A 55,273-nucleotide genomic window follows, 5' to 3' on the forward strand; every position below is an offset into this window, starting at 1 on the left:
GATGCTGCTGGGCGTTGATGCTGCTGTTGTTCGTCGGAGGGATCATGAACCTCTACTGGATTGTTGGCATTGCCGCCTATGTCGCGCTGGAAAAGCTTCTGCTGACAGCCCGGTGGCTGGCGCCGGTGTCAGGTGTGGCGCTTATCGGAGCAGGTCTTTGGCACATCGCGGCACCGCTGATCTCCGGCATCTGACGCAAGACGGCCCCCGGGGCGGCTGACTGAAAGGCCCTGTGATTTCTCGTTAAAAAGGAGGTACCAATGCCTGTTTTCATTACCTACGCAACTTACTCGCAAGCTGGTGTCAAAGGCATGTTGCAAAAGCCCGAGAACCGTACCGGCCCGGTGAAAGCATTGTTGGAGAAAGTCGGCGGTCGACTGCTATCCTTTTACATGACGACCGGCAGCAATGACGTGGTCGTGATCAGCGAAGCGCCAGACGGAACAGATGCTGTGGCGGTCGGCATGGCGGTCGCGGCATCGGGTGCGGTCACGAACATAGAAACGGTTCGGGCCTGGACTGCGGACGAGTTCGTTTCGGTCACTGAGAAAGCCGCAAGATTGGCGGGGACCTACACGCCGCCCGGAGGATAAGTAGATACGCGCGGAGGGCCTGTAAGCCGGATCTTGTTCCGGGGTTGCCCCCTTCGATGACCATTCCTCTAGGCCGTGCATTGCTGCACGGCTCAAGCTGCCAACCCGGTCCCTCTCGGCCAAGACGCGCTTAGCGGCGGTATCGGCTTGCGCCGACCGGCCCGCGCGGGGACCCTATTTGGCATTGCTCCCGGTGGGGCTTGCCGTGCCGCCCCTGTTGCCAGCGGCGCGGTGGGCTCTTACCCCACCGTTTCACCCTTACCCGGGGCCGAGGCCCTGGGCGGTCTGATTTCTGTGGCGCTTTCCGTCGGGTTGCCCCGCCCGGGCGTTACCCGGCACCGTTGTCTTGTGGAGTCCGGACTTTCCTCTCGGGCATACGCCCCAGCGGCCATCCGGCCCTCCGCGCCCGGGCTGGGTAGGCTTTGTGGTCTGCGGCGTCAAGAGCTGACAGGTCCGAGAGGGGGCCAGCCCCTTCTTGGCCTGCGGCCAATTCAACCCCGGGATATTTTTGGCCAGATGAAGAGCGGATCAGGTTGTTGTGTCCGACGGGGTGACCGCATTCATATCCGCCATGTCCAGCGGACCTTTCGCCCAGGGGCGAAATCGCAACCGGACAGCGGCCAGCAGTTTTGCATCGTCCACGGGGGCGGTGAAACCTGCCATCCGAGCAGAGGCGCGAAATGCTTCTGCATCGGGTGACATCGGATCAACTCCTGTGCCGCGCGGGTTGGCCAGCGCTTGCTTTTCGAGCCTGTTCCAATCGAAGCGCGGCCCAGGATCGCATTTACGGCCAGGCGCCATATCGGAATGTCCAATGACCCCGGACGACGCAATGGACCAGCGGGTCATGATCAGGGTCAACAACTGTTCCAGCACCGCCATTTGCGGCTGCGAGAACGGATGTTTGCCGGTGTTATCCAGTTCGATCCCAACCGAGCGCGAGTTGATGTCGTCCTTGCCGTCCCATTCCCCTGCCCCGGCATGCCAGGCGCGATCTTCTTCACGCACCATTTGCCAAAGGGTGCCGTCATTGCCGATCAGGTAATGAGCCGAAACTTCGGAAGCCGGGTCGCATAGGCGATCCAGAGCCGCCTGCGCACCGTCCATGGCCGTATAGTGGATCACGATCAAGGATGGCAACAGCCCGCCCCGGCGCTTGCCGAAATTCGGAGACGGATGCCAGATCGGCGTTAAGGCGTCAGTTGTTAACGGCACTGCGGAACGGGCTGGGGTCCCAGCCACAGGCATAGCCGTCGCCATCCGGGTCCAGACCCTTGCGGTCACGTTGCGGGCCGCCGTTGGACAGGAATTCGATCTGAGCCTGATCCGGTGACGGGAATTGCGCGCAGTTCCGCTGTGACTTGGCTTGCAGGTTGAAACCGGAACGGCTGTAGAGTTGCGTGCCCACCGGATTGGTGGTGCTCAGCGCATATTGTACGATATTCGGTTGGCCGCTCGCCGTGCGCTCAGGCACGGCGGTTGGAGCGACGACTTCGTAGGTCTGGCGGTTTTGCTCAATCCGGGCGGCATCGGATTGGATGCTGCGCCTCTCGGACACGGCTGCGAAGTCCTGCTCGTCAGAGATTGCGCCGCTGTTGGAGCCGGAAGACGGCGACGCGGAGACCGAGGATTGCCCGGACGTGCTGGCCAACGCTGCGGCGGTCTGGTTGGCGATGTCCGCATTCTCACCTGTTGCAAAGGTCGATGATCCCGGTGTGCCCAGTGGTTGCTGGGAAACATCGACCGGAGCCAGCAGCGGATTGACCGCCCCGCCCTGGCCCGCCAATTGAGCCTCGCGCTGCGCCTGATATTCAGGCGTGTTGAAACCCGTGCTGGTCAACGGCGCGACATTGGTGCAGGCCGCAGCCAGTGTCAGGGCCGGGACCAAAAGCAAAACACGCATTGATTGGCTCCGTCTTCAGTAATTCACTTGCCCGTAGGCTTACCACCATTTGCCGGGCTTGGCCACAAAACCGGCTGCGTTTTCCAGCGCATAAGCGGTGTTGAGCAAGTCACCTTCTTCCCACGGGCGCCCGATCAGCTGCAACCCCAAGGGAAGACCTTGTGCATCCAGCCCTGCGGGGACCGAGATACCGGGCAAGCCAGCGAGGTTCACGGTAACCGTAAAGACGTCGTTCAAATACATTTGAACAGGGTCCGCCTCGGTCATTTCCCCCAGACCGAAAGCCGCCGAAGGGGTTGCCGGTGTCAGAATGGCATCGATGCCTGCGGCGAACACGTCTTCGAAGTCTTTCTTGATCAGGGTCCGGACCCGGCGCGCGCGATTGTAATAGGCGTCATAGAAACCTGCGGACAGCACATATGTGCCGACCATCACGCGGCGCTGCACCTCGGGGCCAAAACCTTCGGCGCGGGTCTTTTCGTACATCTCGGTGATGCCATCGCCCTGCGCGAGCTGTGCACGGCGGCCATAGCGAACACCGTCATAACGGGCGAGGTTCGAAGATGCCTCGGCCGGAGCAATCACGTAATAGGCCGGCAGCGCGTATTTGGTGTGCGGAAGCGAGATATCGACAATCTCGGCCCCCGCGGCTTTCAGCATCGCTGCGCCATCGGCCCAGAGTTTTTCGATCTCGGCGGGCATACCGTCCATACGGTACTCTTTCGGGATACCGATCTTCTTGCCCTTGATGTCACCGGTCAGCATGGCCTCGAAATTCGGGACCGCCAGTTCGGCACTGGTCGAATCCTTGGGGTCATGTCCGCACATGGTTTCCAGCATGATCGCTGCATCACGCACGTTCTTGGTCATTGGTCCCGCCTGATCCAGCGAGGACGCAAAGGCGACGATACCCCACCGCGAGCAACGACCATAGGTGGGTTTGATGCCCGTGATGCCAACGAAGGCCGCAGGCTGGCGGATCGAGCCTCCGGTGTCGGTACCTGTCGCAGCCAGGCACAAATCAGCAGCCACGGCAGATGCAGACCCGCCAGACGAGCCGCCCGGTGTCAGTTGCGCATCATCGTTGCCACGGCGCCACGGGCTGACCGCATTGCCATAGGTCGATGTTTCATTGGACGATCCCATAGCGAATTCGTCCATGTTCAGTTTACCCAGCATCACCGCGCCTGCGTCGGCCAGTTGCTGAGAAACGGTGGATTCGTATTCCGGCTTGAACCCTTCCAGGATTTTCGACGCCGCCTGCGACGGCACACCCTTGGTGCAAAACAGATCCTTGATGCCGATCGGCAGGCCACACATCGACGGTGCGTCGCCACGCTGGATCCGCTCATCCGCGGCCTTGGCGCGCTCCATTGCAAGTTCGGGTGTCTTGTGGACAAAGGCGTTCAGCGCATCTGCCTCGTCAATGGCTTTCAGGCAGGCGTCGGTCAGCTCGACAGAAGTGACGTCACCAGAGCGCAGCGCATCGCGCGCCTCGGCCAGACCCAGTTTGTTCAGCTCGCTCATGTCTTACTCCACCACTTTGGGAACTGCGAAGAACCCTTCGCGGGCGTCAGGGGCGTTGGCCAGCACCTTGCCCTGCTGGTTGCCGTCGGTCACCTCGTCCTTGCGGCGTTTCAGCCGCATCGGTGTGACCGAGACCATCGGCTCGACACCTTCGACATCCACTTCGTTCAGCTGTTCGATGAACCCGAGGATGGTGTTGAACTCGGATGCCAGCGCCGGCAGCGCGTCATCCTCGACCTTGATCCGGGCCAGTTTGGCCACTTTGGCGGCGGTGCTTTGGTCAATCGACATCGGCTTCCCTCATCTACGTTATGGGGCGTTTACCTGTCTGTTGCGGCAGTCGCAAGACCGCTGCGCCATGGGCCGTACCGAGTTTAAGTTCCGCCGCATGACACCCGCCATTCAAAACTGAATGAGTGGTATGCAAAAAAGTAAACTAATTAGTTCAATATTGACCTTGAAAACTGAACTGTACTGTTCATTTCTAGTTGTGCGACACAACGCAAACCGGAGAAAAACATGAAACCCCTGATGATTGCCGCAGTCTTGTCCGCCACCTTTTTGGCCGCACCGGCCATGGCCCTGGGTATCGACACAAGCAACCTGACACGCACTTTGACCTTCCCCTCACCCGTGACGGAACCGGTCACTCAGGACAAGGTTAAACCTGCAAAGTGATGCGCAGGTTACGGCCGGGTCGGATTTCCCCTCTCCGACCCGGCCAAAGCGCATATTCGAGGGTGCACAGCCCAAAGCGAGTCGTTAGCATTGCTGCAAATACCGAAATGGAACTGCATAGGGCGCTTGCGGTTCTGACAAGCAAGTGAAGCAGCTGATGAACACGCAAAAACAAGCGGTCCTGGATGCCATCGATGCGGCGAATGCAAATGACCCCAACCGCGATGATGGCCGCCCCGAAGCGCAGCTTTACGGCGAGCGCATGAGCGCAGAGCTTGACCGCCTGTTTCCGGGCGCGTCCGAAGCCTTGCAGATTGCAGCGCGTGGTCAACATGTGGAGCGGTGGAAACTTGCCCGCGATGAATTCCCGGAAGGTCGGGCGGGTTATCTGGCCTGGCGCAAGGCGCAAGGTGTGCATCACGCGGACGTGGTGATGAGTTTGATGACCCAAGAAGGCTATGACGCTGAGCAGGCCGAAGCCGCGGGTCGCATGTTGCGCAAGCAAGGCATCAAACGCGATGCAGAGGTGCAGGCGCTGGAAGATGTGATCTGCTTTGTGTTTCTGAAATGGTATTTCCAGCCCTTTGCGGCGAAACACTCAGCCGAGAAAATCCAGAGCATTGTTGAAAAGACTGCCCGCAAGATGTCGCCCGAGGGCCGCGCACGGGTTTTAAGCGAATTCGACCTGCCGGATCATCTGGCCGCAGCCTTTCAAGACTGAGAAAAGGCCAACGCCGTTTCATCGACCGAATAATAAGTCTGAAGGATGGTCACGACAGGCCTCCGCGCCATTTGCTCATGATCCACGAGTTTGGGTGACGCGGCCCCTGATGAGGGCCGCTCGATACACTTCGATCATCCAGCCCAACATAATGGCATTCAGGAGATGCCACATGAAATGTGTCCCCACCGGCCATTGGCCGCAGAAACGCATATCGAGGGCACGGAAGGTAATCGACAAGATCAGGATCAACGCCCCGATTGTCAGTCCTTTGGCCAGAATCGGATCACGGCCACGCAAAAGAACAGCATAGATCAGGATCAGAAAAGGGACCGGCGCATAAACCGCCGACCCTCCAAGCCCCGGAACATGTTGGAACAGTGGGACAGCAGCCGTCGCATAGGGAAGAAAAAGAAGCATTCCCCCGAACGCCACCCCCAAAGGCATCCTCCAGATGTCTTTATTCACCGCAAAAACATAGACCAATATGAACAACAATATGGGCGCGACATCCGCCAAAGCCGCCCATACCTGCGCATGCGTGTGGAACAGGTAACTGCCAAACCCGATGATCGCCAGAAGCGCCACCAAAACCTTGGCCAGCGGCATGTTCTGATTGCGCACGCGCCTCCACATGACCCATGCGCAAATCAGAAAAGCAGCGTTTGTGACCGCGTTAACGGGCTCGGCCCAGTAGGCTGGAGATAGCCGCTCGCAGTACCCGTCTATTTCACGAAACCAATCCATGGAAATTTACTTATCCGATGTTAGGCTGCCGCCAACAGAATGATTGGGAGGAAATAATTATGAACATTATCTGGTTGGGCCATGGAAGTTTCCGTATCGAAACCCAGGGACAGGTGCTGCTAATCGACCCCTGGCTGACCGGCAACCCGGTCTTGCCCGAGGAACAGCATGACGCCGCCGTTGATGGCGCCACCCACATCCTTCTGACCCATACGCATTTTGACCATGTCGTCGACGTTCTGCCTTTGGCCAAACACCTGAAGATTCCGGTTGTGGGACAATATGACCTGATGGGGTACTGGGCCGAAGCCGAAAGCATCGAGACCATTGGTTTCAACAAGGGCGGCACGGTCAACCTGAACGGGGTCAAGGTAACAATGGTCCCGGCCTCTCACAGCTCGACCTTTTCGACACCGGACGGCCTGCGCACAGGCGGCAGCGAGGTCGGCTTTATGATCAGTGCCGAGGGGCGCATGCTTTATGTTTCAGGTGATACCGACATCATGGCCGACATGGACTGGATGGGGGATTACTACAAACCCGATATCGGCATCCTGTCAGCGGGCGGGCATTTCACCATGGATATGAAAGCTGCCGCCTACGCCGCCAAAAGATACTTCAACTTCAAGATGGTAATTCCCTGCCACTACAAGACCTTCCCGATTCTTGAGCAATCCGCTCAGGCGCTGGCAGGTGCTTTGCCGGGTGTAGACGTCATCGAACCGCAGGTTATGCAGGCGATAAAGCTGTAGGGATGATATGACCAGCGACATTGTCCCTTCACCGGAACTGATCGCAGTTGTACGGCGATGGAATCAAGCCGTTCATGACAAGGATCGGGCTGTGCTGGTCAACATGCTGTCATCCTCGGAACACCTGCGGTATCAGGGCTCGGCGGATGAAGAGGCATGGTCCGGGCAGGTGTTTCGCCGTGGCTTCGCCGATCACACCAACGAAATCCCGGACTATGACTGGCAGGAACATTCGCTGGAAGCCTTTGAATGTGGGGATGTGGGCTGGGCATTTTGCGAAGCAACGCTGACCTTTCATTCGAACGACAATTCAGCCTGGCACCGCTTTACATTTGTTCTGCATCTGGAAGACGGCGTCTGGAAAATGGTGCAGCTGCATGTGTCTAACCCGACCTCGAACATGGAAAAGATCGGCATCGAGCATTCGGTGTTGAATGCACTGATCGAAGCCGCAAAACAGGAGTTCACACAGGATCAGACCGAGGGAACCGCTTCGGTCATGTTCACTGACATTGTCGGGTCGTCAGATATCACCCGGCACTTGGGTGACAAAAAATGGGCCCAGCTTATTTCCGGTCATTTTGATCTGGCTGAACACCTTATCCAAGCCCATCAGGGACGGCTGGTCAAATCCCTTGGGGATGGCACGATGTCGATCTTCCCGACGGTCCAGGATGCGATTCAGGCAGCAATCGAGCTGCAAAGAAAGAACGCGTTGGCAAATTCCGAAACACCTCTGGGTCTGCGGATTGGAATTCATACCGGCGACGTCATACAGAAAGACGAGGATTTCTTCGGGTCCGTCGTCAATAAGGCGGCGCGCGTGACAGACGTAAGTGGCCCGAATGAAATTCATGTCACCGACGTGACCAGATTGCTGGTCAACCCGGAGGGCGGTCTGAGATTTAGCTCGCCAAAATCGGTCGCACTGAAAGGGTTCGGCGGGCAGCAGACAGTGTATCGCCTGGACTGGAACTGACAGTGGCCGTCCTGTCAGATCACGGTCATTTTTCTATTCGTTTTTCCGCGAAAAAACCCAGCAGCAGGGTTTCACATTCTTTGGCGGCTATGCCGTCATAGACCTCGGGCTTGTGATGCGCTTGCGGGTGGGAAAAAACCCGCGCGCCATGGGCCACGCCGCCGGATTTGGGATCGGACGCCCCATAGTAAACGCGCCGGATGCGCGCGGCCGCCAGTGCTGCTGCACACATGGCGCAGGGTTCCAGTGTGACATAGATATCATGTCCGGGCAGTCTTTCAGATCCGGCATTGGCACAGGCCGCGCGCAAAGCCAGGATTTCTGCATGCGCAGTAGGATCGTTCAACTCACGCGTCCGGTTTCCTGCCTCCGCCACAACAGAGCCATCCGGCCCGACAATGACCGCGCCAACGGGCACTTCGCCGCGATCCGCTGCTGCGCGCGCCTCACGCAGCGCCTGTTCCATATGCGATTTGAATACCATGCCCCTGACTGCATCAGAAACCTGCCTTTCGCAAGCGCGCGGGATAGGGTATGGCCCAGACATGAACAAGACCCCTCCTCCCGGCGACCGGATCGCCAAAGTCCTGGCCCGCGCTGGCGTCGCGTCGCGGCGCGAGGCCGAGCGCATGATCGAAGCTGGCCGCGTGGCCGTGAATGGCAAGACCATCGACAGCCCCGCCCTGAACGTGACGGCGAAAGACAAGATCGTGGTCGACGGCAAACCGGTCTCGGAACCGGAACCCTCGCGCTTGTGGCTGTATCACAAGCCCGCTGGGCTGATTACGACAACCCGCGACGAAAAAGGGCGCGATACGATTTTCGACAAGCTGCCCGAAGACATGCCTCGGGTGATGAGCGTTGGCCGGCTTGACCTGAATTCCGAAGGTCTGCTGCTGCTGACTAATGACGGTGCTATAAAGCGCAAGCTTGAACTGCCCGCGACCGGCTGGTTGCGCAAATACCGTGTGCGGGTAAACGGACGCCCGAAAGACGAAGATTTCGAACCTCTGCGCAAAGGTCTGATGATTGAAGGAGAGCGGTTCCAGCCGATGACCGTCACGCTGGATCGCCAGCAAGGGGCCAATGCCTGGCTGACCATCGGTCTGCGCGAAGGAAAGAACCGAGAAATCCGTCGGGCCATGGAAGATATCGGTTTTAGTGTGAACCGTTTGTTGCGGGTTTCATACGGCCCGTTCCAATTGGGCAATCTGAAGCCGGGAGAAGTCGAAGAAATCCGCCGCCGCGTTATGCGCGATCAACTTGGGCTGGATTCGGATGCCAAAACCGAAGCGGCCCCCAAACGTCCGACGCGACCACAAAGAAAACGCCCGCCCATCGGCAAGAATCCCCGCAAGTGATGCAGGTTCGGCAACCTTCCCCCTAGCGCCAAGCCTGCGTATCCCCTAAATTTTCTGTGATTGCTGCTATTTGGGGAGCGTGATGTCCGGAAGCGGAGTGCAAAAATTCGCCTACGCCGTATTGCTGGTGCTTTTGTTTGGCGTGTGCACAGGCGTGCTTGGGGGCTTGTAACGCATGGCAAAGCGATTTGGCGGCAAATACAGCCCTCAGGATGATACGTCCGGCGATACTCTTCAGCCCCGTGGGCAATTCGATGGCGCGCGGGTCGAACCTGCGGGTGCGCGTGCCAATGTCCTGTTCATACCGGCCATCCCATTGGTATTTCTGTCGCTGAACGACGGCGCGATTGGCATGACCATTGGTCTGATCGCAGCTGGCCTGCTGACGGCAGCTGCGTTCTTGCTGCGCGAAGGTCTGCGGGCCGAAGCCGCGTTTAACGCCCGTAAGGCTGCCCGCCGGCCTGCGTTTCCCCGTAAAATCTTTGCCAGCCTTCTGACAGGTCTGGGCGCCGCTCTTGCGTCCTACCGGACCGAGTTTCTGAATGCGGAAACGTCATCGCAAGTCAGCCTGCTTGCCCCCGTCTTGTTCGGCGCTGCAGCAACCGTGCTGCATTCGGCCTCCTTCGGGTTTGATCCGATGAAGAACAAGGGCATGGAAGGAATTGACACCTTTCAGCAAGATCGCGTTGCCCGGGTCGTTGAGGATGCGGAAAACCGTCTTTCCGAGATGACGGACGCCATCAAACGCGCGGGTGATCGCCGGATCGAAGCCCGTTTGGAACGGTTTCAGGACACCGCACGTGACCTTTTTCGAACGGTCGAGGAAGACCCCCGCGATCTGGCGGGCGCGCGAAAATACATGACGGTTTATCTACAGGGCGCGCGTGATGCGACGGTCAAGTTTGCCGATGTTTACGCCCGGACCCGTGATGCCCAGGCGATGACAGACTATGTCGCCTTGCTGGATGATCTGGAACAGAATTTTGCCGCGCGTACGCGGAAAATGCTATTGGATGACCGCAGTGATCTGACGGTCGAAATCGACGTGCTGCGCGAAAGACTGCAGCGCGAAGGCGTCCGGTTGGACTGACCGGCCATTATTTGAGCGAGGAACATCCCCATGTCCGATGAGATCAAGAACAAGGCGGCTCAGGCCGAAACACTGGTGCAGGAAGTCACCGCAGTTGCCCTGCCCGAACCAAAGGCCGAGGTTATCTCGCTTGAAGAAGCCGATGAACCCGTGAGTGCCGAGATCCGCAAGCGCATGGACGAGATCGACATGGGCAACACCAACTCGATTGTTGCTTTCGGGTCTTCCGCTCAGGCCGAATTGCAGGAAATCAGTCAGGCCATGCTTGCGGATGTGCGCAACAAGGATGTTGGCCCGGCAGGCGACAGCCTGCGCAATATCGTGACCACGATCCGCGGATTTTCGGTCAGTGAGCTGGACGTGCGCCGCGAGCGTAGCTGGTGGGAAAGGCTGCTGGGCAGAGCCGCACCATTTGCGAAATTTACCGCTCAGTTTGAAGAAGTTCAGGAGCAGATCGACCGCATTACCGACGATCTTCTGGGACATGAGCATACACTGCTCAAGGACATCAAATCGCTGGACCTGCTGTACGAGAAAACTCTGGGTTTTTACGATGAACTGGCGCTGTACATCGCAGCGGGTGAAGAAAAGCTGACCGAGTTGGACAGCCATGACATCCCCGAAAGGGAAGCCGCCGTTCAGGCCGCGCCAGAAGAAGAACAGGTGATGAAAGCGCAGGAACTGCGGGACATGCGCGCCGCGCGTGACGATCTGGAGCGCCGCGTGCACGATCTGAAACTGACCCGTCAAGTCACGATGCAGTCGCTGCCGTCGATCCGACTGGTGCAGGAGAACGACAAGTCGCTGGTCACGAAGATCAACTCGACGCTGGTGAACACCGTGCCGCTGTGGGAAACGCAACTGGCACAGGCCGTCACCATTCAGCGCAGCGCCGAAGCTGCCGCCGCGGTGCGCGACGCCAACGATTTGACCAACGAGCTTTTGACTTCGAATGCTGCCAATCTGCGTCAGTCGAACAAGATGATCCGCGAGGAAATGGAACGCGGCGTGTTCGATATCGAAGCTGTCAAAAAGGCCAACGCAGACCTGATCGGCACCATCAACGAAAGCCTGGCCATTGCGGATGAAGGAAAAGCCAAACGTGCTGCCGCTGAGGCCGAGTTGCAGAAGATGGAGGCGGAACTGCGCGACACTCTGGCATCCGCCAAGGCGCGACGAGACGGGACCGGCGACAACGCCGGAACCGCTGTCCCCGGCTGAGGCTGAACTGGGCGTGCGGGATATTACATATCTGAAAAAGGCGCTGGGGATGGCGGCGTTTTTGGCTTTGGCCAATTGCGATGAAACACTGACATCCTCGATTGCGCCGCAAGCGCGCCCGGCGCCTGTTTCTGTTGCGGCGAATGCCTATGTACCGCCCTCTGCCGCAAGTCAGGATCTGGCGCGGTTTTACCAGCGTGTCGAACGCGACCTCTTGGTGCGGGGGTTATTGCGGACAGACGGGGGCGGGCCCGATACGCCCTATGACGCCCAGGATCTGGCGCGAAATTTCGAAGCGATTGCGTTCTACAGCGAATATCCGACCCAAAACGTTTCCATCGGGTCGCGCCAGACAGACGGGCAGCTCAGCCGGTGGTCGGGACCGGTGCGCATCCAGACTGAGTTTGGGCCTTCCGTGCTGCCTGTTGTACGGGAACAGGATGCGGAACGGGTTCAATCCTTTGCCTCGCGCCTGGCGAGGCTGACGGATCATCCGATTTCCGTGGTCTCCCGAAACGCAAATTTCCACGTCTTCTTCGCGGGCAAGGACGACAGCACCTATGTGGTGTCACGACTGAAACAGCTGATCCCGAATATCAGTCAGGCTTCGCTTGATCTGGCCGCAAATCCGAGATCGAATTTCGATTGTTTTGTTTTTGCCTCGGCGACAACGGCGTCTCCGTACAAATATGTGCGCGCCGTTGCGTTGATCCGGGCCGAATTGACTGATCTGGTCCGTCGCAGTTGTATCCACGAAGAAATCGCACAGGGGCTGGGATTGTCTAACGATAGCCCGGCAGCGCGCCCATCGATCTTCAATGATGATGACGAGTTTGCCCTGCTGACGAGCCATGACGAAAAACTGCTGACAATGCTTTATGATAAGCGGCTTGAGCCCGGCGTGACAGTCGATCAGGCCCGCCCCATCGTGCATGTCATTGCCCGGGAATTGATGGGGCAGCCGCTCTGACCCCAAGGACAGGAGAACCCAAATGGGAATATTCGATTTTCTGACCGGAGAATTCATTGACGTCATCCATTGGGTTGACGACACTCGCGACACCATGGTCTGGCGGTTCGAGCGTGAAGGCCATGAAATCAAATACGGTGCCAAGCTGACGGTGCGCGAAGGTCAGGCGGCTGTATTTGTGCACGAAGGGCAATTGGCAGATGTGTTCACGCCAGGTCTCTATATGCTTGAGACCAACAACATGCCGATCCTGACCACATTGCAGCACTGGGATCATGGCTTTCAGTCGCCGTTCAAGTCCGAGATCTACTTCGTCAACACGACCCGGTTCAACGACCTGAAATGGGGGACCAAGAACCCGATCATGCTGCGCGACCCCGAGTTTGGTCCGACCCGCATTCGCGCTTATGGCACCTATACCGTTCGGGTCAAAGACCCGGCCAGATTCCTTGTGGAAATCGTCGGAACTGACGGCGAATTCACCATGAGCGAGATCAGCTTTCAGGTGCGCAACATCATTGTGCAGGAGTTCAGCCGCGTTATTTCGGGATCTGGCATTCCTGTGTTGGACATGGCAGCGAACACGGCTGATCTGGGCAAATTGATCGCGGCCGAAGTTTCCCCAGTGCTGGAAGGCTATGGGCTGGAGATGCCTGAATTCTACATCGAGAACATCTCGCTTCCGCCTGCGGTCGAGGCCGCATTGGACAAGCGGACCTCGATGGGATTGGCCGGAGATCTGGGCAAATTCACACAGTATTCCGCAGCAGAGGCGATGACGGCTGCGGCCAGCAACCCAAGCCAGGGCGGTGGCATGGGCGCGGGTCTTGGCATGGGAATGGGCATGGCAATGGCACAGCAGATGTCGAACATGGCAGCGGGCCAACCAAGCGGCCCGTGGGGATCGACCGCCCCCGCTGCCCCACGACCGGCAGCCCATGTGGCCCCGCCGCCCCCGCCACCAGTTGAGCATGTTTGGCATATTGCCGTGGATGGGCAGACCAGCGGCCCGTTTTCCAAGGCCAGAATGGGCCGTATGGCCAGCGAAGGCGATCTAACGCGCGAGACCTATGTATGGACCGCGGGCCAGGACGGCTGGAAGAAAGCCGGAGACGTGCAGGAACTTGCACAACTGTTCACCATTCTGCCTCCGCCGCCGCCGGGGGCCTGACCAAAACGCGATACTCCTCCATCTGTCGTGACACTTCTGGGTAATGTATGACACACGCCCCTGACCTTGCAGAGCACCGCTTCCCCTGCCAGCAATGCGGCGCGGATTACCGGTTCAGTCCTAGCAATGGTACGCTAACATGTGATCATTGTGGTCATTCCGAACCTATCGGATCGGGTCCGTGGCAAGGTGCCAGCCTGCGCGAACTGGATTTTGACGCGGCCATTGCGGACCGTCTGCCTGACAGCGAGCTGGAACAGACCCGCGTTCTGTCCTGTCCGAACTGCGCAGCGCAGGTTGAATTCGACCCCAACACGCACGCTGCGGAATGCCCGTTCTGTGCCACGCCGGTGGTAACCGACACCGGCGTGAACCGGCATATCAAGCCGAAGGGCGTTCTGCCTTTTGCTTTCGACGAGCGCGAGGCGCATAAGGCGATGAGCGATTGGCTGGGGCGGTTATGGTTCGCGCCCAACGGGTTGAAGGACTATGCCCGCAAGGGCCGCAAGATGCAGGGCATTTATGTGCCGTACTGGACCTTTGATGCCGACACCAAATCCGACTACCGTGGTGAGCGCGGCGTGATCTATTATGAAACCCACACTGTGATGCGGGATGGTAAACGGGTTCAGCAACAAGTACCAAAGGTGCGCTGGTCGCCCAAATCGGGTCGTGTTGCGCGTTTTTTTGACGATGTCCTGGTGCAGGCTTCGCAGTCGTTGCCCAAGGCTTACACTGACGCGTTGCAGCCTTGGGATCTGCCGGCACTTGAACCTTACCAGCCAGAATACCTCGCCGGATTTCGCGCCGAGGCATATTCAGTTGAACTAAATGAGGGCTATACCGAAGCCCGCGCGCATATGGCGCGCGTGATCGAACGGGATGTTCGCTTCGATATTGGGGGCGACAAGCAACGTATCCACGCGGTGGACACTGAGGTGCGCGATGTCACCTTCAAACATATTCTGCTGCCAATCTGGATGGCGGCCTACAAATATCGCGGGCAGACCTATCGATTTGTGGTGAACGGCCGAACCGGACGGGTTCAGGGGGAACGCCCCTGGTCCGCCATCAAGATCACGATTGCCGTTGTTCTGGGCCTGCTGGTTGCCGGGGTTGTCGGATATCTGGTGGCTAACGGGCAGCAATAACAGCCACTTGTACAAAACGCACGGCATGATCATCCTAAGGGTCGAGACGTAGAAACGAGGCGCCCGTGTCATTTGCAGAACTGAATAACCTTCTGGAGAAACGTCATTCCTGCCGGGCCTTCCTGCCCGATCCTGTGCCAAAAGAGCAGATCGAACAAATCGTGGGCAGCGCGGCCCGGGTCCCAAGTTGGTGTAACGCGCAGCCGTGGCAATTGGTAATCACAAGCGGCACAGAGACCGACAGGTTCCGTGCGGCGATGCAAAACGAAGCTGAAACAGGCGCACCGGCCCCCGATCTTCCGTTTCCCGCGTCATACTCCGGCGTCTATCAAGACCGCCGCCGCGCGTGCGGTTGGGCGCTGTATGAAGCAGTCGGTGTGGAACGCGGGGACCGGGCAGGATCGGCCCAACAAATGATGCGCAACTTCGCTCTGTTCGACGCACCGCATTGCGCCATCGTCTCAAGCCCGGCGGAACTTGGACCATATGGCGCAATGGATTGCGGAGGGTTTGTTACGGCTTTCTCGTTGGCAGCGCAGGCGTTGGGCGTGGCAACCATTCCTCAGGCCGCATTAGCTGCGTATGGCCCGTTCCTGCACAGATATTTTCAGATCCCGGAAGACCGTCTGATCCTGTGCGCGATTTCCTTTGGGTATTCAGACAGAAAGCATCCCGCAAATAACTTTCGCACAGATCGTGCCGCGCTGGGTGACTTTGTCGACTGGCGCGGCTAAACCATCGCTCAGGCAAGATAATCGCCAAGGGGGGGAACCGCGTGCGCGCATTGCTGCAAAGAGTTTCGCAAGCCAAAGTATCGGTCGATGGCAATGTCATTGGCGCATCCGGTCCGGGGCTTTTGATTCTTGTCTGCGCCATGCAGGGGGACGACGAAGCCCAGGCTGAAAAACTGGCCCGGAAAACCGCCAGACTCAGGATTTTCAAGGACGATGCGGGCAAGATGAACCGCTCGCTTCTGGATGTAAAAGGGTCAGCCTTGGTGATCAGCCAGTTTACATTGGCGGCAGATACAACAAGCGGTAACAGGCCGGGGTTTTCAACTGCAGCACCGCCCGAACTGGGCGAGCATCTGTATAACACCTTCGCAAACTACCTTGCTGCGCAAGGTGTAGCGGTGGAAACTGGACAATTCGGGGCCGACATGGCCGTTGAACTTGTCAACGACGGACCGGTCACAATCTGGGTGGAGACTTGATGGATACTGAAAAGCAAGCCGTTCAACTTTGGCGCGCCGGGGTTGAGGCCGTTGATGGATACACCGCCACCGAGGCCGCCCTGCACGACATCCCGAAACCGGACCGTATTCTGGCCGTAGGCAAGCCCGCCGCCGCCATGGCACGGGCGGCCTTGGCGCGGTTCGGCACGGTTCCCACGCTTGTTGTGACCAAGGACGATCACGGCCGTGACTTGCCGGACACTGTCGAGGTGATCGAAGCCTCGCACCCGGTTCCGGACAACCGCAGCCTTGAAGGCGGGCGTGCTCTGCGTAAGGCGCTGGAACAGATGGACCCCGGATCACATGTGCTGCTTCTGGTGTCGGGTGGCGCATCTTCGCTGGCCGAAGACCTTTTGCCCGGAAAATCACTGAGCGATCTCGAAGCATTGAACCGCAAGTTGCTTTCAGAGGGGATGGATATCGGTGCGATGAACGCTGAGCGGCGCAAACTGTCCCGCATCAAAGGCGGGGGGTTGCTGTCACACTTTGCGGGCGCCCGCGCGACTGTTCTGGCCATCTCGGACGTACCGGGCGACGACCTCAATGTCATTGGATCGGGTATCGGCGCTTTGCCTTCCAGCTACACATTTGGAGCCACCACGCGGATCGTGGCCTCGAACGCCCATGCCCGCAATGCGGTTGTGCAAGCCGCCGAAGCAGCTGGGCTAAAGGTTTGGGCCAATGAAGAGGCGCTGCATGATGACTATCTGAAGGTCGCCGCACATCTTGGCCAACTGCTGCGCGGAATGGAAAAAGGCGTGATGGTCTTCGGTGGGGAACCGACTGTGGTCTTGCCGGATCACCCTGGGCGCGGTGGACGAAACCAAGCACTGGCACTTGCGCTGGCGCAGGAGATTGCCGGGCAGCCAAACCTGACAGTTGTTGTCGGCGGAACGGACGGCACAGACGGACCGACCAATGCGGCAGGGGGAATCATTACCGGTGCAACATGGAACGACAGCGGGATGACCGCGCTTATAAATGCTGACAGCGGGTCGTTTTTGGACAAAGCCCAAGCCTTGCTGACAACCGGGCCAACTGGCACCAATGTCATGGACTTGGTTGTCGCAATACGTGGATGAACTGACGCATATCACACCACCCCAGACCGTAAAGGCCCGGAAACTGGCCTGAAACAGAACTGTATCATAATATTCTTGTGGAAAGGGCATCGCGCCAAACAAAGTTACTTGCGCTTCGGCCTTCGGCATCAAGGAGAAATATCCTTGCCCGGTCCGCCGAAATAAGTCAACGTTGACTCATGCGTCAACAAAAACCCGAAAAGGGTTAAAACCACTCGATAGGGAGAATACTCGATGAACGAACAAATCACGCATATGGCCGGTCAGGTCACAGCCGGAAAAATGACCCGCCGCGAATTCATGGGGAAAGCCGCGGCGCTGGGTGTTTCGGCTGCGATGGCCAACACAATGTTCGCAGACGCCGCTCGGGCTGCTGGCCCGAAAAAGGGCGGTGATTTGAAATTTGGTCTTCAGGGTGGTGAATCCACTAACTCTCTGGACCCGGCGACCTATGCAAGCTCTGTTCCCTTCCAGAACGGCAAACAGTTTGGTGACCAGCTTGTCGAAGTTGCACCGGACGGTTCGATCGAGCCTCGTCTGGCGGAAAGTGTTGAAGGCAGCGCTGATGCCAAGGTTTGGACTTTCAAGCTGCGTCAGGGTGTCGAATTCCACAACGGCAAGACCATGACCAGCGAAGACGTGCTGAAAACCATGCAGCGCCACTCGAACGAAGACTCCAAGTCCGGTGCCCTGGGCATCATGAAGGGCATTGAGTCAATGAAAGCTGATGGCGACAACTTCCAGGTCACCCTGACCGAACCAAACGCTGACCTGCCCTATCTGATGGCCGATTACCACCTGATCATTCAGCCTGATGGCGGTATGGATAATCCTGGAGCGGGTATCGGGACTGGACCGTACAAATTGGAAGTTGACGAACCCGGTGTGCGTCACTTGTTTACAAAGAACGAAAACCACTGGAACAGCGATTTCGGCAATTTCGACAGTGTCGAAGTCATCGTCATCAACGACGCAACTGCGCGTACCGCTGCCCTGCAATCCGGACAGGTCCACGCGGTCAACCGCGTGGAACCCAAAGTTGCCGACCTGTTGGGCCGCGCACCCAACCTGACCGTACATTCAACCGCTGGTCGCGGTCACTACGTCTTCATCATGCATTGCGACACGGCACCGTTTGATAACAATGAACTGCGCACCGCGCTGAAATACGCCATCAACCGGGCAGACCTGGTAGACAAGGTTCTGCGAGGCTACGGTTCGATCGGTAATGATATGCCGATCAACGCGGCCTACCCACTGTTTGACGAAACAATCGAGCAGCGCGAATTCAGCATCGAAAAAGCAGCCGAGCACTACAAAAAGTCCGGCCACGATGGCTCGCCGATTATCCTGCGTGTTGCAGATGGTGCCTTCCCAGGTGCTGTCGACGCAGCAGCTTTGTTCCAGCAAACCGCTGCGCAAGCTGGTATTCCACTGGAAATCAAACGTGAGCCCAACGATGGCTACTGGTCCGAAGTCTGGAATGTCCAGCCCTTCTGTGCGTCGTACTGGGGTGGTCGCCCTGTACAGGACCAGATGTATACTACCGCTTACCTGTCAACTGCGGATTGGAACGACACTCGTTTCAAAGTTCAGGCCTTTGACGATCTGTTGTTTGCGGCGCGTGCAGAGTTGGATGCAGAGAAGCGCAAAGGCATCTATAGCCAGATGGGCCGTATGGTCCGCGACGAAGGCGGCTTGATTTGCCCGATGTTCAACAACTTTGTTGAAGGCGTCAGTAATCAGCTGGATGGTTGGGAATCAGACCCGAACCAAGAGATGATGAACGGCAACATGTCCCGCAAAATGTGGTTCGTCTAAAACGGGCCACGGATCATGCATCCTATCATCAAACTGGTTTCCCAGCGCTTAGCGCTGGGACTCCTATTGCTGTTTGGCGCTTCGGCCCTGATTTTTGGCCTGACCGAAGCCCTTCCCGGAGACGCAGCGCAAGCCGTCCTGGGGCAGTCCGCAACCCCCGAGGCCCTTGCAAACCTGCGCGAAGAAATGGGCCTGAACCGGCCTGCCCTGACCCGCTATTTCGAATGGCTGGGCGGTATAGTTCAAGGTGATCTGGGTCAGTCCCTGACCAACAAGCTGGACATTGCGGAAAGCATTGGCAAACGGTTGGGCAACACGTTGTTTCTGGCATGCGCCGCAGCCGTGGTTTCGGTTCCGCTTGCCATCTTCCTGGGCTTGCTGGCAGTCCGCTACCGCAACCGCTGGCCGGACAAGCTGATCTCTGCCATCACGCTTACGACAGTGTCGATACCAGAATTTCTGATCGGCTACGTGGTGATCTACTATGTCTCGGTAAAGCTGGGCTGGTTTTCCTCGCTTGCGATGATCAATGACTCGATGTCATTCGGGCAAAAACTCAATGCGATCGCGTTGCCCGCTTTCGTGCTGACGCTGGTGGTCTTGGCGCAGATGATGCGCATGACCCGCGCGGCGATCCTCAACCTGATGCAGTCGGCCTATATCGAAACGGCGGAACTGAAGGGGTTGTCAAACTTTCAGGTCATTGCGCGACACGCCTTTCCGAACGCGATCTCGCCCATTGTAAACGTGGTGATGCTGAACCTGGCCTATCTGGTCGTGGGCGTTGTCGTGGTCGAAGTGGTGTTCGTTTATCCCGGCATGGGGCAATACCTGGTGGACTCGGTAACCAAACGTGACGTGCCGGTCGTGCTGGCGTGCGGTGTGGTCTTTGCCGCCGTCTATATCGGGCTGAACATGGTGGCCGATATCGTATCGATCCTGGCCAACCCAAGACTGAGGCATCCGAAATGATGAAAAATATTCCAATTTCGGCAATGATCGGTCTGTTGTTCACAGGTCTCTATTTCTTTGTCGCCTTGGCTGCACCGCTTATTGCGCCCTACGGTATGGCCGAAGTGGTTGGCGATGTGTGGGAGCCATCAAGCGCAGAACATCTGTTGGGCACCGACAATATCGGTCGGGATCTGCTCACACGCATGATCTACGGCGGGCGCACCACCATCTTCATTGCGGCTGCGGCTACGATCCTCAGCTTTGTAACCGGCACGTCGCTGGGTTTGCTGGCTGCGGTTCTGGGCGGTTGGGCTGATCAGGTTCTCAGCCGGGCGGTTGACCTGGTCATGTCGATCCCGACGCTGATCCTGGCACTTGTCATTCTTGCCATCGTCCCAGTGACGGTCCCGATCCTGATCCTGGTGATGGGCCTTCTGGACGCGACACGCCCGTATCGTCTGTCGCGATCGGTTGCTGTCGACATCAACGTGATGGATTATGTCGAGGCCGCCAAATTGCGCGGCGAAGGCCGTGCCTGGATCATCTTCCGTGAAATCCTGCCGAACGCCCTGTCACCGCTGGTGGCCGAGTTCGGGCTGCGGTTCATCTTTATGGTCCTCTTCATCTCGACCCTTTCGTTTCTGGGGCTGGGCGTTCAGCCCCCGCTGGCCGACTGGGGCGGCATCGTGAAGGAAAACAAGGATGGCATCGTGTATGGCATTGGCGCAGCTTTGTACCCGGCTGTGGCCATCGCGACGCTGGCAATCTCGGTCAACCTTGTTGCTGACTGGGTCCTGAACAGAACCACATCACTGAAAGGAGGCCGGGGATGAGTGATACCCTTCTCAAGGTCCGTGACCTCAAGATCGGTGCAACCGTTTACCCACCGGGTGAAAAACCCCATGACATCGAAATCGTGCACGGGGTCAGTTTTGACCTCGAACGCGGCAAGGTGCTGGGGCTGATCGGAGAATCCGGTGCCGGTAAGTCCACCATCGGCCTCGCTTCCATGGCCTATGGTCGGGGTGGTGTTGAAATCACCGGCGGCGAGGTTTGGGTAAATGGGCGCGATATCCTGAAATCGTCACATGGCGATATCCGCAACCTGCGCGGGGGTGAGGTTGCGTATGTGTCGCAATCCGCTGCCGCGTCGTTCAACCCGGCCAAGAAGATCATGGATCAGGTTGTCGAAGCTGCGGTCGAGCACAAGAAGTTTTCGCGAAGAGAGGCCGAAGGCCGCGCGCGGGAACTGTTTGCCAAACTAGGCCTACCCGACCCGGACAATATCGGTGACCGCTACCCGCACCAGGTTTCAGGCGGACAGTTGCAGCGATGCATGACTGCGCTGGCGCTGTGCCCCGAACCCGATCTGGTGGTGTTCGATGAACCTACCACGGCGCTGGATGTGACCACGCAGATCGACGTGCTGATGGCGATCAAAGAAGCCATTCGCGATACCGGTGTCGCTGCTCTTTACATCACGCACGACCTTGCGGTCGTGGCGCAGGTCAGCGACGAAATCATGGTTCTGCGGATGGGAAATACGATTGAATACGGGTCAACCGATCAGATCATCAACAACCCGCAGGAAGAGTACACGCAAGCTCTGGTCTCGGTCCGTTCGATCGAGCACGAGGAAAAACAGCCCACAGCGGAACCGCTGTTGAGCGTTGACGGTATCACCGCGCGCTACAAGGGATTGAATTTCGACGTGCTGCACAACGTCAATGTCGAGCTTCATCCGGGGCAGACGCTGGCAGTTGTGGGCGAATCCGGTTCTGGTAAGTCGACACTCGCCCGGGTGATCACCGGCCTGTTGCCGCCGCGCGATGGCGAGATTACGTTTGCCGGACGCAAGCTTTCGCCTGATCTTGCCGGGCGATCCCGCGAGGACCTGCGCGAGTTGCAGATGATCTATCAGATGGCTGACGTGGCAATGAACCCGCGCCAGACCGTCGGCACGATCATCGGGCGCCCGCTGGAGTTCTACTTCAACATGCGCGGTGCCGAAAAACGCAAACGGGTTGTCGAGTTGCTGGACGAGATCGAGTTGGGCGAGAAGTTCATCGACCGTTACCCAGCCGAGTTGTCCGGTGGCCAGAAGCAGCGCGTTTGTATCGCGCGGTCTTTGGCGGCCAAGCCCAAGATGATCATCTGCGACGAGGTGACATCGGCACTCGACCCGCTTGTGGCGGACGGTATCCTCAAGCTGCTGCTGGATTTGCAGAAGATCGAGGATGTGGCCTACCTGTTTATCACCCACGATCTGGCGACGGTTCGGGCGATCAGCGACAGCATCGCGGTGATGTATCAGGGACGCGTGGCGCGCTATGGCCCAAAGAGCCAGGTGCTCAGCCCGCCATTCGACGACTATACAGACCTTCTGCTGAGCTCGGTGCCCGAGATGCATCTGGGCTGGCTGGAAGAGGTCGTTGCCCATCGCAAAATGGAAAGCGCGGGGAACTGATCTCTGCGCCTGTAACATCACTTTGAAGAAATGGATTCCCGGCGTTTTGCATCTTGGCTGACGTCGGGAATTTATTATTTGGGACGCGATTTGGCAGGCGCATGGTTTCAACTCGCGTATCGTCCGCATGAAATACTCAGATCAAAAGGCCGAACCATGGACCGTAAACTACTATTGATCATCCTGGACGGAGTACCATACCGGAACTTCCGCCGCCTGTTCGGCAACCTGGAAGGTTGGGTCGACAGCGGCGAAGCTCGGGTGTGGCAGCACCGCGCGGTGCTGCCTTCAACTTCGGCCAGTTGCTATGCATCGATCCATACGGGCGTAACCCCGCAAGAACACGGCTGCACCGGAAACGGCAACGTTTTTCGCCTGAGCCACAAGGATATCTTTAGCCAGGTACGTGAGGCCGGCGGCGTGACTGGGGCAGTAACGCACAGTTTTTGGTCGCAGTTCTTCAACCGTCACCCGTTCGACTATGTCCGCGACGTCGAATATGACGAGCCAGAGAGCCAGACCATCAATCACGGTCGCTTTCACAGCATGACCGGTTACGGCAAAGACAATCAGATGACCCCGTCCGACGTCGATCTGTTTGCGACCCTGACCAATCTGTGTCTGCGCTTTGGGTTGGACTATGGCATCCTGCACACCTGCACACTGGACAGCATGGGTCACCGTTTCTATCACGACTGCGAGGAAATGGATCATGCCTGTTTTGTTGCAGACGAGATGCTGGCCCCGTTCATCCCACGCTGGCGCCAACTAGGGTATGAGGTGATCGTCACCGCCGATCACGGTCAGGACGAGCGCGGACACCACGGTGGGCGCAGCCCACTGCAACAGGAAACCGCGCTGTATTACTTCGGTGATGCCGACGGGCCTGACGCTGAAACCGTGATAGATCAGGTCCAATTGGCCCCGACCATTCTGAACCGTTTGGGTGCGCCCCTCGCAGAGACGATGAAGGCTAAGCCGTTCCTGAAGTAACTGGCTGGCGTCAGTCGTAGGGCCAGATTTCTTGCCCAAGCGCTTCGATTGCGATCGAGATCCGTTCGAAACTGTCTGCTGCGCGCTTTACCGAGGTTCGCGCGCGCAGGTACCCATGGACAAGGCCAGGTTCGTTGATCCAATGGGCCAGACCACCAGCTGCACTGATCCGCTCGCAATAGACCTTCCCGTCATCACGGAGCGGATCACAATCAGCGGTAATCACAACAGTAGGCGGCAGTTCCGAGAAATCATTGTCCTGTAAGGGCGCGTAAGTCGGATCGCCCTGAGGCGGGGTACCTGCGTATCGGACGGTTTCGTAGAATTTAATATCGTCCAGTGTCAGTAAAGGAGCATGGGCGTGCTCAAGATATGAACCGCGCGATTGGTCTCCGCCAAAACCGGGGTAGATCAGCACCTGCCCCAGTATATTGTCCAGCCGCCCGCGCGCATGGTGGGCGATAGATGCTGCCAGATTTCCTCCCGCACTATCCCCGGCCAGGACAAGCGGGTCGCCATACTCCACCACCGCCCATTTCACAGCCGTCCAGCAATCCTGGAACTGCGCCGGATGCACATGTTCAGGGCACAGCCTGTAGTCAACTGAAACGACGCGGTATCCCGTTTGGGCACAGAACTCGGCACAGACATCATCATGGCTGTCCAACCCGCCAACAACAAACCCGCCGCCGTGGAAATAGACGACCGTTCGGGTCGGTTGCCCGGATGTATAATGGCGGACCGGCACCCCATCGGCGTACAGGTCCTGAGTTTCGACACCGGCAGGGCGCGGTTGGCGAAATTTCTTGCACATCGCGTCATAGACGCGACGCTGGTCCTCGATGGACAAATCGACCGCATCATCGGGATAGCTTTCAGCCGTGCGGCGTATGAACGCCCAGGTTTCTTCGTCGATCAGGCGTTCATAGTCCATTGTTCCTCCAACTTATTCGGACCACTCCCAGGGTCGGGTATATGCGCCCAGGACTTTCGCGACATCGTCTTCCGAAGATCCGTTCGCGTCAAGCTGCGCGACAAGGCCACGCTTCTTATCGTCGATCACCAGAACAACCCGCGAAGCGAGGCCCGCAGCTTCAAGAGCGCCATTGTATATGCGGGTGATGGCCTGTTTGCGCAGGTCCGGCTTGAACACCTTGCCGACCGCAGTTTTCGGCAACTCATCAAGAATGGTGATATGCTTGGGTTGCGCGGCACGCTCATGCACGTGAACCTTGCAATATTCCAGCAGCTCATTTTCAGTGACCGACGCCCCATCGACCAATTCGACATAGGCGCAGGGCACTTCGCCCGAATGCGCGTCCGGCTGGCCGATCGCCCCCGCGAAGGCAACCGCATTGTGACCCAGCAGCGCCTCTTCGATTTCGGCAGGATCGATATTGTGACCACCGCGAATGATCAGGTCCTTGGCGCGACCAGTGATCCAAAGGTAGCCGTCTTCGTCAAACCGCCCCAGATCGCCCGTACGCAGGTATTTGTCAAAGTGATAAAGACCAATGTTCTTGTCGGCCTCAGTATACGTGTTGCCTGCGTACACACCGGGGTTCGAGATGCAGATCTCACCAATCTGATCAGTGCCGCACTCCGTCGGCCCATCTGGTCCATCCAGCAGGATTTTGACATCCGTATAAGGGAACGGAATACCGATCGAACCGATCTTTTTCTCGCCATCCACGGGGTTGCATGAGACCAGACAGGTGGCCTCGGTCAGGCCGTAGCCTTCGACGATGGTGACGCCCGTCGCCTCTTCGAAGCGGCGGAACAACTCCACCGGCAGTGGCGCCGAACCCGAAAAGGCGGTTTTCACGCTTGAGATGTCTGCGTCCACCGGGCGTTGCATCTTGGCTGATATCGCGGTTGGAACTGTGATGATAAAGCTCACCTTCCAGCGCTCGATCAGCTTCCAGAAATTGTCGAACACACCGTCACCGCGATAACCTGCAGGTGTCGGGAATATCACATGCGCACCCGACGACACGGCGGCCATCACGATCACATGCACTGCAAAGACGTGGAACATCGGCAGCGGGCACATGATGACGTCATTCTCGTCAAACAACAGCGTGTTGCCCAGCCAGCCGTTGTAGATCAGGCCCGAGTATTTGTGTTGCGCCACCTTGGGCATCCCGGTGGTCCCACCGGTGTGGAAGAAACAAGCAACGCGATCATCCTTGCTGTCCTCGAATGTCAGCGTCGTTGGTTGCTTGGCAAGTTCCTTGTTGAAACTCTTGTAGTCCGCATGTGCCAGTTTTTCCTTTTCGCCCATCTTGGGGCGCAGGAAGGGAACCAGCCACGATTTGGGCGGCGTCAGGTACCGATTCAGGTCAATTTCCAGAATGGTGTTGACCTTGGGCGCGTGGCGCACCGCCTCTTCCACCTTCTGGGCAACATCCGTTTTCGGGAAAGACTTTAACGTAACAACCACTTTGGCACCTGTCTCGCGCAGGATCGCCGCAATCTGTTCGGGCTCCAGCAACGGATTGATCGGGTTCACAATCCCCGCAACTGCACCGCCCATCATGGTAATCAGTGTTTCGTTACAGTTTGGCAGCACATAGGCCACCACGTCTTTTTCACCCACACCCAGCGCACGAAACAGGTTTGCCGCCTGATTGACCTTGCCCAGAAGTTCAGACCAGGTCAGGGTTTCGGCTTTGTCATTGGGGCCAGAAAAAAGCTGAAAACTGATGGCATTGTGGTTCGGGAACTTCCCCGCCGTGCGCGACAGGAGCTGATGGAAGGTGACAGGCAGATCCCGATCCTCCCACGACATTTCCTGTTCCATGCGCGTCTTGTCTTCCAATCCCACAAAGGCCATGTGGTTCCTCCCGTTTTTCTCCCGTGTTTTTGCACGAGCTTGTTGTTCGCAACCAAGATGGAAGCAAAACAACCCTCGCGCAAGCGAGGCCTTAGCCTTCAAAGGGGGTAAAATGTAGAATGACGCTACGGCGAATTCACAAATGCCCGAGCGTCACTCCTATTCTGCCGCAACGCCATCTGTGAACTGCAGTCGTGCAAGGCGCGCATATAGCCCATCTTGGGACACCAGATCATCATGGCTGCCCTGCGCCACGATACGGCCTTCTTCCAGCACGACAATACGGTCGGCTTTCTTTACGGTCGCCAATCTGTGCGCAACAATCAGGGTCGTGCGGCCGGCACGCATCTGATCCACGGCGCCCTGCACCGCTCGCTCACTCTCCGCATCAAGGGCCGACGTTGCCTCGTCCAGCAGCAGCACGGGTGCGTCGCGTAAAATGGCACGGGCGATTGCGATACGCTGTTTTTGCCCACCCGACAGCATGACACCGCGTTCGCCGACAAAACTGTCATACCCATCGGGCAAGGCGGCAATGAAATCATGTGCGATGGCGGCACGGGCTGCGGCTTCTACTTCGGCATCCGTTGCGTCCAGACGACCGAAGCGAATGTTTTCGCGGGCTGAGGCGGCAAAGATCACCGGATCCTGAGGCACCAAAGACATATACTTCCGGAAATCTGTGCGATCCAATTCCCGCAGATCATGGCCATCCAACATCACCCGGCCTGAGTTCGGGTCATAAAACCGTTGAATCAATTGAATGATCGTCGTCTTGCCCGCCCCTGACGGCCCGACAAAGGCAACGGTCTCGCCCGGGTTTACCTGAAGCGACAAGTGATCCAGCGCGATTGTATCGGGGCGCGCGGGATAGCGAAAACTGACATCTTCGAACCGTATTTCGCCCCGGACGTCCTTTGGCAAAGGAGCGGGGTTAACGGGGTCGGAAACCGTATCTTCGGCATTCAGCAACTCGACAAGACGCTCGGTGGCTCCGGCGGCACGCTGAAGCTCGCTCCAAATCTCGGACAGGGCCGCAACAGAACCCGCCATGATGATCGAGTAGATCACGAATTGAATCAGAACGCCTTCGGTCATCACACCGTTGCGTACGTCATTTGCACCCATCCACAGAACGCCGACGATACCTGAAAAAACCAGAAAGATCACAATCACCGTCAGCACTGCACGGGTCTGAATCCGACGCAGTGAAACAGTATAGGACATCTCGGTCATCTCATCGAATTGCTGGCGACTGGCTTGCTCGTGGGTAAAGGCCTGCACCGTCTGTACCGCCCCCAATGCCTCGCCCGCGTTTCCGGATGACGCCGCAATCCAATCCTGGTTTTCACGGCTGATCACGCGCAAACGCCGACCCAGAATCAATATCGGCACCACCACCACGGGGATAAGCAGCAAGACAAGCCCGGTCAGCTTGGCCGAGGTCAACAGCATCAGAACCAGCCCGCCGATAAACATCAGCATATTGCGCAGCGCGATGGAAACAGATGAGCCAAGAACCGATTGGATGAGGGTCGTGTCAGTGGTGATCCTGCTCAGCACTTCACCGGTCATGATACGTTCGTAGAATTCGGGGCTCATGCCGATCACGCGATCGAACACAGCCTTGCGGATATCGGCAACCACACGTTCCCCCAGCCGTGTGACCAACGCATATCTGATACCGGTTCCCGCAGCCAGAACAGCGGCAATGCCCAACGCTGCCAAAAAGTACCAGTCCAGCAATTCACCGTCCTGAATGCGGAAATTGTCGACAACGCGTCGCACGGCCAGTGGCAGGGTCAGCGTCATACTGGCCGTCAGGATCAGCGCCAGTGTCGCCCCGATCATCAATAACCTGTAAGGCTTCATAAAGGGCCAGAGCGACCCCAGCACCCCGATTTTCCTTGAGCGGGCCCGCTCTTCGCTAGCGCCAGGAGCCGCTGATTGTGCTGGTTTATTGGCGGTCTGTCTTGCCATGTCCGGCCCTTGTGAATTGAACGCTACAAAGTGAACGCTTTCTTGGCCTCAGCCGTCGTTCCGGTCAAGCATTCCTGCCAAAAACAGCCAGCCATAAGGGCCATTTGACGCAGAAATCAGTGGGGATTGGAGCGGGTAGACGGAATCGAACCGACATAGCCTGCTTGGAAGGCAGGGGCTTTACCATTAAGCTATACCCGCAAATGGTTTGCGCTGGTTAAGTCATGCGCCGGGGCGCGTCAAGCGGGAAGTGTGAAAATTCGCGCGACCAAAACCGTGATATTTCCCGGTGGATGTACGGCCTTCAATCGTGACTGCGGAATATCCGCGTCGAGGAGAAAAACCGCTCAAGTTCCTCAATGCGTTCCTTGCTTTCTTCCCACCGTGCCTCTTGCACTTCAGCGATCAGGGTTTCCGATATCAGCTGCAATGCAATTGTTGAATCCCAGCTGGATGGTGCCTCGACCAGTGCGTGAAAGGTGTAATTGGCGGTCTTGCCTATCGGTGATCCCCATTGGTCGGTGAACAGGATAACCGTCACACCGCGGTTGGACGCGACCTGCGCCAGTTTCTCGAGATAGGCCTCGTATCGGCGGATATCAAAAATCACCAGAACCGAGGTTTCATCCATATCAAGCAGGTACTGCGGCCAAACGTTTGCCGAATTGCCCAGCATCGTCACATTGGGTCGAATAATCTGCATGTGATTGAACAGATAGTCCGCATTTGAACGTGTGATACGCCCGCCCACGACGTAAAGATGGCGATCCGTGTTTGCCAGAAGCTGGGCAACGGTGTCGAACATCTCTTTGTCCAGACGTTCCAGCGTGTGGCGCATATTTGTCCAAACGGCCTGCGCAAACCGCGTTGTGGGATGTTCCGCCTCGTCATCCACAACCCAGGCATCCCGTTTCGAGATCGGCTTTTTGATCTGTGCCGCAACCTCTTCTCGCAGGGCGTCCTGCAGGGCGGGAAAACCGTCGAAACCCAGCTTGCGTGCCATACGTATGACCGTCGGGGTCGAGACCTGCGCCGCAGCGGCCAGCTTGGTGATCGATTGCAAGCCGGTCATCGGGTAATCCTGCAAAAGTACCGAGGCCAGCTGCCGTTCTGACCGTGTCAGATCGTCAAGCTCTTCCTGGATCCGCTGTTTGACAAGTTTCGCAACGGTGGCCATCGGCACCTTCGTTTCTCAAATTTTCTACAGGATATGTTCGTTTGTAATTTTGTCTACAGTAATTTTCTTGACAGGTCTGAGGTTGCTGTAACAAATGCTACCTATGCACCACGATTCCGAGACATCAATGCTACTACCAACCGAAGCTCCGGCAGCCCGCGTGCAGAACGCCAACGGCCGGGCACAATGCGTTTTGGTATGCGAACATGCTAGCCGATTCATCCCAGCGTCACTGAACGGATTGGGCCTGACTGAGGACGCCGCATTGTCTCATGCCGCTTGGGATATCGGCGCATTGGCGCTTTCGGTCGAACTGACGAAGGCCTTGGACGCGCCGCTGGTTCATTCCTGCATCAGCCGACTTGTTTACGACTGCAACCGCTCGCCTGAACGTGCAGATGCAATGCCGCAGGTAAGCGAAGTGTTTTCCATCCCTGGCAACGAAAACCTGACGGACGCTCAACGTGCCCAAAGGATCCGCGAGGTTTATGAGCCGTTCAAACAACTGTTGTCGTCTACTCTGGACGCACGGGACCGGCCGCCTGTCGTTGTCACGATGCACAGTTTCACGCCCGTCTACAACGGTAAGACCCGATCAGTCGAATTGGGCATTCTTCATGACGAAGACGACAGGGCGGCCCAACTTATGCTGCAATGCGCCAAGAACTCGGGTCTGAAAGCCGCGTTGAACGAACCTTACTCTGCCACGGATGGCGTCACGCATACGTTGCAGGAACATGCGATCAGTCGGGGGCTTCCGAATGTCATGGTCGAAGTTCGAAACGATCTTATCGACACTCCAACGGGAGTAGACCGCATTGCCGGGATTCTGACGCCGATCCTGCAAACGGTAATTGATGCGTATTCGCACACAGAGGCGAAACAATGAGAGCTGAGGTATCGAGATGAAGTTCTTGCGGGGCTACGTGGCGGTCATTGATCGAACGAACCGCTGGATCGGGCGCGTCGTCATGTACGGCATATTCGTCATGATGGGTATTCTGTTCTGGTCTTCGGTCTCGAAAACCTTTTTCGTGCCGTCGCTCTGGACGCTCGAGATGGCTCAGTTCGCCATGGTGGCCTACTACATGCTTGGTGGCCCTTATTCGATCCAGATGGGGTCAAACGTGCGAATGGACCTGCTTTATGGCGAATGGTCTCATCGCCGCAAGGCCTGGACGGATGCCTTCACAGTCGTATTCCTGATCATCTATCTGGTCATCTTGCTGTGGGGGGGATGGGACAGCCTGATGTATTCCTTCCAATATGGTGGTGAGCGCAGCGCGACGATCTGGCGACCCTACCTTTGGCCGGTCAAGCTGATCATGGTTATCGGTATCTCCCTGATGCTGCTGCAAGCCATATCAGAATTGTTCAAAGATATTCTGCGCCTGTGCGGCGACGATATCCCGCGCGAGGTAATCTGATGTCATACGAGATGATTGCCTTGCTGATGTTCGCATCAATGATGCTTATGATGCTGACCGGCCAGCGCGTCTTTGGTGCAATCGGCTGTGTCGCTGTGGTTTCGGCCTTGTTCCTATGGGGGGATCGGGGCGGCTACGATCTGGGTTTTGCCGCTGCGATCAAGGTCATGAAGTGGTACCCGCTGCTGACACTGCCCATGTTCATTTTCATGGGATACATCCTTTCCGAAAGTCGGATCGCAGATGACCTTTACAAGATGTTCCATGTCTGGATGGGCGGCTTGTCCGGTGGTCTGGCTGTCGGAACCATCGGGCTGATGGTTCTGATATCGGCAATGAACGGGTTGTCCGTTGCAGGTATGGCAATCGGCGCTACGATCGCCTTGCCGGAATTGCTGCGCCGGAACTATGACAAGCGCATGGTGACCGGCGTCATTCAGGCCGGATCATCCCTTGGGATTCTGGTGCCACCATCCGTTGTTCTGGTTCTTTATGCGATGATTGCGCGGCAACCCGTCGGCCAGTTATGGCTCGCCGGAGTGATACCCGGGCTGATGATGGCAGCCATGTTCATCATCTACATTATCATCCGTTGCCGCATCAACCCATCGCTCGGCCCGGTCCTGCCCGCGGAAGACCGCGACATTCCGTTGCGAGAAAAGCTGCTGCTGTTGCAAGCCGGATTGTTACCTTTGGGCATTTTCATGGTGATGATGGTCCCTTTTGTTAACGGCTGGACTTCGTTGGTGGAATCTTCCGCCATCGGAGCCACAACGGCCATGCTGGCGGCCTTTCTGAAAGGACGGCTGACACGCACGGTTTTCGAGAATTCTATTCGGCACACCCTGGGCATCTCGTGCATGTTCATGTGGATCATTCTGGCGGCTCTGGCTTTTGGCGCTGTCTTCGACGGGTTGGGTGCGGTCAAGGCAATCGAAAGCCTGTTTACCGAAAAACTGGGTCTTTCCCCGTGGATGATCCTGGTTCTCATGCAGCTCAGCTTTATCCTGATGGGTACGTTTCTGGACGATACTGCCATGCTGGTTATCGTCGCGCCGCTTTACGTTCCGCTGGTGGGTGCGCTTGGATTTGATCTTATCTGGTACGGCGTGCTTTATACGATCACCACGCAGATCGCATATATGACGCCGCCATTCGGCTATAACCTGTTCTTGATGCGCGCGATGGCCCCCCCGGAAATTTCGCTGCGCGATATCTACAGCTCGATCGTTCCTTTTGTTCTGGTGATGGTCTGCGCCTTGGCCATAATCATCATCTTTCCTGAAATCGCGCTTTGGCTGCCGAATTATGTCTATGGAAATTAAGTCACAAGACCCCGGCAAGGGGCGAAGTTCAGCAAGACTAAACAGAGGAGAAAGACAATGACTACAAGACGCAGATTTCTAAGTTCCGCCGGTCTGGCGGGGGCCGCCACATTGGCCTCTCCTGCGATCGTCAAAGCGCAATCCGCCATCAAGTGGCGGTTCCAGACCTATGCCGGTGGCGCATTGGGCGAACATGTGACCAAGCCAGCCATCGATTACATCAACGCCAATGCCAATGGCGAACTTGAGATCGAACTGTTCTATGCGGACCAGATCGTTCCGACAGGTGAACTGTTCCAGGCCCTGCAACGCGGCACGATTGACGGTGTGCATTCGGACGACGATTCCATGGCTTCGCCTACTCCGCTGCGTCAGTTCGGTGGTTATTTCCCCTTCGCCACCAAGCATATTCTGGACGTTCCGGTGCTGTTCAACCAGTACGGTCTGGCTGATATCTGGCGCTCGGAATATGAGAAGGTTGGCGTGACGTGGCTGTCGGCAGCGGGTCAGGACCCCTGCAACTTTAACACCAAAAAGGAAATCAAGAGCCTTGGCGACCTGGATGGGCTGAAGCTCTATACCTTCCCGACGGCAGGGCGTTTTCTGGCCAAGTTTGGTGTTGTACCAGTCAATATCCCTTACGAAGACGCGGAAGTGGCGGTACAAACCGGTGAGTTGGACGGAATGGCCTGGTCGGGCATCACTGAAGATTACACTGTTGGCTGGGCCAATGTGACCGACTATTTCCTGACCAACAACATCTCAGGCGCGTGGATCGGGTCCTGGTTTGCAAACCAGGAACGCTGGGCCGAGTTGCCTGACCACCTGAAATCGGTTGTGATGGCAGGTGTCGAAGCAGGCCACACCTATCGTAACCAGTGGTACTGGGGCGGCGAAGCGGCCTTGCGCGCGAATGGCGACAAACTGCAGTTGCGACAGGTTCCGGCGGCAGAATGGAAAGAAGTGGAAAATGCCGCTATCGAATTCTGGGACGAGGTCGCACAGGAAGGCGAAATTCACCAGAAGATCGTTGGCATCTTCCGTGAGTACAACTCGGTCATCAACCAGGCCGGCGCTCCTTACACTTTCGATTGATATCAAAACAGGGGCGCTGTCATTCAGCGCCCCTACTCAACGCATGAGGTTTGTTTCATGACCGCAACTCTGACTTTCGAAACCCTGAAATCGCTTGTCGCAGACGGCGCGATCGACACTGTATTGGTTTGCATGGTTGACATGCAGGGTCGGTTGATGGGCAAGCGTTTTCATGCAGGTCATTTTGTGGCTGGCGCGTGGGAAGAGACCCATTGCTGTAATTACCTGCTGGCCACGGATCTCGAGATGGCGACGCCGGATGGGTATGCCTCGACCAGCTGGGAGCGGGGTTATGGCGACTATGTGATGAAGCCAGACCTGAGCACATTGCGCCCGGTGCCCTGGCTGGAAGGCACCGCGATGGTGATGTGCGATATGCTGGATCACCACACCCATGAGGAAGTGCCACATGCGCCGCGCTCGATCCTGAAAAAGCAGGTGAACCGCCTGAAGGCGATGGGGTATGAGGCGATGTGCGCCACCGAGCTGGAATTCTTCCTGTTCGCGAAAAGCTTTGATGCGATCCGCAAGGAAGGGTTCCGCGATCTGGAGCCGATCTCGGGGTATAACGAAGATTATCACATTCTGCAGACCACCAAGGAAGAGCATGTGATGCGCCCGATCCGGAACCACCTGTGGGATGCGGGTATTCCGGTCGAGAACACCAAAGGTGAAGCCGAGGCCGGACAGGAAGAACTGAACATCAAATACGCGCCTGCGATGGACACGGCAGAGTATCACTCGATCGCCAAGAACGCGGTGAAAGAGATCGCCTGGCAGCAGGGTCATGCGGCGACCTTCCTGCCGAAATGGCATCATGAAAGGGTTGGCAGCTCGTCGCATGTGCATCAGTCGCTTTGGGCGGATGGCAAACCTGCCTTCTATGATGCCGGGGATGAACTGGGCATGTCGGCGCTGATGAAAAGCTATATGGCCGGTCTGCTGAAATACGCTGCCGATTACACGTATTTCATGGCGCCGTACATCAACAGCTACAAGCGGTTCATGAAGGGCACCTTTGCGCCGACGCGGATCATCTGGTCGGTAGACAACCGTACGGCTGGGTACCGCCTGTGCGGGGATGGAACCAAGGCGATACGGGTCGAGTGCCGTATTCCGGGATCGGACATGAACCCTTATCTGGCGATTGCAGGGATGCTGGCGGCAGGGATCGCGGGGATCGAAGAAGGGCTGGAGTTGCAGCCGCCGACCAAAGGCGATGTCTATCAGGGAGAGACGGGAAAGATCCCGGGTACTTTGAAGGATGCACGCAACGCTTTGCACGGGTCACAGATGCTGCGCGCGGCCATGGGCGATGACGTTGTCGATCACTATACCCGCGCGGCTGAGGTCGAAATCGAGGAATTCGAACGCGTGGTAACCGATTGGGAAATTGCCCGCGGGTTTGAGCGGGCTTGAGATGGAGGAAGCGAGGGGCCGGCCCCTCGCGCACCCCGGGATATTTTTGGCCAGATGAAGCAGGGATCCTGCTCTCTTTAGAGATGGAGTGACTATGGGGCAGATGTTGCAATGTGTCTCGCCGATCGATGGATCGGTATTTGCCGAACGAGAAGTACTGTCTCGGGATGCAGCGTTTGAGATTGCTGACCGTGCGCGGGCGGCGCAGGCCGGATGGGCAGCGCGACCGTTGCAGGAGCGGATTGATCTGGTGATGGCGGGCGTCGCGGCCGTCGGCGCAATGAATGATGAGATTGTTCCGGAACTGGCCCATATGATGGGCCGCCCGGTGCGCTATGGCGGCGAGTTTGGGGGATTCAACGAACGCGCCAGCCATATGGCAAAGATCGCCGAGACGTCACTGGCAGATATTGCCGTGGGCGAGGATGAAACCTTCAAACGCTATATCAAGCGCATTCCGCATGGGGTGGTCTTTGTAGTTGCGCCCTGGAACTACCCCTACATGACGGCGATCAACACGGTGGCCCCCGCTTTGATCGCGGGCAACACCGTTGTTCTGAAGCACGCGACCCAGACCTTGTTGGTTGGTGAGCGGATGGCGCAGGCGTTCCATTCGGCGGGTGTGCCTGAAGACGTGTTCCAGAACGTGTTCCTCAGCCACGACGTGACCAATGGTCTGATCGCGGGCAACGCGTTCGACTTTGTGAACTTCACCGGTTCGGTTGGTGGCGGTCAGGCCATGGAGCGTGCGGCGGCGGGGACTTTTACAGGCGTCGGCACAGAATTGGGCGGCAAGGATCCGGGTTATGTCATGGACGACGCCGATCTGGACGCGGCGGTTGACACGCTGATCGACGGCGCAATGTTCAATTCGGGCCAATGCTGCTGTGGGATCGAGCGGATTTACGTTCACGAAAGCCTTTATGACGACTTTGTCGCCAAGGCCGTAGAAATCGTGAAAGGCTACAAGCTGGGCAATCCGCTGGACACCGAAACCACGATAGGCCCAATGGCAAATGTCCGTTTCGCTGACGAGGTGCGCGCACAAATTGCCGAAGCGGTTGAGGACGGCGCGGTCGCGCATATCGACCCCTTCCCCGAGGATGATGGCGGCGCGTATCTGACGCCGCAGATCCTGACCAATGTCACCCATGATATGCGGGTGATGCGGGACGAAAGCTTTGGCCCAGTTGTGGGCATCATGAAAGTGTCCTCGGATGCCGAGGCCATCGCGCTGATGAATGACAGCGAATTTGGCCTGACTGCCAGCCTTTGGACCCGCGATGTGGATCGCGCGGCGCGTGTGGGCGACCAGATCGAGACCGGCACCGTCTTCATGAACCGGGCCGACTATCTGGATCCTGGGCTGTGCTGGACCGGTTGCAAGAATACCGGACGCGGCGGTGGTCTTTCGGTCATCGGCTATCACAATCTCACCCGTCCAAAATCCTACCACCTGAAGAAGGTCACGGGCTAAGGACGACGGCCTGCTCGGGTCTGACCCCCTCGCCCGAGCAGGTCTCAAATCACAAAGGAAACCTGACATGTCACTTGTTGGAAACTGGTCCTATCCGACCGCAATCAAATTTGGTGCCGGGCGCATCAAGGAACTGCCCGCAGCCTGTGCCGCAGCCGGGATGAAGAAACCCCTGCTGGTCACGGACAAAGGGTTGGCCGATCTGCCGATCACAGCGGCGACGCTGGATATCATGGAGGCGGCCGGTCTGGGCCGCGGTGTATTCAGTGATGTGGACCCAAACCCAAATGAGAAAAACCTCGACGCGGGCGTTGCGGCATACAAAGCCGGTGGGCACGATGGTGTGATTGCCTTTGGCGGCGGCTCGGGGCTGGATCTGGGCAAGATGGTCGCCTTCATGTGCGGCCAGACGCGCCCGGTATGGGACTTTGAGGATATCGGTGACTGGTGGACCCGCGCCGACGCGGATGCAATCGCGCCGATCATTGCGGTTCCAACGACTGCGGGGACCGGGTCCGAGGTTGGTCGTGCCAGTGTCATCACCAATTCCGAGACCCACGCCAAGAAGATCATCTTCCACCCCAAGGTCCTGCCAACGGTGGTGATCTGCGATCCTGAACTGACGGTTGGGATGCCTAAATTCATCACCGCAGGCACCGGTCTGGACGCCTTCGCGCATTGCGTCGAAGCCTATTCGAGCCCGCATTATCACCCGATGAGCCAGGGCATCGCACTGGAAGGCATGCGTTTGGTGAAGGACTATCTGCCGCGCGCCTACGCAGATGGCAGCGACATTGAGGCCCGCGCCCAGATGATGAGCGCGGCGGCCATGGGCGCGACCGCGTTCCAGAAGGGACTGGGCGCGATCCACGCCATGAGCCACCCGGTTGGCGCGCACTTTAACACTCATCACGGCACCACAAACGCGGTCTGTATGCCTGCCGTGCTGGACTTTAACGCCCCCGCCATCGCCGACCGGTTCCAGAACGCTGCCGCCTATCTGGGCATCAAAGGCGGGTTCGATGGCTTCCGCGCCTTTGTGCAGGAATTCAACGACAGCCTTGGTATCCCGCGAAAGCTGGCAGACCTCGGCGTGACCGAAACCTCAATCCCAACCCTCGTCGAAGGCGCAATCATCGACCCTTCATGCGGCGGGAACCCGATTGAGTTGACCAAAGAAAACCTGACACAGCTGTTCAAAGCAGCACTGTAAAAAAACAAGCGCCCGGCAAGGAACTTGCCGGGCGCTTTAAGAACTGTTCTACTGGTGCCGGATCAATGCCCGGTCAGTACCAGAGTGTTGACCGGCATCAGGATCAGGCGCAAACGCAAACCTGCCGCATGGACCACGCCAATTGTGTCAACCACATGCAGGAAAGCAGCTTGCCAAAAGCCCAAATCCTCGTGTTCCAGACGGTCATGGTTGTCGGTGTAGACATTGGCCAGACAGTTGCTGCCTGGAGGAATGTCATCGGCCATACCTTTATACAGCGGCTCCATAAAGACCAGAATTGATCCGGGATTAGTATTGTTCTGCACATCCCGCAATTCATCTGATGGACGGATCTGGCCGGACGGTATGACATCCTGCACCTCGACCACCACAGTGGGGATAACGGTGAAAGGCTTGGTCATGCAGCCCAACTCACCGATCATACCTGGTTTGATCACCTGAGCAGACAGCTGGTTGAAAGCCGCCTGAAAACGGTCATGTCCGGTATGCGATGGAACGAGGATGCCAGCAGGGCGCAACAAGGGGCTCACGTAATCACCGACTTGCAGGCTAAACTGCTCGACCCGTCCGGTAACACCGGCGACAATCAGTGTTTTGTCCAACTCGGTCTGCGCGGCGTCCAGCTGTGCTATGGCACTGGCCAGTTGCGCGGGGATCAGCTCCTCGATCTGCTGTTCAACTGCCGCACGTCTGGATTCGGCCGCAACAACCTGCGCCTCACGCTCGGCAACAAGGTTTTCCAACCGCTCAATCTCGGTCAGTCGGACAGCGCTTGAACCTTGGTCGCGCAGGGTCGTATTTCTTTCAAGATCGTCCAAGGACTGCGCCAAAGCCGCCTTGGCACCGGCAATACCGGCATCAGCCTCGGCCAGATCAGTTTCAGCCACGCGCAGCGAGGCCTGAACCTGTGCAATCTGTGCATTTGCCGCCTGAACCTGCGCTGCCTGGCTGAAATCTTCGATCCTGAAAATCGGCTGACCAGCGGTTACCAACTCGTTATTCTTGACGAATATTTCCGAAACGCGACCGCCAAGTTGCGGCAGGATCGTCACGGTTCGAAAATAGGACGCTGCGGTTTTACTGGCTGGGTGAAAATAGAACAGCGTGGTGATTACCGTCAGCGCCAGAATGGCACAGGTCGTAAGGCCCCAGCGCAATTCGTACCACATGGTGAAAAGGGTGATCTCGTGACCGATACGTTTGCCCTGAACAAACCGGCGGAACAGATAATCGGGCAGCACCGTGATCAGGGCGCAAAGCAGGGTCTCAATCATGTGTTTTGCTCCTGCACGTCGGTGACTTCTGAAACGCCAGGGGTTGGCACAGGTGCCTCGGGCACCGGTTCCGGAGCACTTGCACCTCCAAGAGAACGAATGGCATCGGCGATGTTTCTAAGCGGGGAGGCGAAATCCGGAAACTGAAACCCTGCGACCAGTACGGCGGCAATCCAGAAAATCCCGTTATGTGTAAACAGGGCCAGCAGTGCCAGAATGCCCACCAACTGAAATTGCGGATGGTTGTTCTCGTGCGCCATTTTTTCCGGAACCGAATGAAGCGTCAGGTACCCAACACCGATCAGCACCACGAGAATGACAAAGAAGACGACCATAGCCGAAAAAAGGTAATCGCTTCCGTCAGCTGCGACGACGTATCGGGGAATGTGCCCAGTGGCCATTGGATGAAGATCTGCTGCGGTCACCTTGCCCTCCTGTTCGTTTTGATACTTCTTTGAACGGGTTGAAGCCCAAATTCAAGGCTGCATATATTTTGGAGATTCTTCGAAATGCCAAGTGCTTGACCCAGAGAGCTAAATGAAACCCAGAAAACTTGTGGCGAACCTGCTGCGGAAGGAACACAAATAATGATCGATTTCCTCGTCATCGGGGGCGGAATTGCCGGGTTGAGTGCGGGCGCGCGCTTGTCGGAACATGGAACCGTGATGGTTTTGGAGGCCGAAGACGCCTTGGGGTATCACGCGTCGGGTCGCTCGGCAGCCCTGTTTGAGCAAAGCTATGGTCCGCCATCCGTGGTGGCGCTGAACACGGCTGGGGCCGCGTTCCTGCACACACAGAACGGTGGGTACCTGACACGGCGCGGACTGATGTTGATCGGTTCGTTTGACCAAAGCGAGGTTTTCGAAGCCGACCGCAAGGATCTGAACATGGAAAGAATTCCCATCGATCAGGCGGTTTCGAACGTTCCGATCCTGAACCTGGCCAAGGTGGGTTTCGCGGCTATCAGTGAAGCTGCGTTTGACATCGATACCGATCGCCTGTTGCAAGACTTCGCGCGGGCTATTCGCCAGAACGGAGGAACCGTTGCAACGAAAAGCAAAGTAACCGGTATTCGAAAAGAGCGGCATTGGCTGGTCGAGGCCGGGCAAATCTTCGAAGCCCGCAATTTGGTGAATGCGACCGGTGCATGGGTGGACGAGATCGCCAAGCTTGCCGGGATACCACCTATCGGCATCTCTCCTCGCCGCCGATCCATGGCGCGGCTGCCCGCCCCCGGGGGCCATGATGTATCCGGATGGCCCATGATGCTGGGCACGGGTGAAACATGGTACGCCAAACCGGACGCGGGCAAGCTGCTTGTTTCGCCTGCCGAAGCCGACCCGGTACCACCTCAGGACGCCTATGCCGACGATATGGTGCTGGCCGAAGGTCTGGCGCGCTATGAAGAATTGATGACCGAACCAGTAACACGCGTCGAAACAAACTGGGCAGGATTGCGCAGTTTCGCACCAGATGGAACATTGGTGCTTGGGCCTGACCCGATTGATCCATCGTTCATCTGGTCTGCGGGTCAAGGCGGGTATGGTTTCCAAACAGCACCGGCAGCTTCGCAGTTGTTGTGTGATCTGGTGGTTGGATACACGCCGGTGCTGGATCCAGACAGCATCAAATCGCTGACCCCAAACAGGTTGAACAGATGATCAAACGCAATCTACCGCCCTCTGCGAGTGTCGCCAACGCGGGTGAGGATGGAAAACTGGTAGCCCCGGCAGCGACGCGAAACTTGGATGCGCTTTGTGCGTTGCTACAAGACTGGGCACCGCGCCGCGGGCACGCGCTGGAGATTGCAAGCGGAACCGGTCAGCATGTCTGTGGATTTGCTGATTTGCTGCCCGATCTGACGTGGCATCCCACCGAACCTGACCCTGAGCGCCGCAATAGCATCGACGCCTATGCCAGCGCCTTACCCAACGTGGCAGGTGCCGAACATCTGGACGCAACGAATTCGGGCTGGCATACCCGCTTTCCTTCGCAGGACCTGATCGTCTTGATCAACCTGATACATTTGATCAGTTGGCAGGACACCAGAACCATTTTCGCCGAAATCGCTCAGTCCCTGACTGAAAATGGGAGGTTCGTTTTGTATGGCCCATTCAAACGCTCGGGCCAATTGACAAGCGACGGGGACAAAAGTTTTCACGAGGCTCTGATCGGGCAAGATCCAGACATTGGATACAAGAACGACGAAGATATGCTTGGCCTGTTTCAGGACGTAGGGTTGCGCGTGCTGAAAACCATCGACATGCCCGCAAATAACCTTGCATTTGTTTCCGAGCGCCCGGTCAACTGATCGAGATCAAAGTCAAATTACCACTGCCCGCACATATTCCCGTTATCTTATATGAAAAAGGCACTCAATATGGCTTGGCAAGAAAAGCTCTCGGCGACGCGCACCAGTTTGCGCAACCTCAACGGGGCCATTCCCGACACTTCGCGCGCATTCGGCGCGCTTGGGAAGGCTGTGAAGGAAGGCGGAACGCTCGACTATAAAACCAAGGAATTTATTGCGTTGGGCATGTCGGTGTCGCTCCGCTGCGAGCCCTGCATTACCCTGCACACCGATGCACTGGTCAAAGCGGGCGCAACGCGCGAAGAGGTGTCCGACGTTTTGGGTATGGCTATTCAGATGGGTGGTGGACCAGCCATGATGTATGCTGCCAAGGCGTTGGAATGTTTCGACGAACTATCCGCGTAACCAACAGAAAAGGCCCCGGAAATTCCGGGGCCTTAGATTGATCAGCCGTCCTTGCGGATGGTTTCGTTTTTCGGATCATAGGGGCTGTCGCATGTCACGACAGCATCCCACAGCTTGTCCTGCATCTTGACCTTCAGCTTGGTGCCTTCGACCGCCAGATCAGGCTTCACATAGCCCATGCCGATCGACTTCTCGAACGCGACAGAATAGCCGCCCGAGGTCAGACGACCTACACGCTCGCCTTCCGGCGTATACAGCGCCTCGCGGCCCCACGGGTCAGCATCGGCCGGACCGTCGATCAGCAAGGTGCAGCACTTGACGCGCACACCGGTCTCTTCCAGCTTGGCCTTGCCGTGGAAGTCCTTGGACAGGTCGACAAAGCGCGGCAGGTCGGCTTCCAGCGGGGTCGCATCGCGGCCCAACTCGGTGCCGAAGGCGCGATAGGACTTCTCCTGACGCAGCCAGTTCTGGGCACGGGCACCGACCAGTTTCATGCCGTGCTTTTCACCGGCTTTTTCCAGCAGGTCGAACAGGTAGTTCTGCATCTCGATCGGATGGTGCAGTTCCCAGCCCAGCTCACCGGTATAGGCCACGCGGATCGCGTTCACGGGGCACATGCCCAGTTCGATCTGACGGGCCGACAACCATGGGAAGCGCTTGTTGGACAGTGCGGTTTCCGGATCGGCGTCTTTGATGACTTCTTTCAGAACGTCACGCGACTTGGGTCCGGCGATGGCGAAGACGCCCCATTGCGTGGTCACGTCCTGGATTTCGATGTAACCGAACTCCGCCATCTTGTCCTCAGCCGCTTTACGCAGGTAGTCGGCGTCGTACTCGGTCCATGCACCGGCAGAGACGATGTAGTAGTTGTTCTCGCCATTGCGGACGATGGTGTATTCGGTGCGGGTGGTGCCATTCGAGGTCAGCGCGTAGGTCAGGTTGATACGACCGACCTTGGGCAGCTTGTTGCAGGTGAACCAATCCAGGAACTGCGTGGCACCGGGGCCTTTGACGACATGCTTGGTGAAGGCCGACGCGTCGATCAGACCAACACCTTCGCGGATCGCCTTGGCTTCTTCGACGGCATATTGCCACCAGCCGCCACGGCGGAACGAGCGCGCTTCCTTGTCGAAATTCTCGGGCGCGTCCAGCGGGCCGAAATAGTTCGGGCGTTCCCAGCCATTGACCCAGCCGAATTGAGCACCGCGGGCTTTCTGGCGATCATAGGCCGGAACGGTCCGTAGCGGACGGCAGGCTTCACGCTCTTCATCCGGGTGGTGCAGGATGTAGACATGCTCGTAGCATTCTTCATTCTTGCGTGCCGCGAACTCGGTGGTCATCCAGTTGCTGCTGTAACGCTTGGGGTCCAGCGATGCCATGTCGATCTCGGCTTCGCCATCGACCATCATCTGTGCCAGATAATAGCCGGTGCCGCCCGCAGCGGTGATGCCAAAGCTGAAACCCTCAGCCAGCCACATGTTGCGCAAACCCGGAGCCGGACCAACCAGCGGGTTGCCATCCGGTGTATAGCAGATCGGGCCGTTGAAATCATCCTTCAGGCCGGATTCGGCACAGGACGGCACGCGCTCGGCCATTGCCATATACTGCTCGGCGATCCGGTCCAGATCCAGCGGGAACAGGTCGGCGCGGAAGCTGTCCGGAACGCCGAATTCGAACTGCGCAGGGGCGCCGTGTTCGTAGATACCAAGAATCCAGCCACCGCGTTCTTCACGTGCATAAGATTCGTTGTCGGCGTCGCGAACAACGGGGTGCTCTGGGTTGCCTGCTTCGCGCCATTTGACCAACTCGGGGTCTTTGTCCATGACGATAAAGGTGTGTTCGACCGGGATTGCAGGCATTTTGATGCCCAGCATCTTGGCGGTGCGCTGCGCGTGGTTGCCCGACGCGGTCACAACATGTTCGGCGGTGATCACGACCTGCTCGTCGGAAGGTACGAGGTTGCCGCCCTTTTCGACCATCTTGGTGCAGGTCACTTCCCAGTGCGTGCCGTTCCAATGGAAGGCGTCAGCCTGCATCTTGCGCACGATTTCGACGCCACGCTGACGGGCCCCCTTGGCCATCGCTTGGGTCACGTCGGCAGGGTTAATATAACCGTCCTCGGTGTGATAGATCGCGCCCTTCAGATCCGATGTCTCGATCAGCGGCCAGCGTTCCTTGATCTGGTCCGGGGTCAGCCACTCGTATTTCACATCACAGGTTTCAGCGGTCGAGGCATAGAGCATGTATTCGTCCATACGCTCTTGCGTCTGTGCCATGCGCAGGTTGCCCACAACCGCGAAGCCTGCATTCAGGCCGGTTTCTTCCTCAAGCGTCTTGTAGAAATCCACCGAATACTTGTGGATATGGGTCGTCGCATAGGACATGTTGAACAGCGGCAACAGGCCCGCGGCGTGCCAGGTGGACCCGGACGTCAGTTCGTCCCGTTCGATCAACATCACATCGTCCCAGCCTGCTTTGGCCAGGTGATAGGCAATCGAGGTCCCAACGGCGCCGCCGCCTACGACCAATGCTTTGACTTGGGTTTTCATAACCGGGCGTCTCCCCTTGAAATCAGTTGACACCATATGGCGCACTTAAGGGGGAAAGCGCGACATTCATCCGACCAGTGATATGAAAAAAACGACCCGAATATCGAAAGCGGGTCGCAATTCATTCGTTGGACTGCTGCCCTCAACCACCGGAACGGCAACGTTTGCTTGTTCCGACCGAGACGCAAACCAATTTGCCACTTTCTTCCGAGGGATTCTTCACCGCCGGTTCCTGTGATGGCGAAGGTTGCGCCTCTGCCGTGAACCAGCCGTCAGAAAGACCGACACGCGAGGAGACCGAGGCAAGATATTCTTTCACGCCCAAACCACTTTCCGATGATTTGGCTTGCTGAACATAGTCCAGCCCTGCAACAGCCAACCCGCAGATGGCTACAAACCCCGCCAGATATTTTACGCTCATGTCGACCATCCTCTGTCATCAACCCTGTGAAACCAGAACATGTGGACGTTTTGAGGGCGCAAATACGGACCAGGGGGCTAATACGGCTACGTGTCGTCCGACAAGATCTTGCCGGGATTCATGATGTTGTCTGGGTCCAGCGCGGCCTTGATCGCAGCCATGTACCGCGTGGCAGCACCCAGTTCCCTGTTCAGATACGGTCGCTTTCCCTGCCCGATGCCATGTTCACCGGTACATGTGCCTTCCATGGATATCGCCATGTCGTTCAGCCAGCCGACAAACGCCTCGGCCTTGGCAACTTCTTCAACGTTTTCCATGTCGATCAGCAGCAGCGTATGGAAATTGCCGTCCCCAACATGACCCACGATAGGGGCCAACAAGCCGAGGCCGGCAGCTTTCTTCTGCGTCTCGGTCACACATTCAGCCAGACGCGAGATCGGTACGCAGACATCGGTCGAGATGCCCCGCGCACCGGGGCGCAGTTGCAGACACGCCCAATACATATCGTGCCGTGCCTGCCAAAGTTTGTTCCGTTCTTCGGTGGTCGAAGTCGCTGCAAAATCCGTGCCGCCAAACTCTTCGGCGATCTGACCAAAGGTTTCAGCTTGCTCTGTGGCACCGCTTTCCGAGCCGTGAAACTCCAGCAACAACAACGGTGTATCCGGCAGACTCAGCCCGGAATAGGCGTTGGCGGCCTGAACCGACAACTCGTCCAGCAACTCGATCCGGGCAACCGGGATGCCATACTGAATCGTCATCATCACCGCACGGCACGCGGCATCGACGGTCGGAAAGGAACACCGGGCCGAACTGATCGCTTCGGGGATACCCTGCAACCGCAATGTCAGCTCGGTGATGATTCCCAGCGTGCCTTCCGCCCCGATCAAAAGACGGGCGAGATCATAGCCGGCCGAAGATTTCTTGGCCCGGTGCCCGGTACGGATGACCTGACCGTCTGGCATCACGGCTTCAAGGCTGAGAACGTTGTCCTTCATCGTCCCATAGCGCACCGCATTGGTGCCCGACGCGCGAGTGGCAGCCATCCCACCCAGCGACGCATTCGCCCCGGGATCAATCGGAAAGAACAGGCCCAGATCGCGCAGATGGGTATTCAACGCTTCGCGCGTGACACCGGGCTGCACGACACAATCCAGATCCTCAGCATGAACTGCAAGCACACTATCCATTTGCGTCAGATCGACCGAGATGCCCCCCGCTGGCGCATTTACATGCCCTTCCAGAGATGTTCCTGTTCCGAACGGGATCACTGGCACCCGATGCGCCGCGCAGGTTTTGACGATGTCCGAAACATCCTGCGTCGAATGCGGGAAAACCACGGCATCGGGGCTTTGGTTTTCGATCCAGGTCGTGGTGTGCCCATGTTGTTCACGGACAGCGGCACCCGTTTGCAACCTGTCGCCAAAGCGCTGCTTGAGAATGCTTATGACGGTTTCAATACCAGCTTCATTCCTTGGCAATGCGGTTGCCTGCACCATTGTCATCCTCCCCTGCCCCAAAGCATTTCGGGCCTTTCAGCCTATGACTAAAAGGCCCGTTGAAAGCAGGCAATCCCCACTAATACCGAGGGTCTATTCGCCCAGCGCAATCCCTTCGCGGCGCGGGTCGGCACCACCGCTCAGCCCGTCACCGATTTCGATGGCGTGCAGCCCCGAAGTCAGGTCGCGTGCGTTGACTTCAAAACCCAGCTGAGCAAGCGCGTCTGTAAATCCTTCTGCCGAAGTCGCAGCCTCAACATCATATGTTCCGAACCGGTTGACCAGATGAGGCAGGGAAACCGCCTGCTGCACGTCCATTCCCCAATCGGCCCAGGCGATGATGGACTTGGCGACATAGCCGATAATCCGGCTGCCGCCCGGAGACCCGATAGCCAGAACCGGCTCGCCATCCTGCAACACGATTGTCGGGCTCATGGATGAGCGCGGACGCTTGCCAGGCTCCAGCCGGTTGGCAATCGGCACACCGTCGCTGTGTGTCTTGAACGAGAAATCAGTAAGCTCGTTGTTCAGCAGGAACCCGTTTGTCATCAGGCGCGACCCAAAACCATTCTCGATCGTCGTCGTCATCGACAGCACATTGCCATAGCTGTCCACGATCGAGATATGCGAGGTTGACGGCAGCTCCAGCGACACGTCGTCCGCCCAAATCAAAGCATGGTCAAATTCCGGTTGGCCCGGTGCGACCTCGGACAAGGCCACCTCGCTTTCCAGCAAGGCTGCCCGCTGGGTCAAATAACCCGGTTCAACCAGCCCCTTGGTGGGCATGGGTATGAAATCGCTATCGGCCATGTACCGCCCACGATCCGCAAAGGCGAGGCGCGAAGCATCGCCGATCAGGCGCCATGCCTCGGCGCTCTCAGCGCCCATTGCTGCAAGATCATAGCTGTTCAACATCCCCAGAATCTGCCCGACGGTCAGCGCACCCGACGACGGCGGGCCCATGCCGCAAACCTCGTAGGCGCGGTATTCGGCACAGACCGGTTCACGTTCGATCACCTGGTAGAGCGCCAAATCCACCCCTGCAAGAACGCCGGGATTTCCTGGGGCATTGCGAACAGTTCGCACGATATCCGCAGCGATCTCACCTCCGTAAAAACCGGCAGCGCCATCGCTGGCCAGCACGCGCATTGTTTCGGCATAATCCGGGTTCATCAACCGCTCTCCCTGCTGCAACGGCTGACCGTCAGGCAGGAAATATGCGGCTGTTTCGGGAAAGCGCGACAGGCGGTCAGCATCGTTTTCTACAAGGCTGGCCAGACGCGGGGAAACAAGAAACCCTTCATCCGCCAATCGGATACCGTCAGCAAACAGTCCAGGCCAAGACGCGCGCCCCCATCTTCGATGCGCTTCTTCCAGCAGTGCAGGCGTACCCGGTGTACCCACCGACAATCCGCCCACCACCGCATCGAAGAATTTCAGCGGCTCGCCGTTTTCATCCTGAAACAGCGTCGGGGTTGCGGCAAGGGGTGCCGTTTCGCGCCCGTCCAGTGTTGTCATCTGCCCGCTGGCCGCGTCGTACCAAACCAGAAACGCTCCCCCGCCCAGACCAGAAGATTGCGGCTCGACCAGCCCCAGCACGACCTGCACAGCAACCATCGCATCCGCGGCAGACCCGCCCGCGCGCAGCACTTTAGCCCCTGCCTCGACCGCCAGCGGATTGGCCGCAGCTATCATCCAGTTTTCGGATGTGACCGGAACGCCCTCAAGCTTGGCTTCGAGGGCCGCAATAACCTCGTCGGTCATCGCCTGAACCTGCCCTTCTGTCGCGGCTTCGGGTGCAACGGCATCGGCTGTTTCCTGAGCGAACCCCGGTGTCGAAATAGCAAGTGCGGTAGTAAGCAGCAGTGCTGAAACATGTCTCATCTGTTCTAACCCTCCAATACAATCTTTATTTTCAATCCTGTAAGGATTTTGCCCCCTCTGCAACGATCAGGCATGGCAGCGTGTTATCACAGCGAAGTTTCGCCATTTCCCCTATGGTTCGGTTTCTTCGGCGCGACGATCCTGATCATAGCGGGTTGTCTCTGCAAATTCGGGTAGCCACGCCTCGCGCCGTTTGGTCCAGCATTCATATGTCGGTATGAATTGGTCAGGCGCGTCAAGACAGCCCAGATGCACTTCGACTTCGGCACCGCTTCGGGCAAATACCGGAGATCCGCAATCAGGGCAAAAGTACCGGTCAGAATAACCTTTCACATTTCCGGTGATCTTAACCGCATCCGCCGGAAAAATAGCCGCCGCATAAAACAACGCGCCGTGGTGTTTGCGGCAGTCCAGACAATGGCAAATCCCGACGCGAAGAGAACAACCCGAAGCCGTGACGCGCAGTTTTCCACAACGGCATCCCCCTTCAAACACGTCCATCCATGATCCTTTCCGACGCGTCAGAGCATCGCAGGCACAACCTGATCCGGTGGGCGGTGGCCATCTTCGAAGGTTTTGATGTTGATGATGACCTTTTCACCCATCTCAACCCGGCCCTCCAGCGTGGCCGACCCCATATGCGGCAGTAGAACCACGTTCGGCAACTGCCGCAAGCGCGGGTTCACACCGGTTCCCTGTTCGTAGACATCCAGCCCTGCGCCCGCAATTTCCCCCGCACGGATCATCCGGGTCAAAGCGTTCTCGTCAATAACCTCACCCCGCGAAGTATTCACGATCACTGCCGAGGGTTTCATCAGCTTTAGGCGGCGCGCGTTCATCAGGTGGAAGGTAGACGGTGTCGATGGGCAGTTGATAGATATCACATCCATACGCGCCACCATCTGATCCAGGCTTTCCCAATAGGTCGCCTCCAGCTCTTGCTCAATCTCTGGGCGCAATCTGCGGCGGTTGTGATAATGGATCTGCATACCAAACGCCTTGGCGCGGCGGGCCACAGCCTGTCCGATCCGGCCCATGCCCAGAATACCCAAACGCCGCCCGCCAATGCGACCACCCAGAAACGCGGTGGGGGCCCACCCGGTCCAGTCGCCTTGCTGCATGACGCTCAACCCTTCGGGAATGCGCCGTGTGACAGCGAGAATCAGGGCCATGGTCATATCTGCCGTGTCGTCGGTCAGCACACCGGGCGTGTTGGACACCAATATGCCGCGCTGCCGCGCCGTCGCCACATCGATATTGTCGACACCGGCCCCGTAATTGGCGATCAGCCGCAGTTTTTCACCTGCCTGACCCAATAGCCCGCCATCAATGGTATCGGTCACCGTAGGCACCAGCACATCGGCATCCTGCACCGCTGCTACTAATTCTTCGCGCGTCATTGGGGTGTCGTCGTCGCGCAGGCGCACGTCGAACAATTCGCTTAACCGGGTTTCTACTGCCTCAGGCAACCGTCGCGTAACGACAACACTTAAACGTTCTCTTGGCACCTCGGCTCTCCCACTGCTTTGCAAACGGACGCGCGCCATGGCATCGTGGCGCAGGATAAGGCGGGGCACAAGAACCCCAATGGCATTGAGTCGACCTTTTTTCAAAACCGGATCAACAGGCATAAGAGCGGGCAGTCAGTGAGTGGTATTCGACCGGTAAAACGCCGATCTCTGGCGGTAGTTTCCGCATTTCTGGTCATGTTCGGTGCCTGCGCCGCACATGCCGAAGTCAAACGCGGATCGGTCACCAACCTGCCCTTGCCCCGATATGTGTCGATGAAGGCAGCCGAAGGGAACGTGCGACGCGGACCATCCCTAACCCACCGAATCGATTGGGTATTCAAAAGGCGTGGCATGCCGCTGCAGGTCACTGCCGAATACGGCAACTGGCGCAAGGTCCAAGACCGCGACGGCGCGGGTGGCTGGGTTCACTATGCCTTGTTGTCTGGCGTCCGAACGGTGCTGATCGAATCCGAGATGCTGCCTGTTTATGCCCGCCCCGACCCGACCTCGCCCGTGAATGCCCATTTCGAGACCGGAGTAGTAGCGCGCCTTGGAACTTGTTCGCTGGACTGGTGCAGGATCACCGCCGGCGGATACCGTGGCTGGACATTGAAATCGAACCTTTGGGGCGTCGATCCTTCCGAAATTCGGGAATAGGCGAAAGACAAATTTCGGTATCCGCGGTTGCGCATCGCCCCGAAAAAGCGCGACAAGCTGTTTGAGTTACCGGCCCAATCGCCGCTTAACTCGACCTAAACGGAGGACCCTATGCGCGCAGTCACCTATTCAGCCTTCGGAGACGCTGTCGATGTCTTGCGTGTTCAGGATATTCCCCCGGTTCCGCCTGGACCGGGTGAAGTCACGGTCGAGTTGTCTTATTCCGGCGTAAATCCCTCGGACGTCAAAGCCCGCGCGGGAACCCGGCCAGGCGTCACAGAACCTCCGTTTCCGCTGATCGTTCCGCACAGTGACGGGGCTGGAGTCATCACAGCGGTTGGCGATGGCGTACCCGCGACGCGGATTGGTCAGCGCGTGTGGATTTGGAACGGGCAATGGCAACGCGCGTTCGGTACAGCTGCCAGCCACATCACCCTGCCTGAATCTCAGGCTTTGGAACTGCCCGAAACAGTGTCATTTGAAACCGGAGCGATTCTTGGAATTCCGGGCCTTACCGCAAGCCACGCAGTGTTCTCGGGCGGCACGCCGCGCGGGCAAACCATTTTGATCCATGGTGGGGCGGGTACTGTCGGGTATCTGGCTGTCCAGCTTGCCAAATGGGCCGGAGCCAAAGTGATCGCAACGGCCAGCACTCGCAGCTTTGACCGGGTCAAGGCAGCTGGTGCAGATGTCGTTCTCGACTACTCCGGTGAACACCTTTCGGATCAGATTCTCGACGCAAATGATGGACGTGCAATTGGTCGAATCGTCGATGTCGAATTTGGACAGAACCTTGACACCAACATTGCCGTCATCGCCGAGAACGGCCGTGTCAACGCATATGGATCTGCCCGGAATATGACACCCGTCTTTCCATTTGGACCCATGATGTTCAAGGCCGTGACACTCGAGGCAGTCCTGATCTACCTGCTGCCCGCAGACTTGCGCGCCGCCGCAATAAAGACACTCCACAAAGCACTGACTGATGGCGCATTGACCTGCCCCGTTCATAAGGTCTTTACACTGGAAGAATGCGCTGCCGCCCATGCGATGGTACAGGAAGGCAACCGTATCGGAGCGGTGTTGATCGACACCAAATGAGGGGCCTTCAAAAAAAATTTACGGCGCTCGTTTTTTTTGCAAAACGCTCTTGAACCCTGCCATCAACAATCGTAGATAGCCGCTCACCGTTGGGGTGTAGCCAAGTGGTAAGGCAGCGGTTTTTGGTACCGTGTATCGTAGGTTCGAATCCTACCACCCCAGCCAGATCATCAGAACATAGAACGACGACAGGATCTTGGGTCACCGATACCCGAGGAATGCCCCCGTTTATGCCCCCGGCACCCGAGCCACCCGTTAGCAACTATAGCGGGTTTAGCGGGGGTGCCCCTCCCTATTTGCGGGAGGAGCGGGTTAGCTTGTTTTGATCCGAGAGTTTTGCATAGCCACAGGGCTATAGCAGACCCCAATCGACACCGTTCGCCCGCCGATCCCGTTCATCCTGCAGGTTATCACGGCGGTCCCCGATGGTCAGATGGCGCGGGTTAATACATCGTCGGTTATGGCAGCGGTGGCGAATTACTTGATCGCGGGTGGCGGGGAGCCGACGGGTTATACAGTAGACGAACCTATACGCGCGATCTTGATGCCCGCGAAACCGAAGTTTCCGTGGCTGCACAGTATCGGTGACCATACACCCGTTTCCGTCAACTTCCGTATCAGCCAGCAACTCTTCCACGCGCCCTTGCGCCTCGTCATAGTGATTAGCCAAGACGTCTTCGTACCAAGCCTGCAAACGGCTCCGCTCTCGAAAAACAGGAGTTCTCATATGATTTCCACCTCCTCTTCAATGCGATCTACGGGCTCGTCGTAACCATCTGGGCCCAGAACGCGGCCATTTGAGACGCGGTAGTCCGGGTGAACCCAAACGACCCGAGCGTAGTCAGTTCCACCCCACTTTGCTTTTGCGGGAATCCACCCAAGTTCGTTCATCATGTGAGCCAGTCGGTTCGGGTTTGCCTTGAGATTCTCGGAAAACAGTTTCCGGAGATTGGTCTGTGGGATCGCGAACTTTCCACTCCCCGCGATGAGTTCCGCCAGTTCCTGCTGCAGCACTTCGCCGGAAGCTGCATGAAGTCGCTGCATTATCGGGGTGTCTACCGTAGCCATGTTCAGTGACCGGGGGTTAAACCCGTTCGACTGCTTTCTGGCCATCAGCGCGTTGTAGAGGCGCGCGATGTTCTCCGGATTAGCCATGTACTCATAGAAGCGGGACATGAAGGACTGGAAATCCTCATGGTCTGGTCCGGAAGCGTGGCCCCGGTGATTTGCATCAATCACATAGAACCGACGGTCATCTGGCTCAATCCAATGCGGGTAGTGGTTCGTCGTCATCAGGTACACGCTGACGCTGCGGACCTCGGTAACCTCCTTTCCCTTACCCTCGACGGCGACTCTGGGCTCGGTGATGAAAGACTTGACCGCGTTTCCGGCGTCAGTGCCTGGCTTTAGCTTAACCTCCTCGCAGGTAATAAACTTTTTCGACATCAGTGTCTGATTGAACCGGGATGTCAGCTTGGAGATGCCGTTGATCCCTATCGAGTTACTTGGGCCAAACAGTGCACTGAGGGCTTGCCCAATGGTACTCTTCCCTGTTCCTTTCGTCTGGGAATACAACAGTATCGAAAAGCTGGGCTTGCTGCCTTCGTTCTGGAGGCTCCAGGACAACCAGTCCAAGAAGAAAACTCGATCACAGTTATGACCGAACATGCGCTCCAGCAGTTCCAGGAACATTCCGTAATCGGCCTCGGTTAGCCCTAGGTTCCTGTACTCCGGCTTCGTCCACGAGTTGATGCTCGCTGACCCGTTAGACCAGATCAGCCCGTCTGAAACCTCAGGGCAGCACTCGGTGCGCCCGTCCCAAACAGGAATAGTTTGAGTTTTGTCCGTGTGAATTGCCTCGACGGCGTACTGGTAGACTTCACGCCAAAGTTCATCCGTCAGTTCGATGTCGCGGTATTTCTCCGAAAAGCGAATTAAGGCAGCGCGCTTAAGATCCGACGCTGAAATGGCCGTGGTCGGATCGTTTCGCCGGAAAAACCGACCTTCCTTGCGGACGTAGTTTTTGGCCAAGTCGCGACATAATATTTCTTTAGGGTCGTCCGTAGTAGGGTTGGTCTGATTGGTGTCTGTGGTCTGAGCTGGCGCATTGTCCTCGCCATTAGACAGGACCTCCACATGCACGTCGTCAATAATGCTTTGCCCATGTGCTATTAGGCGGGGCGTCCTCCATGTTCTTTCGCGTTTTTTTGTTTTGAACTCGTTACTAGATACATACTTGGTCACACTGACTATCCTTTGGTTGGTGACGATTGGTTGTGCGCAAAACAAACCTGTCCACTGCGCTTGTCCACTGCGCTTTTGGCGCAGTAGATCAGGATCAGGATTAGGGTCAGGATTAGGGTCAGAATTAATATCAGGGTTGGGGTCAGGGTTAGGGTCAGGGTCAATAATAATTTTATTTGGGCCTTGCGGCTCATCATCGAAATCCGAGTACAGGGATCGCCCAGACAACGGATTTTACATTCGACGCAGGCTACGATGTCCAAGCCCACGTTTTTAACGACCGTTCTCATCCAGTGAGGTGAGGCGGCTATCAGTTCGATATAATCATCAATCTTAATCGAGATTATGAACTGTGATCCAAGGGTATTTAGTGAGTTATCGAGTTACGTCAATACCCCGCCACCCGCGATCAAGTAATTCGCCACCGCTGCCATAACCGACGATGTATTAACCCGCGCCATCTGACCATCGGGGACCGCCGTGATAACCTGCAGGATGAACGGGATCGGCGGGCGAACGGTGTCGATTGGGGTCTGCTATAGCCCTGTGGCTATGCAAAACTCTCGGATCAAAACAAGCTAACCCGCTCCTCCCGCAAATAGGGAGGGGCACCCCCGCTAAACCCGCTATAGTTGCTAACGGGTGGCTCGGGTGCCGGGGGCATAAACGGGGGCATTCCTCGGGTATCGGTGACCCAAGATCCTGTCGTCGTTCTATGTTCTGATGATCTGGCTGGGGTGGTAGGAATCCTTGCCCCCCGATGAAACCTTAGAACTTTTCCAACTAGCCCGAGAAACTGGGGCGGTTTCGGGGGCATTCTGCTGAGCGAATCGACGGGCATTTTGACCGCTAGAGAGACCCGTTACGAGACCGCTAGAGAACCGCCAACTGGCGCAGGACAGGACCGCTGACGAGGCGTTTCGGGGGCTGACGGGGGGTGGTGTGGGTGCCATTTACCCTTCTTTTTAGAAGGTCATCGGTTAATTCCGTTTGCTCAGGAGCTATAGTAGGGCCGTAGCGGCATTGCCGAACACGAAGCGCCACTGAGAACCGTCATTCATGGAGAACTGGCCAGATCCACCTAAGCCATCGGCGGTTCGTGTAGCAGAACCAATGCCCGTTCGTCCGTCGTTACACAGTATTGATAACGGAATGGTCAACGAGGAATCCAAAGGGTTGTAGTTTCCGGAACAAGTTGTTCGGCCATCAGACACAGAGAAAAAACCCTCGCTCACCGTGGCTGTGGCTTGACCTCTCATGATCTGTCCATCTTCACTTATGGCTGCAACAGGTGCCGTAACAGAACAGTTGGCCAATAAAATAAGGCCAGCACTCAGAACTAACAATTTTGTCAAATTATAACCCTCCAATAATTGCTGATAGTATTATGAGGATATTCGTGCTGCAAGGGAACAGAAACGATTACTTAAACAGTGCTCAAAGGTACAGAAAACAGGGTGAAAATGGGCTCGGGCAACTGTAGCAGAAGAGGTGTTTCGCCTCCGGTCTTACCTGCATATGCAGATTCAACGCTGAAGGGCCAGACCATTGGTCGCGTAATCAAGTTATCAAGGGAACCAGATCGGGTTCGTGTAAGCCGAAATAGTTAGGGGTAGTTTATTGGATTTGCAGTTTTGGCTCGGTGTACTGCTAGGGGCTGTGTCGTCAACACTGATTGTTTTTTTTCACCACCGACTGACACTACCCAAGCCCATCGCAAAGGGTGGCGGAAGTCAGCAGAAAAACTTAGGAAATGGTCAGTGGATCGAAACCTATTCCTTAACTGTGTTCAATGAGCCCAAGTTCTTTGGGTATCCGATAAAACGGGATACGCTTCTCGGAAGAAGTATTCGCTTAATGGATGAAGATGGGCATCCAGCGGCGGGAATCTTTTGGGTTGATGACAACGGCGGCCAAAGCCAAGACGTAGAAATTCCACCGGGAGAAAGTAAGCAAGTTGGACTTCGTCCCTGTTTCCGGACACTGGGGTACTTTACCCCTGTCCATGAAAGGGGCACCGAATGGGACAACATCG

At 57.3% G+C, this 55,273-nt stretch carries 54 protein-coding genes, 2 tRNA genes and 1 other RNA gene (1 of these 57 only partly in view); 35 read left to right on the plus strand and 22 right to left on the minus strand.

Annotated features, from left to right (window positions below; genetic code table 11):
- Together AC2FPW_RS11435 and AC2FPW_RS11440 are read left to right on the plus strand one after the other, a co-directional pair.
- Window positions 1-194, plus strand: partial view of a DUF2182 domain-containing protein gene (locus tag AC2FPW_RS11435; protein ID WP_496813767.1) — the 3' portion only. 649 nt of this gene lie to the left of the window's left edge; the window shows 194 of its 843 coding nt (coding positions 650-843); its start codon lies off the left edge, out of view; its stop codon occupies window positions 192-194.
- Between the two features lie 66 nt (window positions 195-260).
- Window positions 261-593: a GYD domain-containing protein gene (locus tag AC2FPW_RS11440; RefSeq protein ID WP_209504623.1), complete on the plus strand. Its 333-nt coding sequence runs from the start codon at window positions 261-263 to the stop codon at window positions 591-593.
- Window positions 594-599: 6 nt separating this feature from the next.
- On the opposite strand, the gene rnpB is transcribed toward AC2FPW_RS11440, so the two are convergent.
- The 5 genes from rnpB to gatC all read right to left on the minus strand — a co-directional run bounded on the left by rnpB (window position 600) and on the right by gatC (window position 4,314).
- Window positions 600-997: RNase P RNA component class A (rnpB, locus tag AC2FPW_RS11445), an RNA gene on the minus strand.
- 124 nt (window positions 998-1,121) lie between these two features.
- The gene (locus AC2FPW_RS11450) at window positions 1,122-1,835 is read right to left on the minus strand and encodes an N-acetylmuramoyl-L-alanine amidase (RefSeq protein WP_496813769.1); all 714 of its coding nucleotides are present in this window, start codon (window positions 1,833-1,835) and stop codon (window positions 1,122-1,124) included.
- On the minus strand, window positions 1,792-2,496 hold the full coding sequence (locus AC2FPW_RS11455; protein WP_496813770.1) for a hypothetical protein: 705 nt from the start codon (window positions 2,494-2,496) through the stop codon (window positions 1,792-1,794). Before AC2FPW_RS11455 ends, AC2FPW_RS11450 begins: the two co-directional genes overlap by 44 nt.
- A gap of 39 nt (window positions 2,497-2,535) precedes the next feature.
- Entirely contained in the window at window positions 2,536-4,023 is a 1,488-nt protein-coding gene (gene gatA / locus AC2FPW_RS11460) for an Asp-tRNA(Asn)/Glu-tRNA(Gln) amidotransferase subunit GatA (RefSeq protein ID WP_480831476.1), read from the minus strand.
- A gap of 3 nt (window positions 4,024-4,026) precedes the next feature.
- Window positions 4,027-4,314, minus strand: a complete 288-nt coding sequence (gatC, locus tag AC2FPW_RS11465; RefSeq protein WP_267365979.1) for an Asp-tRNA(Asn)/Glu-tRNA(Gln) amidotransferase subunit GatC — start codon at window positions 4,312-4,314, stop codon at window positions 4,027-4,029.
- A 228-nt stretch (window positions 4,315-4,542) separates the two neighbouring features.
- Here gatC and AC2FPW_RS11470 point away from each other — a divergent pair, with 228 nt between their 5' ends.
- Together AC2FPW_RS11470 and AC2FPW_RS11475 are read left to right on the plus strand one after the other, a co-directional pair.
- Window positions 4,543-4,701, plus strand: coding sequence for a hypothetical protein (locus AC2FPW_RS11470; RefSeq protein WP_209504628.1), 159 nt, complete (start codon window positions 4,543-4,545; stop codon window positions 4,699-4,701).
- A gap of 157 nt (window positions 4,702-4,858) precedes the next feature.
- Window positions 4,859-5,422, plus strand: a complete 564-nt coding sequence (locus AC2FPW_RS11475) for a DUF4202 domain-containing protein (protein WP_496813771.1) — start codon at window positions 4,859-4,861, stop codon at window positions 5,420-5,422.
- Between the two features lie 75 nt (window positions 5,423-5,497).
- On the opposite strand, the gene AC2FPW_RS11480 is transcribed toward AC2FPW_RS11475, so the two are convergent.
- Complete coding sequence (locus tag AC2FPW_RS11480) at window positions 5,498-6,169, minus strand: ceramidase domain-containing protein (protein ID WP_480582833.1); 672 nt, start codon at window positions 6,167-6,169, stop codon at window positions 5,498-5,500.
- A gap of 59 nt (window positions 6,170-6,228) precedes the next feature.
- Between AC2FPW_RS11480 and AC2FPW_RS11485 the strand changes: the two genes are divergently transcribed.
- Both AC2FPW_RS11485 and AC2FPW_RS11490 read left to right on the plus strand, forming a co-directional pair.
- A complete protein-coding gene (locus AC2FPW_RS11485; protein WP_496813773.1) occupies window positions 6,229-6,921 on the plus strand; it encodes a metal-dependent hydrolase in 693 nt (230 codons plus the stop codon).
- A gap of 7 nt (window positions 6,922-6,928) precedes the next feature.
- Window positions 6,929-7,900 carry an adenylate/guanylate cyclase domain-containing protein gene (locus tag AC2FPW_RS11490; RefSeq protein ID WP_496813774.1) on the plus strand — a complete coding sequence of 324 codons (972 nt, stop codon included), beginning with the start codon at window positions 6,929-6,931 and terminating at the stop codon, window positions 7,898-7,900.
- A gap of 25 nt (window positions 7,901-7,925) precedes the next feature.
- Here the strand turns inward: AC2FPW_RS11490 and AC2FPW_RS11495 are convergent, their stop codons facing one another.
- Window positions 7,926-8,384, minus strand: coding sequence for a nucleoside deaminase (locus tag AC2FPW_RS11495; RefSeq protein ID WP_496813776.1), 459 nt, complete (start codon window positions 8,382-8,384; stop codon window positions 7,926-7,928).
- Between the two features lie 61 nt (window positions 8,385-8,445).
- On the opposite strand from AC2FPW_RS11495, the gene AC2FPW_RS11500 reads away from it, so the two are divergent.
- The 14 genes from AC2FPW_RS11500 (at window position 8,446) to AC2FPW_RS11565 (ending at window position 23,415) form a co-directional block, all read left to right on the plus strand.
- Entirely contained in the window at window positions 8,446-9,261 is an 816-nt protein-coding gene (locus tag AC2FPW_RS11500) for a pseudouridine synthase (protein ID WP_496813777.1), read from the plus strand.
- Window positions 9,262-9,436: 175 nt separating this feature from the next.
- Window positions 9,437-10,351 (plus strand): 5-bromo-4-chloroindolyl phosphate hydrolysis family protein, encoded by a 915-nt coding sequence (locus tag AC2FPW_RS11505; protein WP_496813778.1) that lies wholly within the window; start codon window positions 9,437-9,439, stop codon window positions 10,349-10,351.
- A gap of 30 nt (window positions 10,352-10,381) precedes the next feature.
- A complete protein-coding gene (locus AC2FPW_RS11510; RefSeq protein WP_480582816.1) occupies window positions 10,382-11,572 on the plus strand; it encodes a toxic anion resistance protein in 1,191 nt (396 codons plus the stop codon).
- Between the two features lie 13 nt (window positions 11,573-11,585).
- Entirely contained in the window at window positions 11,586-12,542 is a 957-nt protein-coding gene (locus AC2FPW_RS11515; RefSeq protein WP_496813780.1) for a DUF2927 domain-containing protein, read from the plus strand.
- 22 nt (window positions 12,543-12,564) lie between these two features.
- Window positions 12,565-13,713, plus strand: coding sequence for an SPFH domain-containing protein (locus AC2FPW_RS11520; protein WP_496813781.1), 1,149 nt, complete (start codon window positions 12,565-12,567; stop codon window positions 13,711-13,713).
- 47 nt (window positions 13,714-13,760) lie between these two features.
- Window positions 13,761-14,864, plus strand: coding sequence for a TFIIB-type zinc finger domain-containing protein (locus AC2FPW_RS11525; RefSeq protein ID WP_496813782.1), 1,104 nt, complete (start codon window positions 13,761-13,763; stop codon window positions 14,862-14,864).
- 65 nt (window positions 14,865-14,929) lie between these two features.
- A complete protein-coding gene (locus AC2FPW_RS11530) occupies window positions 14,930-15,598 on the plus strand; it encodes a nitroreductase (RefSeq protein ID WP_496813783.1) in 669 nt (222 codons plus the stop codon).
- A gap of 41 nt (window positions 15,599-15,639) precedes the next feature.
- Complete coding sequence (dtd, locus tag AC2FPW_RS11535; protein WP_480475727.1) at window positions 15,640-16,077, plus strand: D-aminoacyl-tRNA deacylase; 438 nt, start codon at window positions 15,640-15,642, stop codon at window positions 16,075-16,077.
- A complete protein-coding gene (locus AC2FPW_RS11540) occupies window positions 16,077-17,180 on the plus strand; it encodes a glycerate kinase type-2 family protein (RefSeq protein ID WP_496813784.1) in 1,104 nt (367 codons plus the stop codon). Before dtd ends, AC2FPW_RS11540 begins: the two co-directional genes overlap by 1 nt.
- 234 nt (window positions 17,181-17,414) lie before the next feature.
- On the plus strand, window positions 17,415-19,001 hold the full coding sequence (locus AC2FPW_RS11545; RefSeq protein ID WP_496813786.1) for an ABC transporter substrate-binding protein: 1,587 nt from the start codon (window positions 17,415-17,417) through the stop codon (window positions 18,999-19,001).
- 15 nt (window positions 19,002-19,016) lie between these two features.
- Window positions 19,017-19,973: an ABC transporter permease gene (locus tag AC2FPW_RS11550; RefSeq protein WP_209504642.1), complete on the plus strand. Its 957-nt coding sequence runs from the start codon at window positions 19,017-19,019 to the stop codon at window positions 19,971-19,973.
- Window positions 19,973-20,788 carry an ABC transporter permease gene (locus AC2FPW_RS11555; RefSeq protein WP_480831456.1) on the plus strand — a complete coding sequence of 272 codons (816 nt, stop codon included), beginning with the start codon at window positions 19,973-19,975 and terminating at the stop codon, window positions 20,786-20,788. Before AC2FPW_RS11550 ends, AC2FPW_RS11555 begins: the two co-directional genes overlap by 1 nt.
- Window positions 20,785-22,422, plus strand: coding sequence for an ABC transporter ATP-binding protein (locus AC2FPW_RS11560; protein ID WP_496813787.1), 1,638 nt, complete (start codon window positions 20,785-20,787; stop codon window positions 22,420-22,422). The genes AC2FPW_RS11555 and AC2FPW_RS11560 overlap by 4 nt, the downstream gene beginning before the upstream one ends.
- Before the next feature lie 156 nt (window positions 22,423-22,578).
- Window positions 22,579-23,415, plus strand: a complete 837-nt coding sequence (locus tag AC2FPW_RS11565) for an alkaline phosphatase family protein (protein WP_496813788.1) — start codon at window positions 22,579-22,581, stop codon at window positions 23,413-23,415.
- Window positions 23,416-23,425: 10 nt separating this feature from the next.
- Here the strand turns inward: AC2FPW_RS11565 and AC2FPW_RS11570 are convergent, their stop codons facing one another.
- The 5 genes from AC2FPW_RS11570 to AC2FPW_RS11590 all read right to left on the minus strand — a co-directional run bounded on the left by AC2FPW_RS11570 (window position 23,426) and on the right by AC2FPW_RS11590 (window position 29,408).
- Window positions 23,426-24,349, minus strand: a complete 924-nt coding sequence (locus AC2FPW_RS11570) for an alpha/beta hydrolase (protein ID WP_496813789.1) — start codon at window positions 24,347-24,349, stop codon at window positions 23,426-23,428.
- 12 nt (window positions 24,350-24,361) lie between these two features.
- Window positions 24,362-26,251 carry an acyl-CoA synthetase gene (locus tag AC2FPW_RS11575; RefSeq protein WP_496813790.1) on the minus strand — a complete coding sequence of 630 codons (1,890 nt, stop codon included), beginning with the start codon at window positions 26,249-26,251 and terminating at the stop codon, window positions 24,362-24,364.
- A 159-nt stretch (window positions 26,252-26,410) separates the two neighbouring features.
- Entirely contained in the window at window positions 26,411-28,231 is a 1,821-nt protein-coding gene (locus AC2FPW_RS11580) for an ABC transporter transmembrane domain-containing protein (RefSeq protein WP_480773135.1), read from the minus strand.
- Between the two features lie 127 nt (window positions 28,232-28,358).
- Window positions 28,359-28,432 (minus strand) — tRNA-Gly (locus tag AC2FPW_RS11585).
- Window positions 28,433-28,535: 103 nt separating this feature from the next.
- On the minus strand, window positions 28,536-29,408 hold the full coding sequence (locus AC2FPW_RS11590) for a MurR/RpiR family transcriptional regulator (protein WP_267364875.1): 873 nt from the start codon (window positions 29,406-29,408) through the stop codon (window positions 28,536-28,538).
- Window positions 29,409-29,535: 127 nt separating this feature from the next.
- On the opposite strand from AC2FPW_RS11590, the gene AC2FPW_RS11595 reads away from it, so the two are divergent.
- From AC2FPW_RS11595 to AC2FPW_RS11625, 7 genes are all read left to right on the plus strand, one after another.
- The gene (locus AC2FPW_RS11595; protein WP_496813792.1) at window positions 29,536-30,297 is read left to right on the plus strand and encodes an N-formylglutamate amidohydrolase; all 762 of its coding nucleotides are present in this window, start codon (window positions 29,536-29,538) and stop codon (window positions 30,295-30,297) included.
- Window positions 30,298-30,313: 16 nt separating this feature from the next.
- A complete protein-coding gene (locus AC2FPW_RS11600; RefSeq protein ID WP_480967640.1) occupies window positions 30,314-30,835 on the plus strand; it encodes a TRAP transporter small permease subunit in 522 nt (173 codons plus the stop codon).
- Window positions 30,835-32,160: a TRAP transporter large permease gene (locus AC2FPW_RS11605; RefSeq protein ID WP_496768892.1), complete on the plus strand. Its 1,326-nt coding sequence runs from the start codon at window positions 30,835-30,837 to the stop codon at window positions 32,158-32,160. Before AC2FPW_RS11600 ends, AC2FPW_RS11605 begins: the two co-directional genes overlap by 1 nt.
- Window positions 32,161-32,217: 57 nt before the next feature.
- Complete coding sequence (locus tag AC2FPW_RS11610) at window positions 32,218-33,255, plus strand: TRAP transporter substrate-binding protein (protein ID WP_209504652.1); 1,038 nt, start codon at window positions 32,218-32,220, stop codon at window positions 33,253-33,255.
- A gap of 57 nt (window positions 33,256-33,312) precedes the next feature.
- A complete protein-coding gene (locus tag AC2FPW_RS11615) occupies window positions 33,313-34,674 on the plus strand; it encodes a glutamine synthetase family protein (protein WP_267364712.1) in 1,362 nt (453 codons plus the stop codon).
- A gap of 94 nt (window positions 34,675-34,768) precedes the next feature.
- On the plus strand, window positions 34,769-36,151 hold the full coding sequence (locus AC2FPW_RS11620) for an aldehyde dehydrogenase family protein (protein WP_496813793.1): 1,383 nt from the start codon (window positions 34,769-34,771) through the stop codon (window positions 36,149-36,151).
- 67 nt (window positions 36,152-36,218) lie between these two features.
- Window positions 36,219-37,364, plus strand: coding sequence for an iron-containing alcohol dehydrogenase (locus AC2FPW_RS11625; RefSeq protein ID WP_496813794.1), 1,146 nt, complete (start codon window positions 36,219-36,221; stop codon window positions 37,362-37,364).
- Window positions 37,365-37,426: 62 nt separating this feature from the next.
- On the opposite strand, the gene AC2FPW_RS11630 is transcribed toward AC2FPW_RS11625, so the two are convergent.
- Together AC2FPW_RS11630 and AC2FPW_RS11635 are read right to left on the minus strand one after the other, a co-directional pair.
- Entirely contained in the window at window positions 37,427-38,659 is a 1,233-nt protein-coding gene (locus AC2FPW_RS11630; RefSeq protein WP_480506169.1) for an HlyD family secretion protein, read from the minus strand.
- On the minus strand, window positions 38,656-39,084 hold the full coding sequence (locus AC2FPW_RS11635; RefSeq protein ID WP_267364708.1) for a hypothetical protein: 429 nt from the start codon (window positions 39,082-39,084) through the stop codon (window positions 38,656-38,658). Before AC2FPW_RS11635 ends, AC2FPW_RS11630 begins: the two co-directional genes overlap by 4 nt.
- Window positions 39,085-39,246: 162 nt before the next feature.
- On the opposite strand from AC2FPW_RS11635, the gene AC2FPW_RS11640 reads away from it, so the two are divergent.
- The 3 genes from AC2FPW_RS11640 (at window position 39,247) to AC2FPW_RS11650 (ending at window position 41,375) form a co-directional block, all read left to right on the plus strand.
- Window positions 39,247-40,320, plus strand: coding sequence for an NAD(P)/FAD-dependent oxidoreductase (locus AC2FPW_RS11640; RefSeq protein WP_496813796.1), 1,074 nt, complete (start codon window positions 39,247-39,249; stop codon window positions 40,318-40,320).
- Window positions 40,317-40,970, plus strand: coding sequence for a DUF938 domain-containing protein (locus AC2FPW_RS11645; protein WP_496813797.1), 654 nt, complete (start codon window positions 40,317-40,319; stop codon window positions 40,968-40,970). The genes AC2FPW_RS11640 and AC2FPW_RS11645 overlap by 4 nt, the downstream gene beginning before the upstream one ends.
- A 69-nt stretch (window positions 40,971-41,039) precedes the next feature.
- Window positions 41,040-41,375: a carboxymuconolactone decarboxylase family protein gene (locus AC2FPW_RS11650; RefSeq protein WP_209504659.1), complete on the plus strand. Its 336-nt coding sequence runs from the start codon at window positions 41,040-41,042 to the stop codon at window positions 41,373-41,375.
- 41 nt (window positions 41,376-41,416) lie between these two features.
- Here the strand turns inward: AC2FPW_RS11650 and AC2FPW_RS11655 are convergent, their stop codons facing one another.
- The 6 genes from AC2FPW_RS11655 to AC2FPW_RS11680 form a co-directional block, all read right to left on the minus strand.
- Window positions 41,417-43,924, minus strand: coding sequence for a GcvT family protein (locus AC2FPW_RS11655; RefSeq protein WP_496813799.1), 2,508 nt, complete (start codon window positions 43,922-43,924; stop codon window positions 41,417-41,419).
- A gap of 142 nt (window positions 43,925-44,066) precedes the next feature.
- Window positions 44,067-44,345: a hypothetical protein gene (locus AC2FPW_RS11660; protein ID WP_496813800.1), complete on the minus strand. Its 279-nt coding sequence runs from the start codon at window positions 44,343-44,345 to the stop codon at window positions 44,067-44,069.
- A gap of 86 nt (window positions 44,346-44,431) precedes the next feature.
- Entirely contained in the window at window positions 44,432-45,841 is a 1,410-nt protein-coding gene (locus AC2FPW_RS11665) for an FAD-binding oxidoreductase (protein ID WP_496813801.1), read from the minus strand.
- 93 nt (window positions 45,842-45,934) lie between these two features.
- The gene (gene ggt, locus AC2FPW_RS11670; protein WP_496813802.1) at window positions 45,935-47,725 is read right to left on the minus strand and encodes a gamma-glutamyltransferase; all 1,791 of its coding nucleotides are present in this window, start codon (window positions 47,723-47,725) and stop codon (window positions 45,935-45,937) included.
- 111 nt (window positions 47,726-47,836) lie between these two features.
- Window positions 47,837-48,226: a GFA family protein gene (locus AC2FPW_RS11675; RefSeq protein ID WP_496813803.1), complete on the minus strand. Its 390-nt coding sequence runs from the start codon at window positions 48,224-48,226 to the stop codon at window positions 47,837-47,839.
- A gap of 20 nt (window positions 48,227-48,246) precedes the next feature.
- Window positions 48,247-49,233, minus strand: coding sequence for a 2-hydroxyacid dehydrogenase (locus AC2FPW_RS11680; RefSeq protein ID WP_480482079.1), 987 nt, complete (start codon window positions 49,231-49,233; stop codon window positions 48,247-48,249).
- A 198-nt stretch (window positions 49,234-49,431) separates the two neighbouring features.
- Between AC2FPW_RS11680 and AC2FPW_RS11685 the strand changes: the two genes are divergently transcribed.
- The 3 genes from AC2FPW_RS11685 to AC2FPW_RS11695 all read left to right on the plus strand — a co-directional run bounded on the left by AC2FPW_RS11685 (window position 49,432) and on the right by AC2FPW_RS11695 (window position 51,159).
- The gene (locus AC2FPW_RS11685) at window positions 49,432-49,893 is read left to right on the plus strand and encodes an SH3 domain-containing protein (RefSeq protein WP_496813811.1); all 462 of its coding nucleotides are present in this window, start codon (window positions 49,432-49,434) and stop codon (window positions 49,891-49,893) included.
- A gap of 111 nt (window positions 49,894-50,004) precedes the next feature.
- On the plus strand, window positions 50,005-50,994 hold the full coding sequence (locus AC2FPW_RS11690; RefSeq protein WP_496813804.1) for an NADPH:quinone reductase: 990 nt from the start codon (window positions 50,005-50,007) through the stop codon (window positions 50,992-50,994).
- 90 nt (window positions 50,995-51,084) lie between these two features.
- Window positions 51,085-51,159, plus strand: a tRNA-Gln gene (locus tag AC2FPW_RS11695).
- Window positions 51,160-51,346: 187 nt separating this feature from the next.
- Here the strand turns inward: AC2FPW_RS11695 and AC2FPW_RS11700 are convergent.
- On the minus strand, window positions 51,347-51,721 hold the full coding sequence (locus AC2FPW_RS11700) for a hypothetical protein (RefSeq protein ID WP_496813805.1): 375 nt from the start codon (window positions 51,719-51,721) through the stop codon (window positions 51,347-51,349).
- Window positions 51,718-53,238, minus strand: coding sequence for a primase-helicase family protein (locus tag AC2FPW_RS11705; RefSeq protein WP_496813806.1), 1,521 nt, complete (start codon window positions 53,236-53,238; stop codon window positions 51,718-51,720). Before AC2FPW_RS11705 ends, AC2FPW_RS11700 begins: the two co-directional genes overlap by 4 nt.
- Window positions 53,239-53,654: 416 nt before the next feature.
- Here AC2FPW_RS11705 and AC2FPW_RS11710 point away from each other — a divergent pair, with 416 nt between their 5' ends.
- Window positions 53,655-53,780 (plus strand): hypothetical protein, encoded by a 126-nt coding sequence (locus tag AC2FPW_RS11710; RefSeq protein WP_496813813.1) that lies wholly within the window; start codon window positions 53,655-53,657, stop codon window positions 53,778-53,780.
- Between the two features lie 1,078 nt (window positions 53,781-54,858).
- Window positions 54,859-55,273: hypothetical protein (locus AC2FPW_RS11715; RefSeq protein WP_496813807.1), on the plus strand; the 415-nt coding region annotated here is incomplete at its 3' end.

This window comes from Ruegeria sp. SATB027 (genome assembly GCF_059613825.1).

What these genes read in the sequence shown, in the direction of transcription:
- AC2FPW_RS11440 (WP_209504623.1), top strand. Translation starts at nt 261, where the DNA reads ATGCCTGTTTTCATTACCTACGCAACTTACTCGCAAGCTGGTGTCAAA.
- AC2FPW_RS11455 (WP_496813770.1), bottom strand. Translation starts at nt 2,496, where the DNA reads ATGCGTGTTTTGCTTTTGGTCCCGGCCCTGACACTGGCTGCGGCCTGC.
- gatA (WP_480831476.1), bottom strand. Translation starts at nt 4,023, where the DNA reads ATGAGCGAGCTGAACAAACTGGGTCTGGCCGAGGCGCGCGATGCGCTG.
- gatC (WP_267365979.1), bottom strand. Translation starts at nt 4,314, where the DNA reads ATGTCGATTGACCAAAGCACCGCCGCCAAAGTGGCCAAACTGGCCCGG.
- AC2FPW_RS11470 (WP_209504628.1), top strand. Translation starts at nt 4,543, where the DNA reads ATGAAACCCCTGATGATTGCCGCAGTCTTGTCCGCCACCTTTTTGGCC.
- AC2FPW_RS11475 (WP_496813771.1), top strand. Translation starts at nt 4,859, where the DNA reads ATGAACACGCAAAAACAAGCGGTCCTGGATGCCATCGATGCGGCGAAT.
- AC2FPW_RS11480 (WP_480582833.1), bottom strand. Translation starts at nt 6,169, where the DNA reads ATGGATTGGTTTCGTGAAATAGACGGGTACTGCGAGCGGCTATCTCCA.
- AC2FPW_RS11485 (WP_496813773.1), top strand. Translation starts at nt 6,229, where the DNA reads ATGAACATTATCTGGTTGGGCCATGGAAGTTTCCGTATCGAAACCCAG.
- AC2FPW_RS11490 (WP_496813774.1), top strand. Translation starts at nt 6,929, where the DNA reads ATGACCAGCGACATTGTCCCTTCACCGGAACTGATCGCAGTTGTACGG.
- AC2FPW_RS11495 (WP_496813776.1), bottom strand. Translation starts at nt 8,384, where the DNA reads ATGGTATTCAAATCGCATATGGAACAGGCGCTGCGTGAGGCGCGCGCA.
- AC2FPW_RS11500 (WP_496813777.1), top strand. Translation starts at nt 8,446, where the DNA reads ATGAACAAGACCCCTCCTCCCGGCGACCGGATCGCCAAAGTCCTGGCC.
- AC2FPW_RS11505 (WP_496813778.1), top strand. Translation starts at nt 9,437, where the DNA reads ATGGCAAAGCGATTTGGCGGCAAATACAGCCCTCAGGATGATACGTCC.
- AC2FPW_RS11510 (WP_480582816.1), top strand. Translation starts at nt 10,382, where the DNA reads ATGTCCGATGAGATCAAGAACAAGGCGGCTCAGGCCGAAACACTGGTG.
- AC2FPW_RS11520 (WP_496813781.1), top strand. Translation starts at nt 12,565, where the DNA reads ATGGGAATATTCGATTTTCTGACCGGAGAATTCATTGACGTCATCCAT.
- AC2FPW_RS11525 (WP_496813782.1), top strand. Translation starts at nt 13,761, where the DNA reads ATGACACACGCCCCTGACCTTGCAGAGCACCGCTTCCCCTGCCAGCAA.
- AC2FPW_RS11540 (WP_496813784.1), top strand. Translation starts at nt 16,077, where the DNA reads ATGGATACTGAAAAGCAAGCCGTTCAACTTTGGCGCGCCGGGGTTGAG.
- AC2FPW_RS11545 (WP_496813786.1), top strand. Translation starts at nt 17,415, where the DNA reads ATGAACGAACAAATCACGCATATGGCCGGTCAGGTCACAGCCGGAAAA.
- AC2FPW_RS11550 (WP_209504642.1), top strand. Translation starts at nt 19,017, where the DNA reads ATGCATCCTATCATCAAACTGGTTTCCCAGCGCTTAGCGCTGGGACTC.
- AC2FPW_RS11555 (WP_480831456.1), top strand. Translation starts at nt 19,973, where the DNA reads ATGAAAAATATTCCAATTTCGGCAATGATCGGTCTGTTGTTCACAGGT.
- AC2FPW_RS11560 (WP_496813787.1), top strand. Translation starts at nt 20,785, where the DNA reads ATGAGTGATACCCTTCTCAAGGTCCGTGACCTCAAGATCGGTGCAACC.
- AC2FPW_RS11565 (WP_496813788.1), top strand. Translation starts at nt 22,579, where the DNA reads ATGGACCGTAAACTACTATTGATCATCCTGGACGGAGTACCATACCGG.
- AC2FPW_RS11570 (WP_496813789.1), bottom strand. Translation starts at nt 24,349, where the DNA reads ATGGACTATGAACGCCTGATCGACGAAGAAACCTGGGCGTTCATACGC.
- AC2FPW_RS11575 (WP_496813790.1), bottom strand. Translation starts at nt 26,251, where the DNA reads ATGGCCTTTGTGGGATTGGAAGACAAGACGCGCATGGAACAGGAAATG.
- AC2FPW_RS11580 (WP_480773135.1), bottom strand. Translation starts at nt 28,231, where the DNA reads ATGGCAAGACAGACCGCCAATAAACCAGCACAATCAGCGGCTCCTGGC.
- AC2FPW_RS11590 (WP_267364875.1), bottom strand. Translation starts at nt 29,408, where the DNA reads ATGGCCACCGTTGCGAAACTTGTCAAACAGCGGATCCAGGAAGAGCTT.
- AC2FPW_RS11595 (WP_496813792.1), top strand. Translation starts at nt 29,536, where the DNA reads ATGCTACTACCAACCGAAGCTCCGGCAGCCCGCGTGCAGAACGCCAAC.
- AC2FPW_RS11600 (WP_480967640.1), top strand. Translation starts at nt 30,314, where the DNA reads ATGAAGTTCTTGCGGGGCTACGTGGCGGTCATTGATCGAACGAACCGC.
- AC2FPW_RS11605 (WP_496768892.1), top strand. Translation starts at nt 30,835, where the DNA reads ATGTCATACGAGATGATTGCCTTGCTGATGTTCGCATCAATGATGCTT.
- AC2FPW_RS11610 (WP_209504652.1), top strand. Translation starts at nt 32,218, where the DNA reads ATGACTACAAGACGCAGATTTCTAAGTTCCGCCGGTCTGGCGGGGGCC.
- AC2FPW_RS11615 (WP_267364712.1), top strand. Translation starts at nt 33,313, where the DNA reads ATGACCGCAACTCTGACTTTCGAAACCCTGAAATCGCTTGTCGCAGAC.
- AC2FPW_RS11620 (WP_496813793.1), top strand. Translation starts at nt 34,769, where the DNA reads ATGGGGCAGATGTTGCAATGTGTCTCGCCGATCGATGGATCGGTATTT.
- AC2FPW_RS11625 (WP_496813794.1), top strand. Translation starts at nt 36,219, where the DNA reads ATGTCACTTGTTGGAAACTGGTCCTATCCGACCGCAATCAAATTTGGT.
- AC2FPW_RS11630 (WP_480506169.1), bottom strand. Translation starts at nt 38,659, where the DNA reads ATGATTGAGACCCTGCTTTGCGCCCTGATCACGGTGCTGCCCGATTAT.
- AC2FPW_RS11640 (WP_496813796.1), top strand. Translation starts at nt 39,247, where the DNA reads ATGATCGATTTCCTCGTCATCGGGGGCGGAATTGCCGGGTTGAGTGCG.
- AC2FPW_RS11645 (WP_496813797.1), top strand. Translation starts at nt 40,317, where the DNA reads ATGATCAAACGCAATCTACCGCCCTCTGCGAGTGTCGCCAACGCGGGT.
- AC2FPW_RS11650 (WP_209504659.1), top strand. Translation starts at nt 41,040, where the DNA reads ATGGCTTGGCAAGAAAAGCTCTCGGCGACGCGCACCAGTTTGCGCAAC.
- AC2FPW_RS11655 (WP_496813799.1), bottom strand. Translation starts at nt 43,924, where the DNA reads ATGAAAACCCAAGTCAAAGCATTGGTCGTAGGCGGCGGCGCCGTTGGG.
- AC2FPW_RS11660 (WP_496813800.1), bottom strand. Translation starts at nt 44,345, where the DNA reads ATGAGCGTAAAATATCTGGCGGGGTTTGTAGCCATCTGCGGGTTGGCT.
- AC2FPW_RS11665 (WP_496813801.1), bottom strand. Translation starts at nt 45,841, where the DNA reads ATGGTGCAGGCAACCGCATTGCCAAGGAATGAAGCTGGTATTGAAACC.
- ggt (WP_496813802.1), bottom strand. Translation starts at nt 47,725, where the DNA reads ATGAGACATGTTTCAGCACTGCTGCTTACTACCGCACTTGCTATTTCG.
- AC2FPW_RS11675 (WP_496813803.1), bottom strand. Translation starts at nt 48,226, where the DNA reads ATGGACGTGTTTGAAGGGGGATGCCGTTGTGGAAAACTGCGCGTCACG.
- AC2FPW_RS11685 (WP_496813811.1), top strand. Translation starts at nt 49,432, where the DNA reads ATGTTCGGTGCCTGCGCCGCACATGCCGAAGTCAAACGCGGATCGGTC.
- AC2FPW_RS11690 (WP_496813804.1), top strand. Translation starts at nt 50,005, where the DNA reads ATGCGCGCAGTCACCTATTCAGCCTTCGGAGACGCTGTCGATGTCTTG.
- AC2FPW_RS11700 (WP_496813805.1), bottom strand. Translation starts at nt 51,721, where the DNA reads ATGAGAACTCCTGTTTTTCGAGAGCGGAGCCGTTTGCAGGCTTGGTAC.